The organism is Isoptericola sp. NPDC019482 (genome assembly GCF_040632295.1).
In the GTDB taxonomy this organism is placed as follows: domain Bacteria; phylum Actinomycetota; class Actinomycetes; order Actinomycetales; family Cellulomonadaceae; genus Isoptericola.
On sequence record NZ_JBEYBQ010000016.1, the window covers coordinates 57672 to 98500 of the forward strand.

Below are 40829 nucleotides of genomic sequence, written 5' to 3' on the forward strand. Positions count from 1 at the left end.
GGCTGGGCGGCCTCGCGACGCAGGTGCGCGGCGTCCGCGTGGTCGGCGCCGACGGCGCGGTCCGGTCGGCGTCGGATGCCGCGGCCCCAGGCACCCCGGAGCGGGAGCTGTTCGAGGTGGCACGCCTCGGCCTCGGCACCGCGGGCGTGCTGTCGGCGGTGACGCTCGAGGTCGTGCCCGCGTTCTGGCTGCGCGCGCAGGAGGAGCCGTGGCCGCTGGACCGCGTGCTGGAGCAGCTCGACGAGTACGTCGACGGCAACGACCACGCGGAGTTCTACTGGTTCCCCGGCACCCGCCGGGCGCTGACGAAGCGGAACAACCGCGCGACGGCCGAGGAGATCGAGGCATGGGCGGCGGCCCGCGCCGGCGGCCTCGGCGCCGTGCGCACCGCGGGCGCCCGGGCCCGCGCCCTCCTGGACGAGGAGGTGCTGTCCAACGGCGCCTTCGAGGTGGTGAACCGCCTCGCGCTGGCCGCCCCCGGCCTCGTCCCCCGGCTCAACGCGGTGAGCGCGCGGGCGCTGGGCGCCAAGACGTACGTGGCGCCGTCGGCCGACGTCTTCGTCACCCGGCGCCGCGTGCGGTTCGTCGAGATGGAGTACGCGCTGCCCCGCGCCGCGCTGCGAGAGGTGCTCGACGAGCTCGACGCCTGGCTGCGCGCGTCCGGCGAGCCCGTGCCGTTCCCGGTGGAGGTGCGCTTCGCGGCCGCCGACGACGTCTGGCTCTCGACGGCGCACGGTCGCGAGACGGCGTACGTCGCGGTGCACCAGTACGCGCCCATGCCGCACCAGCGGTACTTCAGCGCGGCCGAGCAGGTCTTCGCCGCCGCGGGCGGCCGCCCGCACTGGGGCAAGATGCACACCCGCACGGCGGAGTACCTGGCCGACCACTACCCGCTGGCCGACGTCGCCCGCGTGCGCGCCGCCGTTGACCCTGACGGCGTCTTCCGCAACGACTACACCGACACCGTCCTCGGCGCCACGGTCTAGCAGCACGGACCACCAGCACGGACCACCAGCACGGCTAGGACGAGCCCCGCCACGCCGCCGGGACGACCCGCTCCCCGGGGAGCCGCACCGTCACGCGCAGCCCGCCGCCCGGACCGGGCGCCAGCGACACCGTGCCGTGGTGCGCCTCGGCGATGCTCCGCACGATCGCGAGGCCCAGGCCGACCCCCGTGTGCTCGCCGTGCGTGCGCCCGCCGCCGCGCTGGAACGGCTCGACGAGGGTCGGCACCAGGCGCGGGTCGAGCGGCTCGCCGGTGTTCTCGACGGTCAGGACGACGTCGTCGGCCCGCATCCCCGTGACCACCCGCACGGTGCCGCCGCCCGGCAGGTTGTGCACGACCGCGTTGTGCACGAGGTTCGAGACGAGCTGCAGCAGCAGCGCGTGCGACCCGACCGTCGGGGCGGCGTCGCCGCCGACGCTCATCTCGACGGAGCGCGCGTCCGCGAGCGGCAGGAGCGTCTCGACGGCCTCCTCCGCGAGCAGGGACAGGTCGACCCGCTCCGGCGTGAACGCCCCGCGGTCGGCCCGGCTCAGGAGGAGCAGCGCCTCGGTGAGGTCGATGGCGCGCGCGTTGACGGCCTCGAGCCGCCGCAGGAGCTCGTCCGTGTCCCGGTCCGGGTCCTGGGCGCCCACCTCGAGCAGGGTCCGGGTCACCGCGAGCGGGGTGCGCAGCTCGTGCGAGGCGTTGGCCGCGAACCGCTGCTGCTCGGCGACCTGCGCCTCCAGCCGGGCCAGCATCGTGTCGAAGGCGTCGGCAAGCTCGCGGAACTCGTCCTGGCGCCCCGGCATCCGGATCCGGTGCGCCAGCGACCCCTCCGCGGCCCGGCGGGTGGCGTCCGTGATCCGGTCCAGCGGGGCGAGCATCCGCCCGGCCAGGAACCACCCGCCGAGCAGGCCGAACACCAGGAGGAAGACCATCGCCCAGGCGACCCGCGGAGCGAACGCCCGCTCCAGGTCGGAGCGGTTGGGCACGAACTGCCCGGGCCCGGGACGGGACGGTGCGACGTCGACGATGATCGTGTCCGGCACGTAGCGCAGCAGGAAGACCCACACGACGGCGAGGAGCAGCGCGCCCGCCACCACGAGGAACCCGGCGTAGCTGAGCGTGAGCTTCAGCCGGACGCTCGGGCCCGGGCTCCTAGCCATGCCGGGCCGCGCCGCTCGGGGCCTCGGACCGCGCGTCGTCGGGCGGGGCCGCGATGCGGTAGCCCACCCCGGGCACGGTGGCGATCACCCACGGCTCGCCGAGCCGCTTGCGCAGCGCCGAGACCGTGATCCGCACGGCGTTGGTGAAGGGGTCGGCGTTCTCGTCCCACGCCCGCTCCAGCAGCTCCTCCGCGCTGATGACGCCGCCGTCGGCGCCGACCAGCACCTCCAGCACGGCGAACTGCTTGCGGGTGAGCGCGACGTAGCGCCCGTCGCGGTAGACCTCGCGGCGGAACGGGTCCACCCGCAGGCCCGCGAGCTCCCGCACCGGCGGCCGGCTGTGCGCGCGCCGCCGGTCGAGGGCGCGCAGCCGCAGCACCAGCTCGCGCATCGCGAACGGCTTGGTGAGGTAGTCGTCGGCGCCGAGCTCGAACCCGGTGGCCTTGTCGTCGAGCCGGTCCGCGGCCGTGAGCATGAGGATCGGCAGGCCGCTCCCGGACGCGACGATGCTCGCGGCCACCTCGTCCCCCGACGGGCCGGGGATGTCTCGGTCGAGCACGGCGACGTCGTAGGAGTTGACGCGCAGCAGCTCGAGGGCGGCGTCCCCGTCGCCGGCGACGTCCGCCGCGATGGCCTCCAGGCGCAGGCCGTCGCGGACGGCCTGCGCCAGGTACGGCTCGTCCTCGACGATCAGCACACGCATGCCCTCGATGCTACGGAGCGGCGCCTATCGTCCGCGTATCGAGGAGCGCATACGCCCCGGCAACGGCGGCCCGGCTCGACTGGGGGCATGCTCCACCACCGACCCGCCCACACGCCCGTCCGCCCGACCCCTCGCCGGGCCCGCACCGCGCTCGTGCTCGCCGTGGCCGCCGCGGTGGCCGGGCTCGCGGCCTGCCAGGCCGCGTCGTCCCCGCCCGCGACGACGTCGGTCACGCCGGCGAAGGCCCCGGCCGACCGCCCGGACCGCGGCGCGCGCGACGGCGAGGCCGCGGGCCACGTGCCCGACGGCGCCACCGTGTTCGACGACGCGCTCCCGGCCCTGGCGCACCTCGACCCGGCGCTGCTCGCGGCCCTGCAGGCGGCCGCGAGCGACGCCGAGCGGGACGGCGTGACGTTCTTCGTCAACAGCGCCTGGCGCTCGGCGGCGTACCAGGACCAGCTGCTGCGCGAGGCGGTCGCCCAGTACGGGTCCGCGGCCGAGGCGGCCCGCTGGGTGGCGTCGGCGGACACGTCGTCGCACGTCACCGGCGACGCCGTCGACCTGCAGCAGACGGGCGGCAGCCAATGGGTGGCGGACCACGGCGCCGCGTACGGGCTGTGCCTGGTCTACGCGAACGAGCCGTGGCACGTCGAGCTGCGCCCCGACGCGGTCGACGAGGGCTGCCCGGAGCCGTACGCCGACCCGTCGCAGGACCCGCGGCTGCAGGAGTGAGGCGGTCCCGTGCCGGTGACCCGGAGCCGTCTGGGCTCAGCCGACGGCGACCACGAGCGCGGTGGCGATCGCCGCGACGCCCTCGCCGCGGCCGGTGAGGCCCAGGCCGTCGGTCGTGGTGGCGCTCAGGGAGACGGGCGCGCCGGCCGCCGCCGTCAGCGCGGCCTCGGCCTCCGCCCGGCGCGGGCCGACCTTCGGCCGGTTGCCGATCACCTGCACGGCGACGTTCCCGATCTCGAACCCGGCCGCTCGGACGCGCCGCGCGGCCTCGGCCAGCAGGACCGCGCCCGCAGCCCCGGCCCACTCGGGCTCGCTGGTGCCGAAGTGCGAGCCGAGGTCGCCGATCCCGGCGGCGGAGAAGAGCGCGTCGGCGGCGGCGTGCGCCGCGACGTCGGCGTCCGAGTGCCCGGCCAGCGGCCGCTCCCCCGGCCAGCGCAGGGCGCCCAGCCACAGCTCGCGGTCGGACCCCTCGGGGGCGTAGGCGTGCACGTCGACGCCGAGCCCGGTGCGCGGCAGCCCTCGGGACGGCCCGGTCAGCTCGGTCACGACTCCTCCTGGAGCAGCAGCGTGGCGACCTGCAGGTCGCGCTCTGTGGTGATCTTGAGGGCCGACTCCTCGCCCGCGACGACGTAGGCGGCCTCGCCGAGCGCCTCGACCAGCCCCGCGTCGTCCGTGGCCGCCAGGCCCTCGGCCGTCGCGCGGCTCGCGCCCCGCGCATGCGCACGTTCCAGCAGCGCGCGGTCGAAGCCCTGCGGTGTCTGCACGGCACGCAGCACCGCGCGGTCCGGCGTCTCGACGACCCGTTCGACGCCCCCCGCGGACGACGCCGGCGCGACCCGCTTCACGGTGTCGGCGACGGGCAGCCCCGGGACGACGGCGCCGTGGCCGCCGCGGACGGCCTCGACGACGCGGCGCACCAGGCGGGGCGGGGCGAGCGGGCGAGCCGCGTCGTGCACGAGCACGACGTCGTCCTCCGGGCCGGCGAGCGCGAGACCCGCGGCGACGGACGCCTGCCGGGTGGAGCCCCCCTCGACCACGCGGACCGGCACGTCCACGTGCGGGTCCTGCGCGACGACGTCGCGCACCGCGGCGTCGAGCCCGGCGGGGCAGGTGACCACCAGGGAGTCGACGACGCCCGAGGCGGCCAGACGGCGGGCGGCGTGCACCACGAGGGGGAAGCCCCCCAGGGCGACCAGGGCCTTCGGAAGATCCCGTCCGAGGCGGGTGCCCGACCCCGCGGCGGTGAGGATCGCGAGCGTCGTCACGGCGTCACGGTACCGGAACGACGACGGCGACCCGCGGCCGGAGCCGGGGGTCGCCGTCGTGCAGCGCTGGTGACAGGCCTCAGGACGCGAGGACCTCGTCGATGATGGCGCCGGCCTTCTCCTCGTCGACGCCCTCGGCGAGCGCGACCTCGGACTCGAGGATCTGACGAGCCTTGGCGAGCATGCGCTTCTCGCCCGCCGAGAGGCCACGGTCCGCGTCGCGGCGCGACAGGTCGCGCACGACCTCGCCGACCTTGATCACGTCGCCGGACGCGAGCTTCTCGAGGTTCGCCTTGTACCGGCGCGACCAGTTGGTCGGCTCCTCCGTGTAGGGCGCGCGCAGCACCTCGAAGACGCGGTCCAGCCCCTGCTGGTCGACCACGTCGCGCACACCCACGAGGTCGACGTTCTCCGCCGGGACCTCGATCGTCAGGTCGCCCTGGGCGACCTTGAGCTTGAGGTACATCTTCTCCTCGCCACGGATCTTGCGCGTCTTGATCTCTTCGATCAGCGCGGCGCCGTGATGCGGGTAGACAACCGTCTCGCCTACTGTGAACGTCATCTGCAGATGTCCCCTTTCCCAGTCGACGAGTTTATCACGGGGAGGCCGACACTCCCTTGCCCCGCGGCCTTCCGACCACCCTGTGACGAACCCGTTTTCGCAGGTCAGAGGCCTGGAAGCGCAATCATGGGCGCAGCCCGCGCCGGGCGTCGCTAAGATGTCGACGGGCCCCCTGCAGGCCCGCCCTCCCCCGCCTGACGTGGGGGAACCCTGATGCCCCGCGCCCGCGCGGCCACCCGCGCCCGCGAGCCGACGCCTTCGAAGGAGAGCTCGTGTCCCGCTCCGCCCGCCCCGCACGCCTCGTCGCCGCCGCCAGCGTCATGGCGGGCGCCCTGCTGCTGGCCGCCTGCTCCCCCACGATCACCACCAAGCCGTACGCCCCGTCCGACGGGATCCGGGTGAACCTCACCGACCAGGTGCGCGGCATCAACCTCATGGTCGTCTCCGAGGGCGAGGGCGAGCCGGGCGCCGTGCTCGGCGCGCTCGCGAACGGCTCGGCCGAGGACGTCGACTTCGTGCTCGCCGCCGAGGGCGCCGAGCCGATCTCGCTCACCGTGCCCGCCGGCCAGACCGTGTACCTGAGCGCCGACCAGGAGGGCGACCAGGCCGTGGACGCCCAGCTCGGCGCCGTGGCCACCCACCCGGGCGGCGACCTCGACGCGACGCTGTCCGGCGCCGGCGTGGACGAGGACTTCTTCCTTCCCGTCATGGACGGCACCCTCCCCGAGTACGCGGCCTGGGTGCCGAACACCTCGGGCGTCTGATCCGCACGACGAAGGGGCGGGCCGCAGCAGATGCTGCGGCCCGCCCCTTCGTCGTCCCGGGTCAGCGCCCGGTCACCCGAAGCGGCCGGAGACGTAGTCCTCGGTGGCCTGCTCGGTGGGCGTCGAGAAGATCGTCGACGTCTCGTTCATCTCGATGAGGCGGCCCGGCTTGCCCGTGCCGGCGATGTTGAAGAACGCCGTCCGGTCGCTGACGCGCGCCGCCTGCTGCATGTTGTGGGTGACGATGACGATCGTGTAGTCCTGCTTCAGCTCGCCGATGAGGTCCTCGATCGCGAGCGTCGAGATCGGGTCGAGGGCCGAGCACGGCTCGTCCATGAGCAGCACCTGGGGCTTCACCGCGATGGCTCGCGCGATGCACAGGCGCTGCTGCTGCCCGCCGGACAGGCCGGAACCGGGCCGGTCGAGACGGTCCTTGACCTCGTTCCACAGGTTGGCGCCGCGCAGCGAGCTCTCGACCAGCTCCTCGGCGTCGCCCTTGCTGATGCGGCGGTTGTTCAGGCGCACGCCCGCGAGCACGTTGTCCCGGATCGACATCGTCGGGAACGGGTTGGGGCGCTGGAAGACCATCCCCACGTTGCGGCGCACGGCCACCGGGTCGATGTCGTCGCCGTACAGGTCGACGCCCTCCATCTCCACGGTGCCCTCCACGCGGGCGCCGGGGATCACCTCGTGCATCCGGTTGAGCGTGCGCAGGAACGTCGACTTGCCGCACCCGGAGGGGCCGATGAACGCCGTCACCGACTTCGGGTCGATCGTCATCGACACGTCCTGCACGGCGAGGAAGTCGCCGTAGTAGATGTTGAGGTCCTTCACGTCGATGCGCTGTGCCATCGTGGTGTCTCTTTCTGAACGCTGGGGGCTGCGGCGGGCTGGGCTGCGGGTCAGCGCAGCTTCGGGGAGAACCAGCGGTTCACCAGCCGGCCGACGAGGTTGAGGGCGAGCACCAGGACGATCAGCACGAGGGCCGCGCCCCACGCGTTCTGGATCGCGATGTCCGCCACGCAGGAGGCGGACTCGCCGCCCGGGCAGGTGGCCAGGCCCTGGCTGTACTGGCGGTAGGCGAACACCGGCAGCGTCATCATGCGGCCCTCGAAGGGGTCGAAGTTGATCGAGTCGGTGACGCCGACGGTGACGAGCAGGGGCGCCGTCTCGCCGATGACGCGGGCGATGGCGAGCAGGATGCCCGTGGTGAGGCCCGCCACCGAGGTACGCAGCACGACCTTGACGATCGTGAGCCACTTGGGCACGCCCAGCGCGTAGGACGCCTCGCGCAGCTCGTGCGGCACGAGCTTGAGCATCTCCTCGCAGGAGCGCACCACCACGGGGATCATCAGCACCGACAGCGCGACCGCGCCGATGATGCCCATCCGCACGCCCGGCCCGAGGATCAGGCTGAACAGGGAGACGGCGAACAGGCCGGCGACGATCGACGGGATGCCCGTCATCACGTCGATGAAGAACGTGACCGAGCGGGCCAGCGCGCCCTTGCCGTACTCGACGAGGTAGATCGCGGTGAGCAGGCCGATCGGCACCGAGATCACCGTGGCCAGGCCCGTGATGATCAGCGTGCCCGCGATGGCGTGGTAGATGCCGCCGCTCGGGTCGCCGCCGAAGATGTTGCGCATCGACAGCGTGAGGAAGTCCATGCTGATGCGGCCGGCGCCGTTGCTCAGCACCGTCCAGATCAGCGAGACGAGCGGCGCCATGGCGACGACGAACGCCGCCCAGACGAGCACCGTCATCGTGCGGTCCTTGCGGCGGCGGGCGCCGTCGGCGCCGGTCAGCGCGGCCCGCGTGCGGGCGGTGGCGTCGGCGGGGTCGGCAGGGTCGATGGTGGTGGTGCTCATCAGTTGGCCCCCGAGAATTCCTTGCGGCGCGCCACGATCGCGCGCGCGGCCATGTTGACGGCCAGCGTGATGACGAACAGCACGAGGCCCGTGGCGATCAGCGTGTTCACGGCGAGCCCGCTCGCCTCCGGGAAGTCGAGCGCGATGTACGCGGCGATGGTCTGGTGCTGGGCGCTCTCGAGGATCTTGAACGAGTACAGGAACCCGGGCGACAGGATCATCAGGACCGCCATCGTCTCGCCGAGCGCGCGGCCCAGGCCGAGCATCGCGGCCGAGATGACCCCCGAGCGGCCGAACGGCAGCACCGCGGTGCGGACCATCTCCCAGCGCGTCGCGCCGAGCGCGAGCGCCGCCTCCTCGTGGAGCTTCGGCGTCTGCAGGAAGACCTCGCGGGCGACGGCGGTGATGATCGGCAGGATCATCACGGCGAGCACCACGGACACGGTCGCGAGCACGCGGCCCGTCGACGTGGCCGTGCCCGCGAACAGCGGGAACCAGCCGAACCACGAGTTCAGCCACTCCCAGACCGGGGTGACGAAGGGGCTCAGCACGTAGATGCCCCACAGGCCGTAGATCACCGACGGGACGGCCGCCAGCAGGTCCACCAGGTACCCGAGCACCTGGGACAGCCGCGGCGGCGCGTAGTGCGAGATGAACAGCGCGATCCCCATCGCGACCGGCGTCGCGATGGCGAGGGCGAGGGCCGCGGCGAGCAGCGTGCCGAACACGAGCGGTCCGACGTACTCGAGCAGCGACGTGTCGTCGGGGTAGCGCGGCACCGCCGCCGCCAGCTCGTCCGGCCCGGCGGTCAGCGCCGGCCACGCCTGCTGCAGCAGGAACACCGCGACGGCGGCCAGCACCGCCAGGATCAGGACGCCCGCGCCGACGGCGATCCAGCGGAAGACCCGGTTGAAACCGCGGTCGGTGGTCCGCGAGCGTCGGCGCGGTCTGCCCGGCACCCGCGGGCGGGGCGGGCTGACGGTGGTGGTCACTCGTTCTCCTCGTTGCCTGTGCCGTGGCCTGTGCCGTGGCCTGTGCGGCTGGTGACGACCGCCGGCCGGGACGCGTCGAGGTGCTCGACGACGGCCCGACCGGCGGCCTTCGGTCGGGGTCAGCCGGCCGTGATCGCCTCGATCGACGGCAGCACCGCGTCGCGGATGTCGGCCGACAGCGGGGCCGAGCCCGCGGCGTCGGCGGCCGCCTGCTGGCCGTCCTCGCTCACGAGGTAGGACATGTAGCCCTTGACGAGGTCCGCCTGCGCCTGGTCGGCGTAGGTGCCGCAGGCCAGGAGGTAGGAGACCAGCACGACCGGGTAGGTGCCCGGGACGTCGCGCTTCAGCTCGATGGAGTACACGCCGTCCGTGGTGCCCTCGGCGCGCGGGGACTGCGCGACGACCTCCGCGGCCGCCTCGGCGCTGTACGGCACGAACTCGTCGCCGACGCCGACCGCCACGGTGCCGAGGTCGGAGATCTGGGAGGCGTCGGCGTAGGTGATGGTGCCCTCGCCGGCCTGCGCGGCCGAGACGACGCCGGAGGTGCCCTGCGCCGACTCCTGGCCCTCGATCGGCCAGACGCCCTCGGGCTCGTGGGCCCAGGCGTCGGGGGCGACCTCGGACAGGTACGCCTGGAAGTTCTCGGTGGTGCCCGAGTCGTCGGAGCGGTGCACCACGGTGATGGCGGTGTCCGGGAGCTCGGCGTCCGGGTTGTCGGCGGCGATCGCGTCGTCGTTCCAGGTCTTGATCTCACCCGAGAAGATGTTCGCGATGACCTCCGGCTTGAGGTTCAGCGAGTCGACGCCCTCGAGGTTGAAGGCGACGGCGATCGGGCTCACGTAGCCGGGGAACTCGATGACGCCACCCTCGCCGCACTGGGCCTCGGCAGCCGCCATCTCCTCCTCGTCCAGGGCCGCGTCGGAGCCCGCGAAGGCGTACGAGCCGTCGGCGAAGCCGGTGCGGCCGCCACCGGAGCCGACAGGGTCGTAGTTGACGGTGACGTCGGGGTTGGCCGTCTGGAAGCCGGCGCGCCACGCCTCCTGGGCAGACTCCTGCGAGGAGGCACCGCCGCCGCTGAGCTCGCCCGAGAGGGACGAGCCGCCCTCCTGCGAGCCACCGGTGGACTCCGCGCCCGGCGCGGCCGGGTCCGAGCCGCACGCGGCGAGGGTCAGGGCCAGCGCGCCGACCGCCACGGCGGATCCAGCACGGGAGAATCGGCTGAGCTTCACGTCTCGTTCCATCCTGTTCACACGGAGGGACACCGGCGAAGTACCGGCGTTCGTCGGGAACGCTAGGCACGCAAGGTGGCTCGGGCCCCAGGAGCAGGTGAACGAGGGGTGAACAGTGGCGGTCAGTGCCGAGATAGAGAGGGCTCCCCGCCGAGACAGAGAGGGGACGGACCGCGGGCGCGCGGTCCGTCCCCTCTCTCTCTCGGCGGGGAGCCCTCTCTATCTCGGCAGGGTCAGGCGGGCTCGTCCGCGAGCTTGTAGCCCAGGCCGCGGACGGTGAGCAGGAGCTGCGGTGCCCCCGGGTCGGTCTCGATCTTGGACCGGATGCGCTTCACGTGGACGTCGAGCGTCTTGGTGTCTCCCACGTAGTCCGCACCCCAGACCCGGTCGATGAGCTGCCCGCGGGTGAGCACGCGGCCGGCGTTGCGCAGCAGCAGCTCCAGCAGGTCGAACTCCTTGAGCGGCAGGGAGACGGCGGCGCCGCCCACCGTGACGGTGTGTCGCTCCACGTCCATCCGCACGGGGCCGACCTCGAGCACGGGCTCGCCGTCGTCGTCGTGCCCGTTCGACGCCGCCTCCGGGGCCGCCGGGCCGCGGCGGCGCATCACCGCGCGCATCCGGGCGAGCAGCTCGCGGAACGAGTACGGCTTGGTGACGTAGTCGTCGGCGCCCAGCTCGAGGCCCACGACCTTGTCGATCTCCGAGTCCTTGGCCGTGAGCATGATGACCGGCACGTCGCCGCGCTGCCGCAGCTCCCGGCACACCTCCGTGCCGGACAGGCCGGGCAGCATGAGGTCGAGCAGCACCAGGTCGGCGCCGCCGTCGTCGTAGGCGGCGAGCGCGTCGACCCCGTTCGAGGCCTCCACGACCTCGAAGCCCTCGCGGGTGAGCTGATATGTCAAGGGGTCCCGATAGGACTCCTCGTCCTCGACCACCAGGATGCGCGTCACGCACCTACCTCCTCGTCCGTCGTGCCATGGGTGTGCTGGGTGTGCTGCTGGGTGTGCTGCTGGTCCTGCCGGTCGCTGTGCCCCGGGTCGTCCTCGGTGACGTCCTGCGGGAGCTCCTGCGGCACGTCGGCCGCGGGGATGCGCAGGGTGAACGTCGACCCCTTGCCGGGCTCGGACCAGATCTGCACGTCGCCGCCGTGGTCGGCCGCCACGTGCTTGACGATGCTCAGGCCGAGGCCCGTGCCGCCCGTGTCGCGGGAGCGCGCCGGGTCGACGCGGTAGAAGCGCTCGAAGACGCGGTCCTGCTCGTCCGCGGCGATGCCCACGCCCTGGTCGACGACGTCGATCTCGACCAGACCGCGCCGCACGCGCACGCCCAGGCCCACGCGAGTGTTCTCCGGGGAGTACGCGACGGCGTTGTCGAGCAGGTTGCGCACCGCGGTGACGAGCAGGTTGTGGTCGCCGTACACGAGCACGTCGGCCGAGCCGCCCACCGTGATCGCGATGTTCTTCGCCTGGGCGGTGGTGCGCGCCCGGTCCACGGCCTCGGCGACGACGTCGCGCACCGGGATCGTCGTGACCTCCTGCAGCGCGCCCGCCACCTGGAGGCGGGACAGCTCGATGATCTCGTGCACCAGGGCGGACAGGCGCTGCGCCTCCGCCTGCATCCGCTGGGTGAAGCGCCGCACGGCCACCGGGTCGTCCGCGGCGTCCTGCACCGTCTCGGCCAGCAGGGCGAGCGCCCCGACCGGCGTCTTGAGCTCGTGCGAGACGTTGACGACGAAGTCGCGGCGGATCGCCTCCACGCGGCGGGCCTCGGTGCGGTCCTCGGCGAGGACGAGCAGCTTGTCCGGGCCGACGGGCGCCACCCGGACCTGCAGCAGCACCGTGCCCGAGCCGATCGGCCCCCGCGGCAGCTCCAGCTCCTTCTCGCGGATCACGCCGTCGCGGCGGACCTCGCGCACCAGGTCCACGATCGCCGGGTGCTGCAGGGCGTCGTTGCGCACCACCCCCAGGGCGTATGCCGGGGGCGACGCCCGCACGACGTCGTCGTCCTCGTCCAGGACCACCGCGGCCGACCGCAGCACCGCGAGCACGCGGACGAGCCCCTCGTCCAGCTCGGCGGGGGCTGCCTCGGGCGACCGGCGCTGGACACGCTCGGAGAAGCGGAAGGCGAGGGTCGCGACCACGCCCACCACGACGCCGAAGATGCCCGCGACGACCGCGGTCACGCCCTGGATGATTCCGTCCACGGGCCCAGCGTAGGTCGCGGTGCCCCGGGAATCCGTCGCGGAGCGGAACTGCTCAGCGAGCCGTCGCCCACTGTTCACCTTCGACCCGCCCGGAGTTCACCTGGGGGCCCCCGGCCCGTCCACGGGCCGTGTCAGGCTGGCAGCAGACCCCTTACCCCGAGAGGACAGCGATGCGAGAGATCTTCGAGGCCGAGCTGCGCCAGGTCGGTGACGACCTCATCGAGATGAGCCGACTCGTCGAGTCGGCCATCCGGCGTGCGGGCGACGCCCTGCTCGAGGCCGACCACCAGCTGGCGCAGGAGGTGATCGCCTCCGACCACGCGATCGACCGGCTCGAGAGCGAGCTCGACGAGCGCTGCGTGCACCTGCTCGCGCAGCAGGCGCCCGTCGCGACCGACCTGCGGGTCGTCATCTCGGCGCTGCGCATCAGCGCGTCGCTCGAGCGGATGGGCGACCTCGCCCGGCACGTCGCCGAGGTCGCCCGCGGGCGGTACCCCGCCCAGGCCGTGCCCGGCCCCGCGCGGGAGACGTTCGTCAAGATGCACGGCGCGGCGGTGCACGTCGCGCAGCGCACGACGGCGCTGCTCGCGACCCGCGACGTCGCGCTCGCCGCCGAGGTGCAGCAGGACGACGACCTCCTCGACGCCCTGCACCAGGACACGTTCGCCGCGACGCTCGACCCGGAGTGGCCCGGCACCACCCAGCAGACCATCGACGTCACGCTGCTCGGCCGGTACTACGAGCGGTTCGGCGACCACGGGGTGTCCGTCGCGCGCCGCATCACCTTCCTCGTCACCGGCAACTTCGACGACGAGCACGCCCGCGCCGACGCCTGAGCCTCCGCGAGGAGGTAGTACTGGCCCCCGCGAGGTAGGCGGGCCCACCGCGAGGTAGTGCGCTCCTGGTCGAGGTAGTGGGCTGCCTCGGGCCAGGAACGCACTACCTCGCCGCACTTCGAACTACCTGGGCGTACTTCGAACTACCTCGGCGCGGGGGATGCGGCCGCCGCCGGAGACGACGAACCCCCGGGCCCTTCCGGGACCGGGGGTTCGTCGTCGGCCAGGCCGTACCAGGCCGTCAGCGGGCGATCGTCACTTGCCCTGGTTCGCGACCGCGGCGATGGCGTCCTTCGCGGCCTCGGGGTCGAGGTACGTGCCGCCCGGGTTGGTGGGCTTGAGCGTCTCCTCGTCGAGCTCGTAGACCAGCGGGATGCCGGTGGGGATGTTCAGCCCGGCGATGGTCTGGTCGTCGACGCCGTCGAGGTGCTTGACGATGGCGCGAAGCGAGTTGCCGTGCGCGGCGACGAGGACGGTCTTGCCGGCCTTGAGGTCCGGGACGATCTCGCCGTCCCAGTACGGCAGGGCACGGTCGAGCACCTGCTTGAGGGCCTCCGCGCGCGGGATGGGCTCGCCGGCGTAGCGCACGTCGGCGTCCTGCGAGAACTCCGAGCCCAGCTCGATCTCGGGCGGCGGCACGTCGTAGGAGCGGCGCCAGAGCATGAACTGCTCCTCGCCGTACTGGTCGCGCACCTGCTTCTTGTCCTTGCCCTGCAGGTCGCCGTAGTGACGCTCGTTGAGGCGCCAGTTGCGCTTGACCGGGATCCAGTGGCGGTCGGCGGCGTCGAGCGCCAGGTTCGCCGTGTTGATGGCGCGGCGCAGCAGCGACGTGTGCACGACGTCGGGGGTGACGCCCGACTCCTTGAGCAGCTCGCCGCCCCGCTTCGCCTCCGCGGTGCCCTTCTCCGACAGCGGCACGTCCACCCAGCCGGTGAAGAGGTTCTTCGCGTTCCACTCGCTCTCGCCGTGGCGGAGCAGCACGAGGGTGTAGGTCATGGGGTCCATCCTGCCTGCTGCCCCGCGCCGCCCGCACCGCGGGCCGGATCCCGGACTCACGCCGTCCGGATCAGGAGTCCGTGCGCTCCAGCACGAAGACGGGGATCTCCCGGTCGGTCTTGGTCTGGTAGTCGGCGTAGTCGGGGTATGCGGCCACGCAGCGCTCCCACCAGAGCGCCTTCTCGTCGCCGGTGACCTCGCGCGCGACGTACTCGTGCTTCTCCGGGCCGTCCTGCAGCTCGACGGTCGGGTGGGCGAGGACGTTGTAGTACCAGACCGGGTTCTTCGGTGCGCCGCCCAGCGACGCGACGGCGGCGTACGCGCCCTCGTGCTCCACGCGCATCAGCGGGGCCTTGCGGATCGCGCCCGTCTTCGCTCCGACGGTCGTGAGGATGACCACGGGCATGCCGCGCATCGTGGTGCCCTGGGTGCCCCCAGAGCTCTCGTACTGCTCGACCTGGTTCGCGGCACGGGTGGACGGGCTGGGGACGTACTCTCCGGTGATCGGCATGCCCCGTGCAATTCCATGCTCGGGCGATCCATTCCCGGACCTCCTCGGCAGGTCCGGCACTACCTCGGCGAGCGGGAGCGGTGCACCTTTGCCGCCTGGGCGTACACGTCGAGCATCGCGGCGGCGGCGCGGTCCCAGCTGAAGCGCTCGCTGGCGCGGCGGGCGCCGGCGGCGAGGCGGGCGCGCCGCTCGTCGTCGGCGAGCAGGTCGCCGAGCTCGCGCGCCCAGGTCCACGGGCTGTGGTCCGGCACGAGGACGCCGGAGGTGCCGTCCACCACGACGGTCTGCAGCCCGCCCACCGCAGCGGCGACGACCGGGGTCCCCACCGCCTGCGCCTCGGCGGCCACCAGGCCGAACGACTCGTTGTGCGACGGCACCGCGACGACGTCCGCCGCGCGCAGGTAGTCGACCAGCTCCTCGCGCGGCACCGGCGGCCGCACGTCCAGGTGGTCGGTGACGCCCACCTGGTGGGCCAGCGCCTCGAGCTCGCGCACCGCCGTCGCGCGGCCGCTCGCGCCGCCCAGCACGACGAGCATCGGCACGCGCGACCCGCCGCCGTCGCACCACGCGTCCGCCTCGGTGGCGCCGCCGGAGCTGGCGTGGTCGGCCAGGACGCCGAGCGCGCGGACCAGGACGTCCGGGCCCTTGAGGAGCTGGACGCGTCCGGCGAACAGCACGATCTTCCGGTCGGTCGGCAGGCCGAGCCGCTCACGCAGGGCACGCCGCGCGGCGTCGACGTCCGGGCCGCCGTCCTGCCCCGCCGCGGGCTCGAGCGGGCGGAAGACCTCGAGGTCGACACCGGGCGCCACGACGTGCACCCGGTCCGGGTCGGCGCGGTACTCCTGCTCGAGGTCTCGGGCCTCCTCGCGGGTGGAGGCGACGAGGCCGTCCGCGGCCTCGACCACCTGCTCCTCCCCCACGACCCGACCCACGGGCTCCGGGGTGTCGCCCGGCGCCAGCGCCGCGTTCTTCACGCGCGCCATCGTGTGCATGGTGTGCACGAGCGGGACGTCCCACCGCTCGGCGGCCAGCCACCCGACCTGCCCCGACAGCCAGTAGTGGCTGTGCACGACGTCGTACCAGTGCGGCGGGCGGTGCGCCTCGGCGCGCAGCACGCCCGCGGTGAAGGCGCAGAGCTGGCCGGGCAGGTCGTTCTTGTCCAGGCCCTCGTACGGCCCGGCGGACACGTGCACCACGCGGATCCCGGGCTCGACGTCCACCCAGCGCGGCTGCGCGGACGCCGTCGCCCGCGTGAAGATCTCGACCTGGGCCCCCCGGCGGGCCAGCGCACGGGCCAGCTCCATGACGTAGACGTTCATGCCGCCCGCGTCACCGGTGCCGGGCTGGTCGAGCGGCGACGTGTGCACCGACAGCATCGCCACCCGCGGACCGGGCCGCTCGCCGGGGGTGGTCATCAGGACTCCAGCACGCAGGCGGGAGGCGTCGGCAGCGCGTGCCGCGCCACCACCTCGCCCGCGCCGGTCGCCGGGTCGACGCGCACCGTCGCGAGCTCGCTGCGGCCCTGGAGCGCGACGACGACGGTCTCGGCGCCGTCGGCCCCCGCGGACGCGAGCACCGCATGGTGCCGCGGCCACGCGCCGTCGCCCAGCGGGACGTCCGCGAGGTGCTCGAGGGCCGGTGCCCCGCCGTCCTGCCCCACCCGCAGCACCGCGAGGACGTCCGCGCCCCGCAGGCCCACGTGGAGGCGCGTGCCGTCCGCGCTCAGCGTGATGTGCGCGGGGAAGTCACGACCGGCCTCGGCCGCCGGGGAGACGGGCACCGACGCCGTGGGGGCCCAACCGTCGCCGTCGCGCACCAGCACGTGCGCGCGGGCGTCGAGCTCCCCGACCACGACGAGCGAGCCGTCGGCCAGCGCGACGAGGTGTCGCGGCCCGGTGCCGGGCGGCAGGACGGCGGCGACGTCGGCGGCGGCCATCGCGTCCGCGCCGACGGCCGGGTACCGGCGCACGACGTCGGCGCCGAGGTCGCACACCAGGACGTCGTCGCCGGCGCGGGCCACGAAGTGGGCGTGCGGGCCCGCCTGCCGCTCGACGACGGGGCCGCTGCCCACGCCCGGGTGCGCGACGACGCCCTCGGCGACGAGGTCGCCCGTCCCCGGGTCGACGTCGACGGAGGCGGCGACGCCGTCGCCGTAGTTGGCGACCCACACGGTGCCCCCGAGGGCCAGCACGTGGCACGGGTCGTCGCCCCCGGACGCGAGGGAGCCCGACGGCGCGAGCCTCGCTCCGTCGTCGGCGTCCTCCAGGCGGAACGCCGAGAGCGTCCCCGCGGGCGTCTCTCCCACCGCGTAGAGCGTGCGGCCCGACGGGTGCAGCGCCAGGAACGAGGGGGACGTGGCGTCCACCGCGGGCACGGCCGACGCCACCGCGCCGTCCGGGCCCAGCGCGACCCGCCAGATGCTCTCCCCGCTGCCGGGGCCATCGCCCGGCTGCGGGTAGGTGCCGACCCAGAGCTGCGCCCGCGCGTCCCGTTCCGTCATGGACTCAGCCTATGACCGCGTGGATGCCGGTCCGGAACGCGGACGACCCCCGACCGGAGCCCGGTCAGGGGTCGTACGCGTGCAGGGCGCGACCGTCAGTGCGCGGCCTCGTAGGCCTCGAGGACGGAGCTGGGGATGCGGCCGCGGTCGCTCACCTTGTGGCCGTTCTCGCGGGCCCACTCACGGATCTTGGCGAGCTGGGCGCGGTCCGTACCGGTGCGACGGGCCGCGCTCCGCGTGCCGCCGCCGAGCCGCGTGGTGGTCTTGCGGCCGTGGCCGATCCACGTGGCGAGCGCGTCCCGGAGCTCGGCCGCGTGCTTGGACGTGAGGTCGATCTCGTACGAGACGCCGTCGAGCGCGAACGTGACGGTCTCGTCGGCGTCGCCACCGTCGATATCGTCGATCAGGACGATCTGCTGCTTCTGAACCACGTGAATTCCCCTCGGTCACGATATGCGGTCAGAAGTGAGAATGCCCCCGCCATCACCTCATTGTCAATTCGAATCGCGCGCGACTCGATTCACGAAAGAAGCTTCACCGAGATTCGTCCTCCGCGGCGGCCGCCGCGGCTGCTTCTTCGGCGTCCATGCGCTCGAGCGCAAGACGCTCGTTCCGGTCCGCGTGGAGGATCTTGCGCATCGCGAGCCAGAACAGCAGGCCCACACCGACCGACGGGGCGAGACCCGTCATGATCGCGAGAAAGGTGTCCATGGGATGTCTTTCGTTCAGGCCGTCGGCTTGACGAGCGGGAAAAGGATGGTCTCGCGGATTCCGAGGCCGGTGAGCGCCATGAGGAGCCGGTCGACACCCATGCCCATGCCCCCCGACGGCGGCATCGCGTGCTCCATCGCGGTGAGGAAGTCCTCGTCGAGCGCCATCGCCTCGTCGTCGCCCGCGGCCGCGAGCCGCGCCTGGTCCTCGAAGCGCTGCCGCTGCACGACCGGGTCGACCAGCTCGGAGTACCCCGTGGCCAGCTCGAAGCCGCGCACGTACAGGTCCCACTTCTCCACGACGCCGGGGATCGTGCGGTGCGCGCGCACCAGCGGCGACGTCTCGACCGGGAAGTCGCGCACGAAGGTCGGCGCGTAGAGGTCGTCGCCCACGTGGTGCTCCCACAGCTCTTCGACGAGCTTGCCGTGATTGGTCTTCTTCGGGTCCACCGAGATCTCCGCCTTCTCGGCGAGAGCCAGAAGGTGCTCGACGGTCGTCTCGGGCGTGATCTCCTCGCCGATCGCCTCCGAGAGAGAGCCGTACATCGTGATCTGCGCCCATTCGCCGCCGAGCTCGTACTCCTCTCCGTCCGGAAGGGTGACCGTGGTGGTACCGAGAACGTCGAGAGCGGACTTCTGCACGAGATCCTGGGTGAGGGCGCCGATCGTGTCGTAGTCGCCGTACGCCTCGTAGGCCTCGAGCATGGCGAACTCCGGAGAGTGCGTGGAGTCCGCGCCCTCGTTACGGAAGTTACGGTTGATCTCGAAAACCTTCTCGACCCCGCCCACCACGGCCCTCTTGAGGAACAGCTCCGGGGCGATACGCAGGAAGAGGTCGATGTCGTACGCGTTCATGTGCGTCATGAAGGGCCGCGCCGAGGCGCCGGACGCGATGGTCTGCAGCATCGGCGTCTCGATCTCGAGGAATCCGCGGCCGTGGAAGTTGTCGCGCATCGAGCGGACGACGCCGGCGCGGGTACGGATCATCTCGCGGGCCGCGGGCCGTGCGATGAGGTCGACGTACCGCTGGCGGACCCGCGCCTCCTCGGACAGGTCCTTGTGCAGCACCGGCAGCGGGCGCAGGGCCTTGGCGGCCAGCGCCCAGGTGTCGGCGAACACGCTGAGCTCGCCGCGCCGGGAGGAGCCCACCCGGCCGTGCACGAACAGGTGGTCGCCGAGGTCGACGTCGGTCTTGAACGACGCCAGCCGCTCCTCGCCGACCTCCTTGAGGCTGAGCATCGCCTGCAGGCGCCGCCCCTCGCCGTCCTGCAGCGTGACGAAGCACAGCTTGCCCGTGTTGCGCAGGAACACGACGCGGCCTGCGACGCCGACGAGGTCGTCCGTCTCCTGGCCCGCCTCGAGGTGCTCGTAGCCGGCCCGCACCTCGGCGATCGAGTGCGTGACCGGCAGGCCCACCGGGTAGGGCTCGACACCCTGCTCCAGGAGCCGGTCGCGCTTCTCCCGACGCACGCGCATCTGCTCCGGGAGGTCGTCCGTGGCCGCGGAGCCGATCCCCGAGTCGAGCTCGGGGTCGACGGCGGGCACGGCGGAGGCGGGGTTCTGCGGGGAGGTCACCCGTCGATTCTACGGGCGACGCACCTCACACCCGCCCGGTGGGCTCAGCCCACAGCGGGGCGCAGGTCGAGCGCCAGGTCGAGGATCGGGGCGGAGTGCGTGAGCGCGCCGACGGACAGGTGGTCGACGCCCGTGCCGGCCACCTCGCGGGCGCGGTCCAGGGTGAGGTTGCCCGTGGCCTCCAGCTCGACGTGCGCGGGCACGCCGTCGCGCCCCTGCCGTTCGCGGACCGCTGCGACGGTCGCGGCGAGGGCGGGCGTGGGCATGTTGTCGAGCAGCAGGAAGTCCGCGCCGGCGTCGAGCGCCTCCATCGCCTGGTCCGTGGTGTCGGCCTCGACCTGGACCAGCACGTCCGGGAAGGTGCGCCGGACGGCGTCGATCGCGCCCCGCACCGAGCCGGCTGCCACGACGTGGTTGTCCTTGACCATCGCGACGTCGTGCAGGCCCATGCGCTTGTTGGTGCCGCCGCCCGCGCGGACGGCGTACTTCTCCAGCGCGCGCAGGCCCGGCGTCGTCTTGCGGGTGTCGAGCACCTGGGCGCCCGTGCCGGCGAGCTCGCGCGACCAGGCCGCCGTCGCCGTCGCGACGCCCGACGCGCGGGACGCGAGGTTGAGCAGCGTCCGCTCCGCGACGAGGAGCACCTGCACGGGGCCCGCGAGGGCGGCGAGCACCTGCCCGGGCGCGACGGCGTCGCCGTCCTGCGCGTGGAACGTCACGGTCGGGGCCGGGAGCCCGAGGCGGCCGGCGACCTGGCGCAGCACCTCCTCCACCACGACGAGCCCCGCGACGGTGCCCGCCGACCGGGCCACGAGGTCCGCGGTGCCCGTGGCCGACGCCGGCACCGTGGCCTGCGTCGTGACGTCGCGGCCGGGTGCCGCGCCGAGGTCCTCGTCCAGCGCCGTCTCGACGACGCTGGCGACCCACGCGGCGTCCAGCCCGGGCTCGACGGCGGACGGCTGGTCGTGGACGGGCAGGTCGCGGGAGAGCTCCGGGCGCAGGTCGGTCACGCTGCGCAACGCTACCCGCCCTCCGTGGGCGCCCGTCCTGCCGAGGTGGTTCCAGTCCTCGCGGAGATCTCGACTACCTCGCGGAGGGCGCCGTCGTCGTCCAGGGCGAGCGTGACGCGGCGCTGCCACGCCGGGTCCGGCGCGGGGAAGTCCGTGCGGAAGTGCCCGCCGCGGGACTCCTCGCGCACGAGGGCGGCGTGCACCAGCGCGCTGGCGACCTGGTGCACGGTGGTGGTCTCCCACTCGGCGACCTGCGGGTCGGCGACGACGTCGGTCGCGCGGTGGGCGTCCGCCCGGACCGCTGCGAGCAGGTCCGCCGCGCGCTCGAGCGACGCGGCCGACCGCACCGGCCCCGCTCCGTCCGACGTCGCGCGCTGCACCCGCGAGCGGGCGGCGGCCGCGACGAGCGCCGCGCCCCCGGGCCGTTCCTCGGGCTCCGGCGCGCGGCGCGGCCCGCCGTCCGCGACCTGCCGCACGACGTCGCGCGCGGCGCGGTGCGCGAAGACCAGGCCCTCGAGCAGCGAGTTGGACGCCAGCCGGTTGGCGCCGTGCACGCCGGTGCACGCCACCTCCCCGACCGCGTACAGGCCGGGCACCGAGGTGCGGCCGCGCGGGTCGGTGACGACGCCGCCCGAGTGGTAGTGCTGTGCGGGCGCCACCGGCACCGGCTCCTCGGTCCAGTCGATGCCCTGGTCCAGCAGGCGGGCCGTGATGGTCGGGAAGCGGCGGCGCAGGAAGTCCGCGCCGAGGTGGCGGGCGTCCAGCAGCACGTGGTCGGCGTTCGTCGCAGCCATCCGCCGCACGATGGCGTGCGCGACGACGTCCCGCGGCGCCAGCTCGGCCAGCTCGTGCTCGGCCGGCATGAAGCGGGAGCCGTCGACGTCGAGCAGCAGCGCGCCCTCGCCGCGCACCGCCTCGCTGATGAGCGGCAGCTGCCCCTTGGCCCCCATGCCCTGCCACAGGACCGTCGGGTGGAACTGGACGAACTCCAGGTCGCCGACCGAGGCGCCTGCGCGCAGCGCCGCGGCGATGCCGTCGCCCGTCGCGCCCGGCGGGTTGGTCGACGAGCGGAAGACCTGCCCGATGCCGCCCGTCGCCAGCACCACGACCGGCGCCAGCGCGGCGCCCACGCCGTCGCGGCTGCCCGCGCCGCGCACGTGCAGCGTGACCCCCGCGACGGGACGACGCCCGTCCGCGCCCTCGACTCCGGTGAGGACGTCGAGCACCAGCGCGTTCTCGAGGACCTCGATGCCCGGGTCGTGCCGCACCGCCTCGATCTGCGCGACCAGCGCGCGGGAGATCTCGGCCCCCGTCGCGTCGCCACCGGCGTGCGCGATCCGGTCGGCGCGGTGCCCGCCCTCGCGGGTGAGCGCGATGCCGCCGTCCGGGCCGACGTCGAACGACGTGCCGCGCGCCACGAGCTCGCGTACCCGGTCCGGGCCCTCGTCGACCAGCACCCGCACCGCGGCAGGGTCGCTCAGCCCACCGCCGGCCGCCAGCGTGTCGGTGAGGTGCGCGTCCGGGGTGTCGTCGGGGTGCAGGGCCGCGGCGATGCCGCCCTGGGCCCACACCGTGGAGCCGGACGACAGCGCGCCCTTGGTGACCAGCAGCACCCGCGGCACGCGCGAGCGCAGCTCCAGCGCCGCCGTGAGCCCGGCGATGCCGGTGCCGACGACGATCGCGTCGGCAGCCGTCGTCCAGCCGGGGGCGGGCGCGGCGAGGGCGCGGGCGAGCCGCGGCCCGTTCACCGGGCCGTCACCCCGCCGTCGGTGCCGACGTCGGTGCCGGCGTCGAGGGTGGTGCGCCCGGCCGTCACCGGACGGCCGCGAAGGGCACGCCGCTGGACTCCAGGCCGAAGCCGTCGGGCACCTGTCCCGGGTCGTCGTCGAGCTCCACGATCCGGTTCTCCGGGTCGACGAAGACGACGGCCGGCGAGTACGTCCGCGCGTCGGCGTCCGACATCGTCCCGTAGGCGATGACGATGACCGTGTCGCCGGGGTGCACCAGGTGCGCGGCCGCGCCGTTGATGCTCACCTGGCGGCCGCCGCGCTCGCCCGGGATGACGTAGGTCGAGAGGCGGGCGCCGTTGGTGACGTCCACCACGTCGACCTGCTGGCCGGGGTAGAGGTCGGCCGCGTCGAGGAGGTCGGCGTCGATGGTGATCGAGCCGACGTAGTGCAGGTCCGCCTGCGTCACCGTGGCGCGATGGATCTTGCCGATCATCATCGGCCGCTGGAGGGAGGCGGGGCGGTTCGCGTGCTCAGTCACTGGCGTTCTCCTGGGGGGTCTCGCCGGTAGCAGGGCTGCTGGTGAGGTCCACGGCCTGGTTGTCGATCAGTCGGGTGGCGCCCGTACGCGCCGCCACGAGGAGGAGTGCGGGGCCGCGGAAGTCCGCGGGCACCGGGTCCACGGTAGTCGGGTCGACGAGTGCGAGGTAATCCACCTCAACACCGGCATCCGCCTTCAGGATTCCCGAGGCCGCCGCCACGACCGCCTCCGGCCCCTCGCCGGCGGCGTCCGCGCCCGCCCGCAGCGCGCGCGACAGGGCCAGGGCGGAGGCCCGCTCGTCGTCGGACAGGTAGGCGTTGCGCGAGGACAGCGCCAGGCCGTCCGTGTCGCGCACGATCGGCACGCCGAGCACCTCGACGTCCACGTCCAGGTCGCGCACCATGCGGCGCACGGCCAGCAGCTGCTGGGCGTCCTTCTCCCCGAACAGGGCGACGTCCGGACGCGTCAGGTGCATGAGCTTGAGCACCACGGTGAGCACGCCGTCGAGGTGGCCAGGGCGCGTCTCGCCCTCCAGCACCTCGCCGATCCGGCCCGCGGACACCCGCACGATCGGGTCGCCGTCGGGGTAGACGACGTCGGGCGTGGGCGCGAAGACGAGGTCCGCGCCCACGGTGCCCAGCTTGGCGACGTCGCCCTCGAGGTCGCGCGGGTAGCGGTCCAGGTCCTCCCCCGCCCCGAACTGCAGCGGGTTGACGAAGATCGTCACGATGACCTGGCCGGTGGGGCCGGCGGCCTCGCGGGCCTGCCGCACCAGCTCGAGGTGGCCGTCGTGCAGCGCACCCATCGTCATGACGACGGCGCGACGGTCGGTGGGCTCCGGGCCGGACAGCGTCCACGCGCCCAGCGCGTCGTGCAGGTCCGCCCGGGAGCTCACGACGGCGGGCGCGTGCGGGGTGGTGGTCATCGGGGCTCCTGCGGGTCGTCGGGGTGGGACGCGGGCGGCGGCGCGAGGGCGTCGAGCAGCTCACGGGCCGCGCGGTCGTCGATGCGGTGGGCCGCGAGCGCACGGCTCGTGGCACCGCGAGACAGCTCGGTGTACGACGCGGGGACGTCGGTGGCGCCCGTCCCGGCCGCCAGCGCCCGCAGGGCGTCGAGGTGCGTGCGCACCGTGCCGACGTCGCCCCGCGACACCGGGCCGGTGAGGGCCGTGATCGCCCCCGGGCCGTCGGCCACGTCCGCGGCACGCGTCGCGCCGTCGAGCGCGGCGGACAGCAGCGGCGCGAGCGCGCGCCCCGGCTGCTCGACGCCGGCCGCCTCGAGCGCCTGGGCGGCCTGCGCCACCAGGACCACGAGGTGGTTCGCGCCGTGCGCGAGGGCCGCGTGGTAGAGCCCCCGGGCCTCCTCGGCGACGATCACCGGCTCCCCGCCGACCTCGACGACGAGCGCCTGGCCGATCGGCTGCACGGCCGCCGGCGCGGTGACCGCGAACGTGCAGCCCTCCAGCCGGTGCAGGTCGAGCGACGTGCCCGTGAACGTCATCGCGGGGTGCAGCGCCACCGGGATGGCGCCGGCCTTCCGCGCCGGGTCGAGCACGCCCACGCCGTACCGCCCCGACGTGTGGACGACGAGCTGCCCGGGCTGCCACGCGCCGAGCGTCGCCAGGCCGCTCACGACCTCGGCGAGCGCGTCGTCGGGCACCGCGAGCAGCACCATCTCGGCGCGCTCCACGACGTCCGTCACCTCGAGGTGCGGGACGCCGGGCAGGAGCGTCGCGATCCGCTCGCGCGACGCCTCGCTGACGCCGCTCGCGCCCACCACCGTGTGGCCCGCCGCGCGCAGCGCGCTGCCCAGCACGGCGCCCACCCGGCCGGCGCCGACGACGCCGACGCCGAGGCGGCCGGGCCGCGCGGACGTCGGTGCGGACGAGGGTGCGGAGTCCGGCCGGCCGTCGTCGGGCGCGCTCATCCTCGACCCTCCGTCTGCCGCTCTGTCTGCCCGGCTGTCTGCCCCTCCATCCACCGCTCCGGCCCCGCGTGGGCGCGGGCGGCGCGGGCGCGGGCGGACTGCTCGCCGAGCAGGCGCGCCGCCTCGTCCTCGGCGAGGTGGTGGACGGCCGGGCTGATCGGGCCGGGCGTCGAGTGCAGCACGAACGACGCGAGCCCGCGGCGCCGCTGCCACGGCCCCTGCTCGATCCCGAGGGACTGGGTGCGCTCGTGCGGCACCACCTCGAGCGAGCGCACGAAGCGTCCGCCGCGCGCCAGCAGGGCGCGGCCGGTCACCGCGTAGCCGTTGCGACGCCAGCTCCACGGGTCGAGCAGGCGGGCGCTGCGCGGGCTCGTGACGAACCAGCGGTCCGTGCGGGCGTCGCCCGTGAGTGCCTCGTCGAGCAGCGCCAGCGTGTCGTCGGGGTTCTCGACCTCGAGGTCGGGCAGCACGAGCCACAGCGCCGTGAGCGCCTCCTCGCGCGGGCCGACCGGCAGCAGCACGTGCTGCTGCTCCCCCTGCTGCTGCCCCTCGCCGCCGCCGTAGCCGGCCACGTTGACCTTGACACGCCACCAGTCCGGCCCACGCCACAGCGGCCCCTGCGTGAGGGAGACCGCCTGCACCCGGCCCGGCGGGATCGTCTGCGCGCGCGTCTCCAGCAGGCCGTGGCGCAGCCGGATGCCGTCCGGCGACAGCGCGGCCCGGAAGCCGAACTCGCCCGCGAACCGCTGGAAGATGTAGCCGCCGACGCCGAGGATCGCGGGCAGCGCGGAGAACAGGATGCTCACCTCGCGCGTCACCGCGACGGTCACGCCGACGCCGATCAGCACCAGGACGCCGATCCACACGCCCGGCATCCGCAGCAGCGACTGCAGCAGGCGGGCCGCCGGGACCTCGTACACCTGGCGCTCGGGCGCCTCCGGGGCGTCGTCGTCGACCCCGGCGTCAGGTCCCTGGCCCGATCCGGTGGGCTGTGCGTCCGACAGGTCGGGGGCGGGCACACCGCCGTCGGACGGCGGGTTGACCCCGGTGGCGTGTGCGGCTGGCGGGTCGGTCCGGCGAGCGGCCTTGACCCCCGCCGCACGCGCGAGCAGGTCGGCCCGCAGGCGCTGCGCGTCCGCCTCCTTGAGGAAGCCGATCGCCACGCCCGAGTCGGAGCCGCCCGCGACCTCCAGCCGCAGCTCCGCCAGGCCGAACAGCCGCGCGAGCAGCGGCTGCCGCACGTCGATCGCCTGCAGCCGGTCGAGGCGCGCGTGCCGCTGCTGGCGGAACAGGATGCCCTTGCGCAGCCGGACGGCGTCGTCGTCCACCGCGTACGCCGTCATGCGCCAGGCCAGCGCCGCGTAACCGAAGATGATCGCGACGACCAGCAGCAGCCCGAGGAGCACCACCCACCACAGGCTGCGGACCGAGTCGAGGGCCCTGACCGCGTTCGCCACGTCGTCGAGCACCTGCTGGCCGCCGATGACGAGGATCGCCACCACGGCCGCCCAGCCCCGCACGAACGGCGTGACCGGGTGGACGCGGCGCCACTCCTGCTCCTCGCGGGCCGGCCCGGGAGCGGGGTGGGAGACCGACGGGGACGCCGGCTCGGGGGTCGGGGCGCTCACAGGCCCGCCAGCCTCGCCTCGCCGCGCGCGGTGAGGCGGTCGCGCAGACGCTCGGCCTCGTCGGGCACCAGGCCGGGGATGTCCGCGTCGGTGCCGGCCGACGCGGTGTGCAGCTGCACCTTCGCGATGCCGAGCTTGCGGTCCAGCGGGCCCGCCTCCACGTCCACGTACTGCATGCGCCCGTAGGGCACGACGACGAGCGTGCGGAACATGATGCCCTTGCGGATCAGCAGGTCGTCGTCGCGCTCCGCGTACCCGATCGCGCGGACCTGGCGCGGCACGAGCAGCAACGCCCACACCAGCAGCGCGGCAGGCACCCCGGCGAGCAGCCAGAACCACGGCGAGACGAGTACGGCGAGCACCACGCCCGCGACGATCGGCACGGCAAGGGTCACGGACGTCGTGATGAGCCGCGCCGGGACGAGCCGCGGCGACACCCGCTGCCACGCGACGCCGGGCGGGTCGAAGGGACCGGACGGCCGCGTGGACGGCGTGGTCGACGGGTCCGCGCCCGCGGGGATGCTGGTCATGGGGTCCATCCTTCCATCCGGGCACCGCCGGCCACATCGTCCGACCGGACCTTTCCGCGCCGTCCCGCGTCCGCCCTCCGGACCATGCCGGGGCCGCGGGTCACGACGGCAGGGTCACGACGGCAGGGGGTCCGCGTGCTCCTCGGTGTCCCCGCCGTCGCTGTCGTCGGACGGCGGCAGCTGGCAGAACTTCTCCACCACCAGCCCCACCACGCACAGCACCACCGCGCACGCCGCCGCGATGCCGGCGGCGACCGCCTGGTCGCGGCGCGCCTCGATCTGCAGCTGCCCCAGCACGACGAGCACGCTCGCGACGTACCGCCCGGCGAGCAGCGCGCCGGTCAGCGCCCCGGCCTTGGCCAGCACGAAGGTGCGGGCCGCGCGCAGGGGGTCGAGGTCGGGCCGGTCACCCTTCTGGTACGCGCGCACCGCCCAGCCCATCCAGAAGATGACGCCCGCCAGCGCGAGCATCGCGACGTCCTCCACCCACGCGACCGTGGGCAGGTAGACACCGCGCGACTCGAGCAGCCGGAGCAGCCCGGCGCCGCCGACCGCCACCGCGGCGGCGACGGCGACGAGCAGGCGGACGGAGGTGCGGCGCATCTCAGCGGCCGTCCTCCCCGAACCGCTCCTGCGGGCCGGCGTGACCGGGCAGCGGGCCGGGGTGTGCCTCCGGCAGCGGGGCGAACGGGTCCGGGTAGGCCGGCAGCTCGGCGGCGGGCGCGGGGGCCGGCGGCACCGGCTCGTGCCGCGCGGGAGCCGCCGGCGGCGCGAACGACGACACCGCGGGCGGCGCCGTCGGGCCCGAGGACCGCTCCACCGGGTCCGCCGGCGCGGGGAAGGGGCTCGCGGGGACCGGCGCGTGCGGGCCCGCCTCCGGCGCGTCGCCGCGGGGCTCGGTGTGGCTCGGCGTGTGGCTCGGCGTGGGGGTCGGCGCGGGCGACCCGACGGGAGCGAACGGCCGCGGCATGACCGGCTGGTCCGGGTCGGGCCCGAACGGGTCGGGCAGGACGGCGCGCGCGTCCGGCGCGGGCGGGTCCTCGCGCCGCGGCTCCGGGAAGGCCGGCGGCTCGACGACCGGCGGCTCCACGACCGAGGGCTCGACCGTCGGCGGTGCCGGGACGTCCTGCTCCGGGGTGTAGGGCTCCGAGGTGTACTGCTCCGGCCTGTACGGCTCCACGACCGGGCTGCCGCCCGACGAGGGCTCGGCGGGCTGCGCGGGCGCGGCGTAGCTCTCCGGGGCGTACTGCTCCGGCACGTACGCCTCCGGCGTGTACTGCTCCGGCGTGTACTGCTCCGGCGTCGGGGTCTCCGCCCCGAACGGCTCAGCGGCGTAGGCCTCGGGGGCGTACGGCGCCGGCGCGTCGTCGGCGGGCTCCTGGGCCGGCTGCTGCGCGGGCGCGGACTGCGGCACCGGGGCGGACGGCGCGGCGTCGGCCGCCACGGCGGAGACCTGGCCGGTGCTCTGCGTCGGCCCGGTCAGCCAGTCGAGCGCGAGCCATCGGATGCCGGCGCGGTCGGGGGCGGTCACCGCGAGCTGCCCGACGGGGCCACCGCCGGGCCCGCCGAGCAGCGCGTCCGGGGCCACCTCCGCCCACGGCACGAGCACGAAGGCCCGCTCCTTCGCGCGGGGGTGCGGCAGCTCGAGGTCGGGCGCGGTCGCGACGAGCGAGCCGTACTGCACGATGTCGACGTCGAGCGTGCGGGGTCCCCAGCGCTCCTCGCGGACGCGGCCGTGCTGGGACTCGACCTGCTGGGTGCTGCGCAGCAGGTCGCGCGGCGACAGCGTGGTGCGCACGACGAGCACGGCGTTGAGGTAGTCGGGCTGCTCGGGACCGCCGACCGCGGCGGTGCGCGCGAGCGGCGAGACCTCCATGACCTGGACGCCCGGCAGGCGGTCGACGTCCGTCACCGCCTGGCGCAGCGTGACCTGCGCGTCCCCGAGGTTCGCCCCGAGCGCGAGCACGGCGTCGACCGGCTCGGCGGGAGTGGCGTCCAGCGGGTCCGCCGGGGGCGGCGCGGGCGCCTCTGCGGGCGCCGCGGCCTCGGCGGGCTCGACCGGCGCGGCCTCGACCGGCGCCGGCGGGACGGGCGCGTGCACCTCGGCCGGCTCGAGCGGCGGGACGGGCACGGCCGCCGCGACGGGAACCGCGGCCTCGGCGGGCTCGTCCGCCGGGGTGGCGTCGACCACGGGCATGCGAGCGCGGTCGCGGCGCACGACGATCGCGACGTCGTCGAACGGCACCGGGATGGGCGCCTGCGGCTTGTGCACGCGGACGTCGACCGCCTGCACGGCCGCGTGGCTCAGCACCACGGCGGCGATCCGCTCGGCGACGGTCTCGACGAGGTCGGCCGGGGAGCCCGCGAGGACGTCGTGCACGTCCTGGGCGACGTCCGCGTAGCTCACGGTCCGACCGAGGTCGTCCGACGACGCGGCGGCGCGGGTGTCCAGGTGCAGCACGACGTCGGCGCTGAAGACCTGGCCGTCGGCGCGCTCGTGCGCGAGCACCCCGTGGTGCCCCGTCGCGGTGACGCCGGCGAGGCGGATCTGGTCGAGCGGCTGTCCGTCCGGTCCCGGTACGGCTGCGGCGAACGTCACGAGGTGCCCTCCTCATCAGCGGCGGTTGCTGCCCCGCCCACGGCTCGGGTGTGGTGCGCCGGTGCGGTCATCCCGGCATCCAACACGTCGCGGGACGCCGACGTCCAGGCGTCCGCGACCCGGACGGCGTCCGCGCTGGCCCGCACGGCGTGCACCCGCACCGCCCACGCGCCGGCGGCGGCGGACAGCGCGGAGATCGCGGCGGTGGCGTCGTCGCGCTCGAGCGGCGGGGCGGGCTCGTCGGTGGACAGGCCGCGCGTGCCCTCGAGCAGGTGCCCCAGGAAGCGCTTGCGCGACGCGCCCACGAGCACCGGCCGGCCGAGCGAGTGCAGGGCGTCCAGGTGCGCGAGGATCGGCCAGTTCAGCACCCCGGCCTTCGAGAAGCCCAGGCCCGGGTCGAGCACGAGCTGCTCCGGGTCCACGCCCACCGCGACCAGGGCGTCCATGCGGGCCGCGAGCTCGTCGCGCACCTCCACGACGACGTCGTCGTACACCTCGAGGCTGTCCATGACGTCCGCGTGGCCGCGCCAGTGCATCGCGACGTACGCCACGCCCGTCTCCGCCACCACGTGCCCCATGCGCGGGTCGGCGTAGCTTCCCGAGACGTCGTTGACGATCCGCGCGCCCGCCGCGACCGCCGCCTCGGCGACCGACGCGCGGGTCGTGTCCACCGACACCACGGCGCCGTGCGCGGCGAGCCGCTCGATGACGGGGACCACGCGCCGCAGCTCCTCCGCCTCGTCCACGCGGGCCGAGCCCGGCCGGGTCGACTCGCCGCCCACGTCCAGGATCTCCGCGCCCTCGGCCAGCAGGTCGAGGCCGTGCTGCACGCCCGCGTCGGCGTCGAACCAGCGACCGCCGTCGGAGAACGAGTCGGGCGTGATGTTCACGACGCCCATGACGAGGCACCGGCCCACGCCGGACAGCTCCGGCAGCCCGGCGACCACCGCGTCGCGCGGGTGCGCCGTCATGCCCGGGTCACCGTCCCGTGATGAGGCTCATGGCCTCGGCGCGCGTGGACGCGTTCTGCATGATGCCGCGCACCGCCGACGTGACGGTCCGCGAGCCGGGCTTGCGCACCCCCCGCATCGACATGCACAGGTGCTCGCACTCCACCACCACGAGCACGCCGCGCGGCTCGAGGATGCGCACCATCGCGTCCGCGACCTGCGTCGTGAGGCGCTCCTGGACCTGCGGGCGGCGGGCGTACACCTCGACGAGCCGCGCCAGCTTCGACAGGCCGGTGATCCGCCCGTCCGTGTTGGGGATGTAACCCACGTGCGCCACCCCGTGGAACGGCACCAGGTGGTGCTCGCACGTCGAGTACACCTCGATGTCGCGGACCAGCACCATCTCCTCGTGGCCGAGGTCGAAGGTGGTGGTCAGGACGTTCTCCGGCTCCTGCCGGAGCCCCGCGAAGATCTCCTGGTACGCACGGGCCACGCGCGCCGGCGTCTCCTTGAGCCCCTCCCGGTCCGGGTCCTCGCCGACCGCGAGCAGCAGCTCGCGCACGGCGGCCTCGGCGCGGGCCTCGTCGTACGGGGGGACGTCGACGGCGCGTCGCTCCGGCTCGGAGACGGCGCGGTTGATCGTGGACTCGCTCATCAGGATCCTTGGTCAGGGGTGGAGGCGCTCGGCGACGAGCCTATCCCGCGTGAGGTGCCGCGGTCAGCGGGCGTCGCTCAGGGCTCGACGGGAACGGTGGGTGGGCGGCCCGCGGCCCACACCCGTCGCGGCAACGTCACCACGGACCGGAGGCTGCGCGTGTCGGCGATCGCACGGGCGAGCCGGAACGACCGGGACGCCCTGACGGCTCGGAGCTCGTCCCGCGTCCGGGCGAGCGCCTGACGCGTCGTCGTCAGCTCGGCCTCGACCACGCGGTTGCGCCGCAGCGCGCTGCGAGCGATCCGGTCGAGGATCTCGTGGACGGGCAGCACCGGGAGCTCCTCCAGCCCGGCGAGCTCCACGTGCGGGAAGTGCTCCCGCAACAGCTCGACGGCCTGGTCGCCGGATCGTCGGCTGTCGGCCAGCTTCCTCAGCCGGTTCAGCTCGGTCCCTCTGACCTGGCTGCCGTTGAACCCGTGGCGGAAGGCGATCCAGCTCGGGTTGTCCACGTCGTGGTGCACCGACGCGCCCAGCACGTCGTGCCTGCCGAAGTCGAAGACGTTCCGGGGCTGTGCGCCGTCCACCACGACGCCCAGCCCGTAGGCGTTCAGCGGGTAGTGCTGTTCGTAGACCCCGAAGGTGTCCTGGTCCAGACGGGCGACGGAGAACCCCTTGTTCATCGAGATGGCGGTGCCGTCCGGCGCGGTCTCGCAGATCTTCTCGACACGCTCCAGGAAGTCCACGGACAGCACGTCGTCGTCGTCGTAGCGATAGCTGAAGAGGCGCTCGCCCGATGCGATGTCCGCGAGGACCGGGTCGACCCGGTCGCTGAGGGTGTCGTCGTCCTGGAACTCGAGCACCCGCAGACGGGGCACCGTCCGGCACAGGTCGAACAACCTGCCCCGGTACGGCTCCGGAAGATCGTGGCTGACGAGCACCAGACCGTGCGACCGACCGTCCCGTTCGGCGAGCGCCCGGTACGTGGGCAGGCAGAAGTTCTCGAACGTCGACAGCTTGGCCGCGAGCACGTCGCGATCGAGGATGAGCCGCTTGGCCTCGGCGAGGGACAGCTGCTCCGTGGCCTTGAAGTGGCGCAGCGTCTGGGAGGTCACCAGGTTGAACCGCGTCAGTCCGACGAACTGCATGGGCGTTCTCTCCCCGTCGCCGCTGCTCCGGTCACCGACCGGTCAGCGGTGGTCTCCCGCCGCCGGCGGCTCGGTGTCCGTGCCGACGCCCGGCCCGGCCTCCTGCAGGTCGTTCTCGTTGCCCACGATGGCGGCCTCGTCCTGCGGCACCACGGCCTGGCCGTTGCCGTTGGACGCGGCGCGCTCGGCGTCCGTCATGATCGGGCCGCGCGTGTGCACCGTGCGCTGCTCGCTGGACAGCCACACGTCGCGCGGCTCGCGCTTGACGACGGGGGCGAACACCTCGGCGAGCTCCGCCTGGTTGAGCGTCTCCTTCTCCAGCAGGCGCAGCACCAGGTCGTCGAGCACGTCGCGGTACTGGGTGAGCACCTGCCACGCCTCGTCGTGCGCCGCCTCGACGAGCTTGCGCACCTCGTGGTCGACGGTGCCGGCGACGGCCTCCGAGTAGTCGCGCTGGTGGCCCATGTCGCGGCCCAGGAACGGCTCGCCGGACCCGCTGCCGAGCTTGATCGCGCCGACCTTCTCGCTCATGCCGTACTCGGTGACCATCTTGCGCGCGGTCGCCGTGGCCTTCTCGATGTCGTTGCTCGCGCCCGTGGTCGGGTCGTGGAAGACGATCTCCTCGGCCACGCGGCCGCCCATCGCGTACGCCAGCTGGTCGAGCAGCTCGTTGCGGGTGGTGGAGTACTTGTCCTCCATCGGCATGACCATCGTGTAGCCGAGGGCCCGGCCGCGCGGCAGGATCGTCACCTTGGTGACGGGGTCCGTGTAGCGCATCGCCGCCGCGACCAGGGCGTGGCCGCCCTCGTGGTACGCGGTGATCTTCTGCTCCTTGACCTTCATCACGCGGGTGCGCTTCTGCGGGCCGGCGATGACGCGGTCGATGGCCTCGTCCAGCGCGCGGTCGTCGATCAGCTGGGCGCCGCTGCGCGCGGTGAGCAGCGCGGCCTCGTTGAGGACGTTCGCCAGGTCCGCACCCGTGAAGCCGGGCGTGCGGCGCGCGACGACGGCCAGGTCGATGCTCTCGACCATCGGCTTGCCCTGCGCGTGCACCTTGAGGATGTGCTCGCGGCCCTTGAGGTCCGGGGCCTCGACGGCCACCTGGCGGTCGAAGCGGCCCGGCCGCAGCAGCGCCGGGTCGAGGATGTCGGGCCGGTTGGTGGCGGCGATGAGGATGACGTTCGTCTTGACGTCGAAGCCGTCCATCTCGACGAGCATCTGGTTGAGCGTCTGCTCGCGCTCGTCGTGCCCGCCACCCATGCCGGCGCCGCGGTGGCGGCCGACGGCGTCGATCTCGTCGACGAAGATGATCGCGGGCGAGTTGTTCTTCGCCTGCTCGAACAGGTCGCGCACCCGGGAGGCGCCGACGCCGACGAACATCTCGACGAAGTCCGAGCCGGAGATCGAGTAGAACGGCACCCCGGCCTCGCCGGCGACGGCGCGCGCGAGGAGGGTCTTGCCGGTGCCGGGCGGGCCGTACAGCAGCACGCCCTTGGGGATCTTGGCGCCCACGGCCTGGAACTTCGCCGGGTCCTCCAGGAACTCCTTGATCTCGTGGAGCTCCTCGACCGCCTCGTCCACGCCGGCGACGTCGGCGAACGTCACCTGCGGCATGTCCTTGCTGATGAGCTTGGCCTTGGACTTGCCGAAGCCCATGACGCCGTTGCGCCCGCCACCCTGCGCCCTCGACAGGATGAACCAGAACACGACGCCGATGAGCAGGAACGGGATGATGAACCCGAGGATCGAGCTCCAGAAGCTGGGCTGCGGGTTCTCGGAGTCGAAGCCCTTCGCAGGATCCGCCTTCTCGACGGCCGTCGCGACGGCGTCGCCCTGCGGCGCCACGTAGAAGAACTCGACCTTCGTGCCGTGGTCCTGCTCGCTCTCGGTGCCCGCACCGGTGACGTACTTCTCGCTGAGCTCCAGCTCGACGCGCTGCTCGCCGTCCACGATGAGGGCGTGGTCGACCGTGTCGCCGGCGAGCAGCTCGAGGCCCTGGGAGGTCTCGATCCGCGACACCCGCTCGGTGTTGAACGCGCTGAAGGCCAGCGAGACGAGCAGCAGGCCGACCACGATCCAGATGATCGGGCCGCTCAGGATCTTCTTGATGTTCATCGGCGACGGGGACGGTTCCCCGCTTCCCTTCCGTCGGGCAACGTGTGGTTCACGACGCTACACGCCGAGTGTGGACGAACCGTGGGTGTTCGCCCAGGGCGCGACGCCGTTCGTCGGCGGGCCGTCGGCGGCCGGTCAGCTGTAGACGTGCGGCGCGAGCGTGCCGACGAACGGCAGGTTGCGGTACTTCTCGGCGTAGTCGAGGCCGTAGCCGACGACGAACTCGTTCGGGATGTCGAAGCCGACGTAGCGCACGTCGACGTCCACCTTCGCGGCGTCGGGCTTGCGGAGCATGGTCGCGATCTCCACCGACGCCGGTCCGCGGGAGCGCAGGTTCGCGACGAGCCACGAGAGCGTCAGGCCGGAGTCGATGATGTCCTCGACGATGAGCACGTTGCGCCCGGTGAGGTCGGCGTCGAGGTCCTTGAGGATGCGCACGACGCCGGACGACTTGGTGCCCGACCCGTACGAGGACACCGCCATCCAGTCCATCTGGACCGGGTGGTGGAGCCGGCGCGCGAGGTCCGCCATGACCATGACGGCGCCCTTGAGGACGCCGACGAGCAGCAGGTCCTGGCCCGCGTAGTCCGCATCGATCCGGGCGGCGATCTCGTCGAGCTTGCTGCCGATCTGCTCCTCGGTGAGCAGGATGTTGGCGAGGTCGCCTTCGACGTCCGACTGGTCCACGGTCACTCCTCGAGGGGCGGGGTTGGGGCTGGGGGGTGCGCCGCCCCGGCGGGGTGCGGCTCGGCGGGGCGCAGGTAGAGCCTGCCACACGCGCGGAGCGCTCGGGCGTCGCCCGGCAGGTGGACGGCCCCCTGCCCACGCCACGAGACGACGAGCGCGTCGAGCGCGTCCACGTGCCGCGCCGTCGTCGCGCCGGGCGGGCAGCCGACGGCCAGCGCCGCCGACCGCAGGGCACGACGGCGCAGCGCGGCGTGCGCCTCCGCGAGGGGACCGACGTCGAGCACCAGGGTGTTGCCAGAGACCTGGCGCACCCCGGTGGGCTGTGGGTCTGACAGGTCGGCGGCGGGGACGGTGGCCGCGGAGAGCAGGTCGGCGGCCAGCGCGTCGAGCGCGTCGGCGTCGGCACGCAGCTGGTCGGCGGTGCGGGCGAGCGCCTCGACGACGCCCGGGCCGAGCGCCTCCTCCAGCACGGGCACGACGGCGCCGCGCACCCGCGTGCGGGCAGGGACGGCGGCGCCGCCCTCGCTGTCCAGGCTGCCGTCGTCCGGCAGCAGGTTGGTGGGGTCGGTCCAGAAGTCGACGCCGACGGCGGCGCACACCGCCTCGGTCTGCGTGCGGCGCAGGCCGAGGAACGGCCGGAGGTAGCGGCCCCGTCGGCGCGCCATCCCTGCCAGCGACCGCGCCCCGCTCCCCCGCGCCAGACCGAGCAGCACGGACTCCGCCTGGTCGTCGAGGGTGTGGCCCAGCAGGACGGCGACGGCGCCGCCCTCCTGCGCGACGGCGTCGAGCGCGGCGTACCGGGCGTCCCGGGCCGCGCCCTCGGGCCCGGCCGCACCCGGCCCGTCGTCCACCCGGACGCGGCGCACGAGCACGGGGTCGAGGCCCAGGTCGCGGCAGCGCGCGGCCGCCGTCGCCGCCACGGCGTCCGAGCCCGCCTGCATCCCGTGGTCCACCACGACCGCCCCGACCCGGACCGCGAACCCCGTCGAGCGCACCGACCGGCCGACCCGGGGTGCCTCGAGCGCGGCCGCCGCGGCGAGCGCGAGGCTGTCCGCGCCGCCGGAGCACGCGACGAGCACCAGGTCGCCGGGCGACAGCTCCCCGCTCCCCGCGAGGTCGCCCAGCTCGGCCCGCACGGCCGCGCGGGCCGCCGCGAGCGCCGGGTCGACGCGGGCCACCGTCGTGCCTCAGCCGTGCACGCGGCGCACCCAGGCGCGCGGGTCGGCGATCTCGCGGGCGGAGGGCAGGTGGCCGGGTTCGGACCAGACGGCGTTGAGCCCGTCGCGGCCGACCCGCTCCTCGACGGCGCGGACGAACGCGGCGCCGTCGCGGTACTGCGCGAGCTTGGCGTCCATGCCGAGCACGCGCCGCAGCACGACGTCGAGAGCGGGCGCGCCCTCGCCGTCGCGCCGCTTCTCGAACCGGGCGCGGATGGTGCGCACCGAGCGCACGACGCGCGGCCCGACGGCGTCCATCATCACGTCGGCGTGGCCCTCGAGCAGGGCCATGACGGCGGTGATCTCCTCGAGCTCGCGGCGCTGCTCGGGGCCGAGGACCCCGTCGAGCGGGGTGACGAGCTCGCCGCGCACCGCTCGCAGCACGGTGCGGCCCACGACGGCCACCTTCTCCCGCAGCGGGGCGCGCGCCATCGCCACGGAGCTGCGGGTGACGCCGCTCATCAGGTCCCCGACGCGGCCCACCAGGTGGTCGGCGAGCCAGGGCGCGGCGGCGAACTGGAGGGCGTGCGTCTGCTCGTGCAGGCACACCCAGAGGCGGAAGTCGCGCGGGCGCAGGCCGAGCGCACGCTCCACCTGGAGCACGTTGGGGGCCACGAGCAGCAGCCGGCCGTACCCCGGCGCGTGGCCGGCCCCGTACGGGTCGAACTGGCCGAGCACCCGCCCCGACAGCAGCGCGAGCAGGCCCCCGACCTCCGCCGCGCCGGCCAGCCGAGCCGCCGCCGACGTGGGCGGCACGCCCGCCGCGACCTCGGCCATCACGGGGTCGGTCATGGCCCGCATCGACTGCGCGTTGGCGCGGGTCCAGCCCGCCCGGTCGACGACGTGCACGTCCCCGAGCACGCCCGCCGCGCGCGGCGTGGCCGGCGTCATGCCCGTGACGTCGAGCACGTGCCCGACAGCGTCCCCTGCCGCGGTGCGCAGCCCGGCGACGAGGGCGTCGAGGTCGTCGCGGGGGGCCGTGGCCCCCGGGCGCGCGAGCCGCGCGGCGATCTGCGCCGCCGCCGTCCAGTCCAGCAGGGGCTCGGCGGCGGGGGCTGGCGTGGTCACGGGACCACGGTAACCATCGCCGGGCACACCCTCCGCAGCACCGGCACGGGCTACCGGCAGCCGCAGTCCGCGAGCTTCCCCGCGAAGTTGTCGAAGATCACCCGCGCGCCGTACGACCCGCCCTCGGGCACCTTGTCCGCGAGCGTGACGAACACCAGGAGCCGGTCGTCGGCCGTGACGACCGTGCCGGCCAGGCCGGTGACCTTCGGCAGGCTCCCCGTCTTGCCGGTGACGTAGCCGCGGCCGGGGTTGGACTCCGGGTAGCGGTCGTGCAGGGTGCCGTTGAGGCCCGCGACGGCGAGGCCGTCGGCGACGTCGCGCAGCTCGGGGTGCGCCGGGTCGACGGCGAGGGTCAGCACCTCGGCGAGCTGGCGCGGCGTCGCCCGCGACCCGCGGCCCAGTCCGGACAGGTCGACGAGGGTGGCGTCGGCCATGTCGACGCCGAGCTCCTCGACCTGGGCCGTCACGGCCGCGATCGCGGCGGTGCCGGTGCCGGGCTCGCCCGCGTCGATCGCCACGATCCGGCCCAGCACCTCCGTGATGGCGTTGTCCGAGCGGCGCAGCATGTCCCCGACGACGTCGCGCAGGGGCGCGGACTCCACCCGGCCGACCTCCTCCGCCGACTCCGGTGCCTCCTCGCGGGAGACCTCGCCCCGCACGGTGACGCCACGCTTCTCCAGGGCCTTCACGAACGTGCGCGCGGCCGCCGCCGCCGGGTCCTTCTGCCGCGGCGCATACTCCTCGTCCGTGGTGCGCGCGACGTCGACGGCGAGCGCGGCGACCGGGGCGGTGTAGCCGTCCTTCACGTCCGCGGCCGGTACGTCGGCGGGCACGGCCGGGCCCGAGAACAGCGTGTCGTCGAGGCCGACGGTCACGGTGTCCTGCCCGGCGTCGAGCACCTGCGCGGCCACCTGGTCCGCGAGGTCGCCGAGGCCCGCGCGCCCGTTCACCTCGTCGGGGTCGCCGGCGCCGGCCGCGAGCATCATGTCGCCGCCGCCCACGAGCACGAGGTGCGTCTCGTCGTCGAGCACCACCGTCGTCGGGAGCGTCGTGTCGCCGCCCGGGCCGGCGAGCGCGGCCACCGCGGTGAAGAGCTTCTGCGTGGAGGCGGGGATCATCGGCCGGTCCGGGGCGGCCGCGCCGAGCGTCTCGCCGGACGCCGCGTCCACGACGACCGTGCCGACCCGCTTGCCCAGGCGGTCGTCCTTCGCCAGCCCGGTGACGAGCTTGCCGACCGCGGACGCCGCGGGCTCGGGCGCGTCGGAGGGAAGGTCGGGCAGCGAACGCTCGGGGGTGGGGCCGGTGGTGGCGCCGGGTGCCGTCGGGAAGGGGGCCGCCGGCGCGGGCGGCGGCGCGGTGGTGAGCATGCCCGGGACGACGTCGAGGGCGTCCGCCACGAGGTAGCCGCTGAAGAGCACGACGACCGTCGTGACGGTGGCGCCGACGCTGGCCCGCCACCCCATCTCGTCCTCCCGCGCCCGTGAGCTGTTCGTGAGCCGTTCGTGAGCATCGTCACAGCCCGGGTCCCGTGGCGCGCTCCGTGCGTATCTTCCCACGTCCGTCCGCGGTTCGACGCCGCCGCACCGCACCGGGCGGACGCGCGGGCACATGGCACACTTTGACAGGGCGTCCGCACCGAGCATGCCCGCAGCGAGCATGTCCGAAGCATCTCCCCGAGCACGTCCCGAGCATGGAGGAACAGTGGAGTTCGACGTCACGATCGAGATCCCGAAGGGCCAGCGGAACAAGTACGAGGTCGACCACGAGACCGGTCGCATCCGCCTCGACCGCATGCTCTTCACCTCGACCCGCTACCCGGACGACTACGGGTTCATCGAGGGCACCCTCGGCGAGGACGGCGACCCGCTGGACGCGCTCGTGCTGCTGGAGGAGCCCACGTTCCCCGGCTGCCTGATCCGCTGCCGCGCGCTCGGCATGTTCCGCATGCGCGACGAGGCCGGCGGCGACGACAAGGTGCTCTGCGTGCCCCTGGGCGACCAGCGCGCCGCGTGGCGGCAGGACATCGACGACGTCTCCGACTTCCACCGCCTGGAGATCCAGCACTTCTTCGAGGTCTACAAGGACCTCGAGCCCGGCAAGTCCGTCGAGGGCGCCCACTGGGTGGGCCGCGCCGACGCCGAGGCCGAGATCGAGCGCTCGTTCCAGCGCGCCAAGGACACCGGCTACTACGACGGTCACTGACCGCCCCGGCCCCACGACGGCGCCGTACCCCACCGGGGGGTGCGGCGCCGTCGTCGTCCCCGGACCGCGCGGCGGCCGTCTACCGTGAACCCATGCGAGCAGCCGTCATCCACGGTCCCCGCGACGTCCGCATCGAGGACCGCCCGGACCCGACCGTCCTCACCCCGGGCGACGCGGTGGTCCGCGTCGTCGCCGCCTGCGTCTGCGGCTCCGACCTGTGGCCCTACCGCGGCGTCACGACCGTCAAGAAGCCCCGACCCATCGGCCACGAGCTGGTCGGCGTCGTCGAGGAGCTGGGCTCCGACGTGACGTCGGCGCAGGTGGGCGACTTCGTCGTCCTGCCGTTCACCATGAGCTGCGGCGAGTGCCAGTCGTGCCGCGCCGGCTACCCCGCCGCGTGCGACCTCGTCACCGGCTTCGGCTCCACGGACCGCTGGGGGAACCCGGTCGACGGCGCGCAGGGCGAACGCGTCCGCATCCCGCTCGCGCAGCACTCCCTGTTCCCCGTGGGCCGCTCGGAGGCCGAGCTCGAGGCCGCGGGCCTGGTGCCGCACCTGCTCGCCCTCGCCGACGTCATGTCCACCGGGTACCACGCGGCCTTCTCCGCAGGCGTCTCCGCGGGCGACACCGTCGTCGTCGTCGGCGACGGCGCCGTCGGGCTCTCGGGCGTGATCGGCGCCCGGCTGCTCGGCGCGGAGCGCGTGATCGCGATGAGCCGGCACGACGACCGCGCGGCCCTGGCCCGCGAGTTCGGCGCCACCGACGTCGTCGCCGAGCGGGGCGAGGAGGGCGTCGCGGCCGTGCGCGACCTGCTCGGCGGGGACCTCGCCGACGCCGCGCTGGAGTGCGTCGGCACCAAGCAGTCGATGGACACGGCGCTCGACGTCGTGCGCGGCGGCGGCCGCGTCGGCTTCGTCGGCGTCCCGAACGGCGGACCCGAGCTGAGCGTGCGGCGCCTGTTCGACCGCAACGTCACCATCGGGGGCGGCATGGCGTCCGCCCGCCGCTACATGGAGACGCTGCTCCCCGACGTCCTGTCCGGCGCGATCGCGCCCGGCAAGGTGTTCGACCTCGAGCTGCCGCTCGCCGACGTCGCCGAGGCGTACGCCGCGATGGACGAGCGCCGCGCCACCAAGGTGCTGCTGCGCCCCTGACCACCGCCCGCCCAGGTGTTGTGAGCGCGATTTCGGGGACTATTCGCAACCGAATAGTCCCCGAAATCGCGCCCATCGGGA

At 74.3% G+C, this 40829-nt stretch carries 41 protein-coding genes (1 of these 41 only partly in view); 6 read left to right on the forward strand and 35 right to left on the reverse strand.

The window, feature by feature from the left end:
- Window positions 1-986 carry the 3' portion of a D-arabinono-1,4-lactone oxidase gene (locus tag ABZ493_RS12390; RefSeq protein ID WP_430582469.1) on the forward strand. The gene continues 430 nt to the left of window position 1, outside the view, so the window shows 986 of its 1416 coding nt (coding positions 431-1416); its start codon lies beyond the left edge, outside the window; its stop codon occupies window positions 984-986.
- Between the two features lie 34 nt (window positions 987-1020).
- On the opposite strand, the gene ABZ493_RS12395 is transcribed toward ABZ493_RS12390, so the two are convergent.
- Entirely contained in the window at window positions 1021-2151 is a 1131-nt protein-coding gene (locus tag ABZ493_RS12395; protein WP_430582470.1) for a HAMP domain-containing sensor histidine kinase, read from the reverse strand.
- The gene (locus ABZ493_RS12400) at window positions 2144-2854 is read right to left on the reverse strand and encodes a response regulator transcription factor (protein ID WP_430582471.1); all 711 of its coding nucleotides are present in this window, start codon (window positions 2852-2854) and stop codon (window positions 2144-2146) included. Before ABZ493_RS12400 ends, ABZ493_RS12395 begins: the two co-directional genes overlap by 8 nt.
- Window positions 2855-2941: 87 nt before the next feature.
- Here ABZ493_RS12400 and ABZ493_RS12405 point away from each other — a divergent pair, with 87 nt between their 5' ends.
- Window positions 2942-3586: a D-alanyl-D-alanine carboxypeptidase family protein gene (locus ABZ493_RS12405; protein WP_430582472.1), complete on the forward strand. Its 645-nt coding sequence runs from the start codon at window positions 2942-2944 to the stop codon at window positions 3584-3586.
- Window positions 3587-3622: 36 nt separating this feature from the next.
- Here ABZ493_RS12405 and ispF read toward each other — a convergent pair whose 3' ends face one another.
- The 3 genes from ispF to ABZ493_RS12420 all read right to left on the reverse strand — a co-directional run bounded on the left by ispF (window position 3623) and on the right by ABZ493_RS12420 (window position 5413).
- On the reverse strand, window positions 3623-4132 hold the full coding sequence (ispF, locus tag ABZ493_RS12410; RefSeq protein WP_430582473.1) for a 2-C-methyl-D-erythritol 2,4-cyclodiphosphate synthase: 510 nt from the start codon (window positions 4130-4132) through the stop codon (window positions 3623-3625).
- A complete protein-coding gene (gene ispD, locus ABZ493_RS12415) occupies window positions 4129-4851 on the reverse strand; it encodes a 2-C-methyl-D-erythritol 4-phosphate cytidylyltransferase (RefSeq protein WP_430582474.1) in 723 nt (240 codons plus the stop codon). Before ispD ends, ispF begins: the two co-directional genes overlap by 4 nt.
- A 79-nt stretch (window positions 4852-4930) precedes the next feature.
- Window positions 4931-5413: a CarD family transcriptional regulator gene (locus tag ABZ493_RS12420; RefSeq protein WP_079570762.1), complete on the reverse strand. Its 483-nt coding sequence runs from the start codon at window positions 5411-5413 to the stop codon at window positions 4931-4933.
- A gap of 272 nt (window positions 5414-5685) precedes the next feature.
- On the opposite strand from ABZ493_RS12420, the gene ABZ493_RS12425 reads away from it, so the two are divergent.
- The gene (locus ABZ493_RS12425; protein ID WP_430582475.1) at window positions 5686-6177 is read left to right on the forward strand and encodes a hypothetical protein; all 492 of its coding nucleotides are present in this window, start codon (window positions 5686-5688) and stop codon (window positions 6175-6177) included.
- A gap of 72 nt (window positions 6178-6249) precedes the next feature.
- On the opposite strand, the gene pstB is transcribed toward ABZ493_RS12425, so the two are convergent.
- The 6 genes from pstB to ABZ493_RS12455 all read right to left on the reverse strand — a co-directional run bounded on the left by pstB (window position 6250) and on the right by ABZ493_RS12455 (window position 12469).
- The gene (gene pstB / locus ABZ493_RS12430) at window positions 6250-7029 is read right to left on the reverse strand and encodes a phosphate ABC transporter ATP-binding protein PstB (protein ID WP_430582476.1); all 780 of its coding nucleotides are present in this window, start codon (window positions 7027-7029) and stop codon (window positions 6250-6252) included.
- 50 nt (window positions 7030-7079) lie between these two features.
- On the reverse strand, window positions 7080-8045 hold the full coding sequence (pstA, locus tag ABZ493_RS12435) for a phosphate ABC transporter permease PstA (RefSeq protein ID WP_430582477.1): 966 nt from the start codon (window positions 8043-8045) through the stop codon (window positions 7080-7082).
- Window positions 8045-9037, reverse strand: coding sequence for a phosphate ABC transporter permease subunit PstC (gene pstC, locus ABZ493_RS12440; protein WP_430582478.1), 993 nt, complete (start codon window positions 9035-9037; stop codon window positions 8045-8047). The genes pstA and pstC overlap by 1 nt, the downstream gene beginning before the upstream one ends.
- A gap of 119 nt (window positions 9038-9156) precedes the next feature.
- A complete protein-coding gene (locus ABZ493_RS12445) occupies window positions 9157-10266 on the reverse strand; it encodes a phosphate ABC transporter substrate-binding protein PstS (protein WP_430582479.1) in 1110 nt (369 codons plus the stop codon).
- Between the two features lie 233 nt (window positions 10267-10499).
- Window positions 10500-11216: a response regulator transcription factor gene (locus ABZ493_RS12450; RefSeq protein WP_430582480.1), complete on the reverse strand. Its 717-nt coding sequence runs from the start codon at window positions 11214-11216 to the stop codon at window positions 10500-10502.
- Window positions 11213-12469: an ATP-binding protein gene (locus ABZ493_RS12455; protein WP_430582481.1), complete on the reverse strand. Its 1257-nt coding sequence runs from the start codon at window positions 12467-12469 to the stop codon at window positions 11213-11215. The genes ABZ493_RS12450 and ABZ493_RS12455 overlap by 4 nt, the downstream gene beginning before the upstream one ends.
- Before the next feature lie 170 nt (window positions 12470-12639).
- On the opposite strand from ABZ493_RS12455, the gene phoU reads away from it, so the two are divergent.
- Window positions 12640-13305, forward strand: coding sequence for a phosphate signaling complex protein PhoU (gene phoU / locus ABZ493_RS12460; protein WP_430582482.1), 666 nt, complete (start codon window positions 12640-12642; stop codon window positions 13303-13305).
- Between the two features lie 255 nt (window positions 13306-13560).
- Here the strand turns inward: phoU and ABZ493_RS12465 are convergent, their stop codons facing one another.
- The 24 genes from ABZ493_RS12465 to dacB all read right to left on the reverse strand — a co-directional run bounded on the left by ABZ493_RS12465 (window position 13561) and on the right by dacB (window position 38855).
- A complete protein-coding gene (locus tag ABZ493_RS12465; protein ID WP_430582483.1) occupies window positions 13561-14301 on the reverse strand; it encodes a phosphoglyceromutase in 741 nt (246 codons plus the stop codon).
- Window positions 14302-14371: 70 nt separating this feature from the next.
- Entirely contained in the window at window positions 14372-14812 is a 441-nt protein-coding gene (locus ABZ493_RS12470; protein WP_430582484.1) for a nitroreductase family deazaflavin-dependent oxidoreductase, read from the reverse strand.
- A gap of 59 nt (window positions 14813-14871) precedes the next feature.
- Entirely contained in the window at window positions 14872-16227 is a 1356-nt protein-coding gene (mshA, locus tag ABZ493_RS12475) for a D-inositol-3-phosphate glycosyltransferase (protein ID WP_430582485.1), read from the reverse strand.
- Window positions 16227-17312, reverse strand: a complete 1086-nt coding sequence (locus tag ABZ493_RS12480; RefSeq protein WP_430582486.1) for a beta-propeller fold lactonase family protein — start codon at window positions 17310-17312, stop codon at window positions 16227-16229. Before ABZ493_RS12480 ends, mshA begins: the two co-directional genes overlap by 1 nt.
- Before the next feature lie 95 nt (window positions 17313-17407).
- Window positions 17408-17743 carry an Lsr2 family protein gene (locus tag ABZ493_RS12485; protein WP_430582487.1) on the reverse strand — a complete coding sequence of 112 codons (336 nt, stop codon included), beginning with the start codon at window positions 17741-17743 and terminating at the stop codon, window positions 17408-17410.
- A 103-nt stretch (window positions 17744-17846) separates the two neighbouring features.
- Window positions 17847-18023 carry a hypothetical protein gene (locus ABZ493_RS12490; RefSeq protein ID WP_430582488.1) on the reverse strand — a complete coding sequence of 59 codons (177 nt, stop codon included), beginning with the start codon at window positions 18021-18023 and terminating at the stop codon, window positions 17847-17849.
- Window positions 18024-18037: 14 nt separating this feature from the next.
- The gene (gene lysS, locus ABZ493_RS12495) at window positions 18038-19498 is read right to left on the reverse strand and encodes a lysine--tRNA ligase (RefSeq protein ID WP_430582506.1); all 1461 of its coding nucleotides are present in this window, start codon (window positions 19496-19498) and stop codon (window positions 18038-18040) included.
- Between the two features lie 143 nt (window positions 19499-19641).
- Window positions 19642-20595 (reverse strand): carboxylating nicotinate-nucleotide diphosphorylase, encoded by a 954-nt coding sequence (nadC, locus tag ABZ493_RS12500; protein WP_430582507.1) that lies wholly within the window; start codon window positions 20593-20595, stop codon window positions 19642-19644.
- A gap of 20 nt (window positions 20596-20615) precedes the next feature.
- The gene (locus tag ABZ493_RS12505) at window positions 20616-22352 is read right to left on the reverse strand and encodes an L-aspartate oxidase (RefSeq protein WP_430582489.1); all 1737 of its coding nucleotides are present in this window, start codon (window positions 22350-22352) and stop codon (window positions 20616-20618) included.
- A gap of 64 nt (window positions 22353-22416) precedes the next feature.
- The gene (gene panD / locus ABZ493_RS12510; protein ID WP_430582508.1) at window positions 22417-22830 is read right to left on the reverse strand and encodes an aspartate 1-decarboxylase; all 414 of its coding nucleotides are present in this window, start codon (window positions 22828-22830) and stop codon (window positions 22417-22419) included.
- Window positions 22831-22864: 34 nt separating this feature from the next.
- Window positions 22865-23797: a pantoate--beta-alanine ligase gene (gene panC / locus ABZ493_RS12515; protein ID WP_430582490.1), complete on the reverse strand. Its 933-nt coding sequence runs from the start codon at window positions 23795-23797 to the stop codon at window positions 22865-22867.
- Entirely contained in the window at window positions 23794-24798 is a 1005-nt protein-coding gene (locus ABZ493_RS12520; RefSeq protein WP_430582491.1) for a DUF2520 domain-containing protein, read from the reverse strand. The genes panC and ABZ493_RS12520 overlap by 4 nt, the downstream gene beginning before the upstream one ends.
- The gene (locus tag ABZ493_RS12525; protein ID WP_430582492.1) at window positions 24795-26426 is read right to left on the reverse strand and encodes a PH domain-containing protein; all 1632 of its coding nucleotides are present in this window, start codon (window positions 26424-26426) and stop codon (window positions 24795-24797) included. Before ABZ493_RS12525 ends, ABZ493_RS12520 begins: the two co-directional genes overlap by 4 nt.
- Window positions 26423-26956, reverse strand: a complete 534-nt coding sequence (locus tag ABZ493_RS12530; protein ID WP_430582493.1) for a PH domain-containing protein — start codon at window positions 26954-26956, stop codon at window positions 26423-26425. The genes ABZ493_RS12525 and ABZ493_RS12530 overlap by 4 nt, the downstream gene beginning before the upstream one ends.
- Before the next feature lie 114 nt (window positions 26957-27070).
- On the reverse strand, window positions 27071-27559 hold the full coding sequence (locus ABZ493_RS12535; RefSeq protein WP_430582494.1) for a DUF3180 domain-containing protein: 489 nt from the start codon (window positions 27557-27559) through the stop codon (window positions 27071-27073).
- Between the two features lies 1 nt (window position 27560).
- A complete protein-coding gene (gene folK, locus ABZ493_RS12540) occupies window positions 27561-29555 on the reverse strand; it encodes a 2-amino-4-hydroxy-6-hydroxymethyldihydropteridine diphosphokinase (protein WP_430582495.1) in 1995 nt (664 codons plus the stop codon).
- Window positions 29552-30526: a dihydropteroate synthase gene (gene folP / locus ABZ493_RS12545; protein WP_430582496.1), complete on the reverse strand. Its 975-nt coding sequence runs from the start codon at window positions 30524-30526 to the stop codon at window positions 29552-29554. The genes folK and folP overlap by 4 nt, the downstream gene beginning before the upstream one ends.
- 7 nt (window positions 30527-30533) lie before the next feature.
- On the reverse strand, window positions 30534-31160 hold the full coding sequence (gene folE, locus ABZ493_RS12550) for a GTP cyclohydrolase I FolE (RefSeq protein ID WP_430582497.1): 627 nt from the start codon (window positions 31158-31160) through the stop codon (window positions 30534-30536).
- A 77-nt stretch (window positions 31161-31237) separates the two neighbouring features.
- The gene (locus ABZ493_RS12555) at window positions 31238-32305 is read right to left on the reverse strand and encodes a glycosyltransferase (protein ID WP_430582498.1); all 1068 of its coding nucleotides are present in this window, start codon (window positions 32303-32305) and stop codon (window positions 31238-31240) included.
- A 42-nt stretch (window positions 32306-32347) separates the two neighbouring features.
- Window positions 32348-34420: an ATP-dependent zinc metalloprotease FtsH gene (gene ftsH / locus ABZ493_RS12560; protein WP_430582499.1), complete on the reverse strand. Its 2073-nt coding sequence runs from the start codon at window positions 34418-34420 to the stop codon at window positions 32348-32350.
- Between the two features lie 135 nt (window positions 34421-34555).
- A complete protein-coding gene (gene hpt / locus ABZ493_RS12565) occupies window positions 34556-35107 on the reverse strand; it encodes a hypoxanthine phosphoribosyltransferase (RefSeq protein WP_430582500.1) in 552 nt (183 codons plus the stop codon).
- A gap of 2 nt (window positions 35108-35109) precedes the next feature.
- Window positions 35110-36285, reverse strand: a complete 1176-nt coding sequence (gene tilS / locus ABZ493_RS12570) for a tRNA lysidine(34) synthetase TilS (protein ID WP_430582501.1) — start codon at window positions 36283-36285, stop codon at window positions 35110-35112.
- A gap of 9 nt (window positions 36286-36294) precedes the next feature.
- Window positions 36295-37392, reverse strand: a complete 1098-nt coding sequence (locus tag ABZ493_RS12575) for a zinc-dependent metalloprotease (RefSeq protein ID WP_430582502.1) — start codon at window positions 37390-37392, stop codon at window positions 36295-36297.
- 50 nt (window positions 37393-37442) lie between these two features.
- Entirely contained in the window at window positions 37443-38855 is a 1413-nt protein-coding gene (gene dacB, locus ABZ493_RS12580) for a D-alanyl-D-alanine carboxypeptidase/D-alanyl-D-alanine-endopeptidase (RefSeq protein ID WP_430582503.1), read from the reverse strand.
- Window positions 38856-39093: 238 nt separating this feature from the next.
- Here dacB and ABZ493_RS12585 point away from each other — a divergent pair, with 238 nt between their 5' ends.
- Both ABZ493_RS12585 and ABZ493_RS12590 read left to right on the forward strand, forming a co-directional pair.
- A complete protein-coding gene (locus ABZ493_RS12585; RefSeq protein WP_416344998.1) occupies window positions 39094-39594 on the forward strand; it encodes an inorganic diphosphatase in 501 nt (166 codons plus the stop codon).
- A 92-nt stretch (window positions 39595-39686) separates the two neighbouring features.
- On the forward strand, window positions 39687-40748 hold the full coding sequence (locus ABZ493_RS12590) for an alcohol dehydrogenase catalytic domain-containing protein (RefSeq protein ID WP_430582504.1): 1062 nt from the start codon (window positions 39687-39689) through the stop codon (window positions 40746-40748).
- Window positions 40749-40829: the final 81 nt, after the last annotated feature.

Coding starts and splice junctions, on each gene's coding strand:
- folP (WP_430582496.1), bottom strand. CDS start 30,526: ATGACGGCGCACCCGCGCGACGCGGTGGTCGCCGGGCTGCCGGAGCTG.
- ftsH (WP_430582499.1), bottom strand. CDS start 34,420: ATGAACATCAAGAAGATCCTGAGCGGCCCGATCATCTGGATCGTGGTC.
- ABZ493_RS12395 (WP_430582470.1), bottom strand. CDS start 2,151: ATGGCTAGGAGCCCGGGCCCGAGCGTCCGGCTGAAGCTCACGCTCAGC.
- ABZ493_RS12520 (WP_430582491.1), bottom strand. CDS start 24,798: ATGAGCGCGCCCGACGACGGCCGGCCGGACTCCGCACCCTCGTCCGCA.
- phoU (WP_430582482.1), top strand. CDS start 12,640: ATGCGAGAGATCTTCGAGGCCGAGCTGCGCCAGGTCGGTGACGACCTC.
- ABZ493_RS12490 (WP_430582488.1), bottom strand. CDS start 18,023: ATGGACACCTTTCTCGCGATCATGACGGGTCTCGCCCCGTCGGTCGGT.
- pstB (WP_430582476.1), bottom strand. CDS start 7,029: ATGGCACAGCGCATCGACGTGAAGGACCTCAACATCTACTACGGCGAC.
- pstA (WP_430582477.1), bottom strand. CDS start 8,045: ATGAGCACCACCACCATCGACCCTGCCGACCCCGCCGACGCCACCGCC.
- ABZ493_RS12590 (WP_430582504.1), top strand. CDS start 39,687: ATGCGAGCAGCCGTCATCCACGGTCCCCGCGACGTCCGCATCGAGGAC.
- panC (WP_430582490.1), bottom strand. CDS start 23,797: ATGACCACCACCCCGCACGCGCCCGCCGTCGTGAGCTCCCGGGCGGAC.
- ABZ493_RS12535 (WP_430582494.1), bottom strand. CDS start 27,559: ATGCGCCGCACCTCCGTCCGCCTGCTCGTCGCCGTCGCCGCCGCGGTG.
- folE (WP_430582497.1), bottom strand. CDS start 31,160: ATGAGCGAGTCCACGATCAACCGCGCCGTCTCCGAGCCGGAGCGACGC.
- ABZ493_RS12400 (WP_430582471.1), bottom strand. CDS start 2,854: ATGCGTGTGCTGATCGTCGAGGACGAGCCGTACCTGGCGCAGGCCGTC.
- ABZ493_RS12420 (WP_079570762.1), bottom strand. CDS start 5,413: ATGACGTTCACAGTAGGCGAGACGGTTGTCTACCCGCATCACGGCGCC.
- ABZ493_RS12480 (WP_430582486.1), bottom strand. CDS start 17,312: ATGACGGAACGGGACGCGCGGGCGCAGCTCTGGGTCGGCACCTACCCG.
- ABZ493_RS12465 (WP_430582483.1), bottom strand. CDS start 14,301: ATGACCTACACCCTCGTGCTGCTCCGCCACGGCGAGAGCGAGTGGAAC.
- ABZ493_RS12405 (WP_430582472.1), top strand. CDS start 2,942: ATGCTCCACCACCGACCCGCCCACACGCCCGTCCGCCCGACCCCTCGC.
- dacB (WP_430582503.1), bottom strand. CDS start 38,855: ATGGGGTGGCGGGCCAGCGTCGGCGCCACCGTCACGACGGTCGTCGTG.
- ABZ493_RS12555 (WP_430582498.1), bottom strand. CDS start 32,305: ATGCAGTTCGTCGGACTGACGCGGTTCAACCTGGTGACCTCCCAGACG.
- mshA (WP_430582485.1), bottom strand. CDS start 16,227: ATGACCACCCCCGGCGAGCGGCCCGGTCCGCGGGTGGCGATGCTGTCG.
- panD (WP_430582508.1), bottom strand. CDS start 22,830: ATGATGATCGGCAAGATCCATCGCGCCACGGTGACGCAGGCGGACCTG.
- ABZ493_RS12470 (WP_430582484.1), bottom strand. CDS start 14,812: ATGCCGATCACCGGAGAGTACGTCCCCAGCCCGTCCACCCGTGCCGCG.
- ABZ493_RS12530 (WP_430582493.1), bottom strand. CDS start 26,956: ATGACCAGCATCCCCGCGGGCGCGGACCCGTCGACCACGCCGTCCACG.
- lysS (WP_430582506.1), bottom strand. CDS start 19,498: ATGCGCGTGCGTCGGGAGAAGCGCGACCGGCTCCTGGAGCAGGGTGTC.